This is a genomic window from Tardiphaga sp. GW821-FHT12E02 (genome assembly GCF_058807155.1).
Genome location: NZ_JBXAQK010000001.1, coordinates 3,659,437 through 3,714,974 on the forward strand (window position 1 = coordinate 3,659,437; position 55,538 = coordinate 3,714,974).

The 55,538-nt window shown below is 62.4% G+C and carries 56 protein-coding genes, 1 tRNA gene and 1 other RNA gene; 18 read left to right on the forward strand and 40 right to left on the reverse strand.

Features of this window, described 5'->3' with window-relative positions:
• The first annotated feature begins 172 nt into the window (after positions 1-172).
• The 3 genes from AC1RQ5_RS17325 (at position 173) to AC1RQ5_RS17335 (ending at position 1,829) form a co-directional block, all read left to right on the forward strand.
• Entirely contained in the window at positions 173-619 is a 447-nt protein-coding gene (locus AC1RQ5_RS17325) for an antitoxin Xre-like helix-turn-helix domain-containing protein (RefSeq protein WP_493200565.1), read from the forward strand.
• Positions 620-622: 3 nt separating this feature from the next.
• Positions 623-1,312: an RES family NAD+ phosphorylase gene (locus AC1RQ5_RS17330; RefSeq protein WP_493200567.1), complete on the forward strand. Its 690-nt coding sequence runs from the start codon at positions 623-625 to the stop codon at positions 1,310-1,312.
• 244 nt (positions 1,313-1,556) lie between these two features.
• Positions 1,557-1,829: a metal/formaldehyde-sensitive transcriptional repressor gene (locus AC1RQ5_RS17335; RefSeq protein ID WP_398482333.1), complete on the forward strand. Its 273-nt coding sequence runs from the start codon at positions 1,557-1,559 to the stop codon at positions 1,827-1,829.
• Between the two features lie 9 nt (positions 1,830-1,838).
• Here the strand turns inward: AC1RQ5_RS17335 and AC1RQ5_RS17340 are convergent, their stop codons facing one another.
• Entirely contained in the window at positions 1,839-2,624 is a 786-nt protein-coding gene (locus AC1RQ5_RS17340; RefSeq protein ID WP_493200568.1) for an SDR family NAD(P)-dependent oxidoreductase, read from the reverse strand.
• 191 nt (positions 2,625-2,815) lie between these two features.
• On the opposite strand from AC1RQ5_RS17340, the gene AC1RQ5_RS17345 reads away from it, so the two are divergent.
• The 3 genes from AC1RQ5_RS17345 (at position 2,816) to AC1RQ5_RS17355 (ending at position 7,500) form a co-directional block, all read left to right on the forward strand.
• On the forward strand, positions 2,816-3,835 hold the full coding sequence (locus tag AC1RQ5_RS17345; RefSeq protein ID WP_493200570.1) for a TRAP transporter substrate-binding protein: 1,020 nt from the start codon (positions 2,816-2,818) through the stop codon (positions 3,833-3,835).
• Between the two features lie 11 nt (positions 3,836-3,846).
• Positions 3,847-5,730 carry a TRAP transporter large permease gene (locus tag AC1RQ5_RS17350; protein ID WP_493200572.1) on the forward strand — a complete coding sequence of 628 codons (1,884 nt, stop codon included), beginning with the start codon at positions 3,847-3,849 and terminating at the stop codon, positions 5,728-5,730.
• Between the two features lie 120 nt (positions 5,731-5,850).
• Positions 5,851-7,500, forward strand: a complete 1,650-nt coding sequence (locus AC1RQ5_RS17355; protein ID WP_493200574.1) for an acyl-CoA synthetase — start codon at positions 5,851-5,853, stop codon at positions 7,498-7,500.
• A 447-nt stretch (positions 7,501-7,947) separates the two neighbouring features.
• On the opposite strand, the gene AC1RQ5_RS17360 is transcribed toward AC1RQ5_RS17355, so the two are convergent.
• From AC1RQ5_RS17360 to AC1RQ5_RS17390, 7 genes are all read right to left on the reverse strand, one after another.
• Positions 7,948-8,745, reverse strand: a complete 798-nt coding sequence (locus AC1RQ5_RS17360) for an MBL fold metallo-hydrolase (RefSeq protein ID WP_493200576.1) — start codon at positions 8,743-8,745, stop codon at positions 7,948-7,950.
• Positions 8,742-9,530, reverse strand: coding sequence for a TatD family hydrolase (locus AC1RQ5_RS17365; RefSeq protein WP_493200578.1), 789 nt, complete (start codon positions 9,528-9,530; stop codon positions 8,742-8,744). Before AC1RQ5_RS17365 ends, AC1RQ5_RS17360 begins: the two co-directional genes overlap by 4 nt.
• Positions 9,531-9,538: 8 nt before the next feature.
• A complete protein-coding gene (metG, locus tag AC1RQ5_RS17370) occupies positions 9,539-11,089 on the reverse strand; it encodes a methionine--tRNA ligase (RefSeq protein WP_493200580.1) in 1,551 nt (516 codons plus the stop codon).
• A 47-nt stretch (positions 11,090-11,136) separates the two neighbouring features.
• The gene (locus tag AC1RQ5_RS17375; RefSeq protein ID WP_493200582.1) at positions 11,137-12,177 is read right to left on the reverse strand and encodes a DNA polymerase III subunit delta'; all 1,041 of its coding nucleotides are present in this window, start codon (positions 12,175-12,177) and stop codon (positions 11,137-11,139) included.
• Positions 12,174-12,848, reverse strand: coding sequence for a dTMP kinase (tmk, locus tag AC1RQ5_RS17380; protein WP_398482315.1), 675 nt, complete (start codon positions 12,846-12,848; stop codon positions 12,174-12,176). Before tmk ends, AC1RQ5_RS17375 begins: the two co-directional genes overlap by 4 nt.
• A 2-nt stretch (positions 12,849-12,850) precedes the next feature.
• Positions 12,851-14,095, reverse strand: a complete 1,245-nt coding sequence (locus AC1RQ5_RS17385; protein ID WP_493200585.1) for a D-alanyl-D-alanine carboxypeptidase family protein — start codon at positions 14,093-14,095, stop codon at positions 12,851-12,853.
• Positions 14,096-14,198: 103 nt separating this feature from the next.
• Complete coding sequence (locus AC1RQ5_RS17390; RefSeq protein WP_493203456.1) at positions 14,199-15,128, reverse strand: septal ring lytic transglycosylase RlpA family protein; 930 nt, start codon at positions 15,126-15,128, stop codon at positions 14,199-14,201.
• 295 nt (positions 15,129-15,423) lie between these two features.
• Between AC1RQ5_RS17390 and AC1RQ5_RS17395 the strand changes: the two genes are divergently transcribed.
• On the forward strand, positions 15,424-15,585 hold the full coding sequence (locus AC1RQ5_RS17395) for a Flp family type IVb pilin (protein ID WP_493200587.1): 162 nt from the start codon (positions 15,424-15,426) through the stop codon (positions 15,583-15,585).
• Positions 15,586-15,597: 12 nt separating this feature from the next.
• Here the strand turns inward: AC1RQ5_RS17395 and AC1RQ5_RS17400 are convergent, their stop codons facing one another.
• The 3 genes from AC1RQ5_RS17400 to ssrA form a co-directional block, all read right to left on the reverse strand.
• Positions 15,598-15,735, reverse strand: coding sequence for a hypothetical protein (locus tag AC1RQ5_RS17400; RefSeq protein WP_493200588.1), 138 nt, complete (start codon positions 15,733-15,735; stop codon positions 15,598-15,600).
• A 115-nt stretch (positions 15,736-15,850) separates the two neighbouring features.
• A complete protein-coding gene (locus AC1RQ5_RS17405; protein WP_398484698.1) occupies positions 15,851-15,979 on the reverse strand; it encodes a hypothetical protein in 129 nt (42 codons plus the stop codon).
• Positions 15,980-16,131: 152 nt separating this feature from the next.
• Positions 16,132-16,452, reverse strand: a transfer-messenger RNA (tmRNA) gene (ssrA, locus tag AC1RQ5_RS17410).
• A gap of 133 nt (positions 16,453-16,585) precedes the next feature.
• Between ssrA and AC1RQ5_RS17415 the strand changes: the two genes are divergently transcribed.
• A complete protein-coding gene (locus AC1RQ5_RS17415) occupies positions 16,586-18,049 on the forward strand; it encodes an L-lactate permease (RefSeq protein WP_493200591.1) in 1,464 nt (487 codons plus the stop codon).
• On the opposite strand, the gene AC1RQ5_RS17420 is transcribed toward AC1RQ5_RS17415, so the two are convergent.
• From AC1RQ5_RS17420 to AC1RQ5_RS17455, 8 genes are all read right to left on the reverse strand, one after another.
• On the reverse strand, positions 18,050-18,793 hold the full coding sequence (locus tag AC1RQ5_RS17420) for an SDR family NAD(P)-dependent oxidoreductase (RefSeq protein ID WP_493200593.1): 744 nt from the start codon (positions 18,791-18,793) through the stop codon (positions 18,050-18,052).
• 68 nt (positions 18,794-18,861) lie between these two features.
• Positions 18,862-19,650 carry an SDR family NAD(P)-dependent oxidoreductase gene (locus tag AC1RQ5_RS17425; protein WP_398484692.1) on the reverse strand — a complete coding sequence of 263 codons (789 nt, stop codon included), beginning with the start codon at positions 19,648-19,650 and terminating at the stop codon, positions 18,862-18,864.
• Between the two features lie 44 nt (positions 19,651-19,694).
• Positions 19,695-20,408, reverse strand: a complete 714-nt coding sequence (locus AC1RQ5_RS17430) for an ABC transporter ATP-binding protein (RefSeq protein WP_398484690.1) — start codon at positions 20,406-20,408, stop codon at positions 19,695-19,697.
• Positions 20,408-21,175 (reverse strand): ABC transporter ATP-binding protein, encoded by a 768-nt coding sequence (locus tag AC1RQ5_RS17435; protein WP_493200596.1) that lies wholly within the window; start codon positions 21,173-21,175, stop codon positions 20,408-20,410. The genes AC1RQ5_RS17430 and AC1RQ5_RS17435 overlap by 1 nt, the downstream gene beginning before the upstream one ends.
• Complete coding sequence (locus tag AC1RQ5_RS17440) at positions 21,175-22,185, reverse strand: branched-chain amino acid ABC transporter permease (protein WP_493200598.1); 1,011 nt, start codon at positions 22,183-22,185, stop codon at positions 21,175-21,177. The genes AC1RQ5_RS17435 and AC1RQ5_RS17440 overlap by 1 nt, the downstream gene beginning before the upstream one ends.
• Positions 22,182-23,087: a branched-chain amino acid ABC transporter permease gene (locus AC1RQ5_RS17445; RefSeq protein ID WP_493200600.1), complete on the reverse strand. Its 906-nt coding sequence runs from the start codon at positions 23,085-23,087 to the stop codon at positions 22,182-22,184. Before AC1RQ5_RS17445 ends, AC1RQ5_RS17440 begins: the two co-directional genes overlap by 4 nt.
• 121 nt (positions 23,088-23,208) lie before the next feature.
• Positions 23,209-24,474 carry an ABC transporter substrate-binding protein gene (locus AC1RQ5_RS17450; RefSeq protein ID WP_398482895.1) on the reverse strand — a complete coding sequence of 422 codons (1,266 nt, stop codon included), beginning with the start codon at positions 24,472-24,474 and terminating at the stop codon, positions 23,209-23,211.
• A gap of 204 nt (positions 24,475-24,678) precedes the next feature.
• Entirely contained in the window at positions 24,679-26,319 is a 1,641-nt protein-coding gene (locus AC1RQ5_RS17455) for a flavin-containing monooxygenase (RefSeq protein WP_493200601.1), read from the reverse strand.
• A 153-nt stretch (positions 26,320-26,472) separates the two neighbouring features.
• Between AC1RQ5_RS17455 and AC1RQ5_RS17460 the strand changes: the two genes are divergently transcribed.
• Positions 26,473-27,372 carry a LysR family transcriptional regulator gene (locus tag AC1RQ5_RS17460; protein ID WP_493200602.1) on the forward strand — a complete coding sequence of 300 codons (900 nt, stop codon included), beginning with the start codon at positions 26,473-26,475 and terminating at the stop codon, positions 27,370-27,372.
• Positions 27,373-27,384: 12 nt separating this feature from the next.
• Here the strand turns inward: AC1RQ5_RS17460 and AC1RQ5_RS17465 are convergent.
• Positions 27,385-27,474, reverse strand: a tRNA-Ser gene (locus AC1RQ5_RS17465).
• Between the two features lie 205 nt (positions 27,475-27,679).
• Between AC1RQ5_RS17465 and AC1RQ5_RS17470 the strand changes: the two genes are divergently transcribed.
• The gene (locus AC1RQ5_RS17470; RefSeq protein ID WP_493200604.1) at positions 27,680-28,339 is read left to right on the forward strand and encodes a dihydrofolate reductase family protein; all 660 of its coding nucleotides are present in this window, start codon (positions 27,680-27,682) and stop codon (positions 28,337-28,339) included.
• A gap of 5 nt (positions 28,340-28,344) precedes the next feature.
• On the opposite strand, the gene AC1RQ5_RS17475 is transcribed toward AC1RQ5_RS17470, so the two are convergent.
• Positions 28,345-28,926, reverse strand: coding sequence for a hypothetical protein (locus AC1RQ5_RS17475; RefSeq protein ID WP_493200606.1), 582 nt, complete (start codon positions 28,924-28,926; stop codon positions 28,345-28,347).
• A gap of 690 nt (positions 28,927-29,616) precedes the next feature.
• Between AC1RQ5_RS17475 and AC1RQ5_RS17480 the strand changes: the two genes are divergently transcribed.
• On the forward strand, positions 29,617-30,405 hold the full coding sequence (locus AC1RQ5_RS17480) for an outer membrane protein (RefSeq protein ID WP_493200608.1): 789 nt from the start codon (positions 29,617-29,619) through the stop codon (positions 30,403-30,405).
• Positions 30,406-30,452: 47 nt separating this feature from the next.
• Here the strand turns inward: AC1RQ5_RS17480 and AC1RQ5_RS17485 are convergent, their stop codons facing one another.
• On the reverse strand, positions 30,453-30,677 hold the full coding sequence (locus tag AC1RQ5_RS17485) for a hypothetical protein (RefSeq protein ID WP_493200609.1): 225 nt from the start codon (positions 30,675-30,677) through the stop codon (positions 30,453-30,455).
• Between the two features lie 490 nt (positions 30,678-31,167).
• Between AC1RQ5_RS17485 and AC1RQ5_RS17490 the strand changes: the two genes are divergently transcribed.
• Positions 31,168-32,175, forward strand: coding sequence for a LysR family transcriptional regulator (locus AC1RQ5_RS17490; RefSeq protein WP_398482881.1), 1,008 nt, complete (start codon positions 31,168-31,170; stop codon positions 32,173-32,175).
• 9 nt (positions 32,176-32,184) lie between these two features.
• Here the strand turns inward: AC1RQ5_RS17490 and AC1RQ5_RS17495 are convergent, their stop codons facing one another.
• The 4 genes from AC1RQ5_RS17495 to AC1RQ5_RS17510 all read right to left on the reverse strand — a co-directional run bounded on the left by AC1RQ5_RS17495 (position 32,185) and on the right by AC1RQ5_RS17510 (position 33,987).
• Complete coding sequence (locus AC1RQ5_RS17495) at positions 32,185-32,580, reverse strand: DUF930 domain-containing protein (protein ID WP_493200611.1); 396 nt, start codon at positions 32,578-32,580, stop codon at positions 32,185-32,187.
• A gap of 113 nt (positions 32,581-32,693) precedes the next feature.
• Entirely contained in the window at positions 32,694-32,948 is a 255-nt protein-coding gene (locus AC1RQ5_RS17500; protein WP_398482877.1) for a hypothetical protein, read from the reverse strand.
• 83 nt (positions 32,949-33,031) lie between these two features.
• Entirely contained in the window at positions 33,032-33,253 is a 222-nt protein-coding gene (locus AC1RQ5_RS17505; RefSeq protein WP_493200612.1) for a hypothetical protein, read from the reverse strand.
• 65 nt (positions 33,254-33,318) lie between these two features.
• The gene (locus AC1RQ5_RS17510; protein ID WP_398482873.1) at positions 33,319-33,987 is read right to left on the reverse strand and encodes a Spy/CpxP family protein refolding chaperone; all 669 of its coding nucleotides are present in this window, start codon (positions 33,985-33,987) and stop codon (positions 33,319-33,321) included.
• Positions 33,988-34,202: 215 nt separating this feature from the next.
• Between AC1RQ5_RS17510 and AC1RQ5_RS17515 the strand changes: the two genes are divergently transcribed.
• The 3 genes from AC1RQ5_RS17515 to AC1RQ5_RS17525 all read left to right on the forward strand — a co-directional run bounded on the left by AC1RQ5_RS17515 (position 34,203) and on the right by AC1RQ5_RS17525 (position 36,784).
• Positions 34,203-35,192: a hydroxyacid dehydrogenase gene (locus AC1RQ5_RS17515; protein ID WP_493200614.1), complete on the forward strand. Its 990-nt coding sequence runs from the start codon at positions 34,203-34,205 to the stop codon at positions 35,190-35,192.
• Positions 35,193-35,333: 141 nt separating this feature from the next.
• Entirely contained in the window at positions 35,334-35,858 is a 525-nt protein-coding gene (locus AC1RQ5_RS17520) for a hypothetical protein (RefSeq protein WP_493200615.1), read from the forward strand.
• Between the two features lie 149 nt (positions 35,859-36,007).
• Entirely contained in the window at positions 36,008-36,784 is a 777-nt protein-coding gene (locus AC1RQ5_RS17525) for a DUF2147 domain-containing protein (RefSeq protein WP_493200617.1), read from the forward strand.
• A 128-nt stretch (positions 36,785-36,912) separates the two neighbouring features.
• On the opposite strand, the gene AC1RQ5_RS17530 is transcribed toward AC1RQ5_RS17525, so the two are convergent.
• Both AC1RQ5_RS17530 and AC1RQ5_RS17535 read right to left on the reverse strand, forming a co-directional pair.
• Positions 36,913-37,317, reverse strand: a complete 405-nt coding sequence (locus AC1RQ5_RS17530) for a (R)-mandelonitrile lyase (protein ID WP_493200619.1) — start codon at positions 37,315-37,317, stop codon at positions 36,913-36,915.
• 140 nt (positions 37,318-37,457) lie between these two features.
• Complete coding sequence (locus AC1RQ5_RS17535) at positions 37,458-38,156, reverse strand: ribonuclease activity regulator RraA (protein WP_493200621.1); 699 nt, start codon at positions 38,154-38,156, stop codon at positions 37,458-37,460.
• Positions 38,157-38,393: 237 nt separating this feature from the next.
• Here AC1RQ5_RS17535 and pxpB point away from each other — a divergent pair, with 237 nt between their 5' ends.
• From pxpB to AC1RQ5_RS17550, 3 genes are read left to right on the forward strand one after another with little or no spacing between them, the layout of a single operon-like run.
• Positions 38,394-39,125, forward strand: a complete 732-nt coding sequence (gene pxpB, locus AC1RQ5_RS17540; RefSeq protein ID WP_493200623.1) for a 5-oxoprolinase subunit PxpB — start codon at positions 38,394-38,396, stop codon at positions 39,123-39,125.
• A complete protein-coding gene (locus AC1RQ5_RS17545; protein ID WP_493200625.1) occupies positions 39,122-40,159 on the forward strand; it encodes a 5-oxoprolinase subunit C family protein in 1,038 nt (345 codons plus the stop codon). Before pxpB ends, AC1RQ5_RS17545 begins: the two co-directional genes overlap by 4 nt.
• Positions 40,160-40,175: 16 nt before the next feature.
• Positions 40,176-40,946 (forward strand): LamB/YcsF family protein, encoded by a 771-nt coding sequence (locus AC1RQ5_RS17550; RefSeq protein ID WP_398482905.1) that lies wholly within the window; start codon positions 40,176-40,178, stop codon positions 40,944-40,946.
• Between the two features lie 158 nt (positions 40,947-41,104).
• Here the strand turns inward: AC1RQ5_RS17550 and AC1RQ5_RS17555 are convergent, their stop codons facing one another.
• The 12 genes from AC1RQ5_RS17555 to AC1RQ5_RS17610 all read right to left on the reverse strand — a co-directional run bounded on the left by AC1RQ5_RS17555 (position 41,105) and on the right by AC1RQ5_RS17610 (position 55,199).
• Entirely contained in the window at positions 41,105-42,145 is a 1,041-nt protein-coding gene (locus tag AC1RQ5_RS17555; RefSeq protein WP_493200626.1) for an aliphatic amidase, read from the reverse strand.
• Positions 42,146-42,346: 201 nt separating this feature from the next.
• Positions 42,347-43,291: an ABC transporter substrate-binding protein gene (locus AC1RQ5_RS17560; protein WP_493200628.1), complete on the reverse strand. Its 945-nt coding sequence runs from the start codon at positions 43,289-43,291 to the stop codon at positions 42,347-42,349.
• Positions 43,288-44,382 carry an LLM class flavin-dependent oxidoreductase gene (locus tag AC1RQ5_RS17565; RefSeq protein WP_493200629.1) on the reverse strand — a complete coding sequence of 365 codons (1,095 nt, stop codon included), beginning with the start codon at positions 44,380-44,382 and terminating at the stop codon, positions 43,288-43,290. The genes AC1RQ5_RS17560 and AC1RQ5_RS17565 overlap by 4 nt, the downstream gene beginning before the upstream one ends.
• A gap of 28 nt (positions 44,383-44,410) precedes the next feature.
• On the reverse strand, positions 44,411-45,550 hold the full coding sequence (locus AC1RQ5_RS17570) for an acyl-CoA dehydrogenase family protein (RefSeq protein WP_493200630.1): 1,140 nt from the start codon (positions 45,548-45,550) through the stop codon (positions 44,411-44,413).
• Positions 45,551-45,719: 169 nt separating this feature from the next.
• Positions 45,720-46,526 (reverse strand): ABC transporter ATP-binding protein, encoded by an 807-nt coding sequence (locus AC1RQ5_RS17575; protein ID WP_493200631.1) that lies wholly within the window; start codon positions 46,524-46,526, stop codon positions 45,720-45,722.
• The gene (locus AC1RQ5_RS17580; protein WP_493203458.1) at positions 46,519-47,292 is read right to left on the reverse strand and encodes an ABC transporter permease; all 774 of its coding nucleotides are present in this window, start codon (positions 47,290-47,292) and stop codon (positions 46,519-46,521) included. The genes AC1RQ5_RS17575 and AC1RQ5_RS17580 overlap by 8 nt, the downstream gene beginning before the upstream one ends.
• Before the next feature lie 115 nt (positions 47,293-47,407).
• Entirely contained in the window at positions 47,408-48,361 is a 954-nt protein-coding gene (locus tag AC1RQ5_RS17585) for an ABC transporter substrate-binding protein (RefSeq protein ID WP_398482089.1), read from the reverse strand.
• 115 nt (positions 48,362-48,476) lie between these two features.
• Positions 48,477-49,268, reverse strand: a complete 792-nt coding sequence (locus AC1RQ5_RS17590) for an ABC transporter ATP-binding protein (protein WP_493200634.1) — start codon at positions 49,266-49,268, stop codon at positions 48,477-48,479.
• A complete protein-coding gene (locus AC1RQ5_RS17595; protein ID WP_493200636.1) occupies positions 49,262-50,302 on the reverse strand; it encodes an ABC transporter permease in 1,041 nt (346 codons plus the stop codon). Before AC1RQ5_RS17595 ends, AC1RQ5_RS17590 begins: the two co-directional genes overlap by 7 nt.
• Positions 50,280-51,380: an ABC transporter substrate-binding protein gene (locus tag AC1RQ5_RS17600; RefSeq protein WP_493200638.1), complete on the reverse strand. Its 1,101-nt coding sequence runs from the start codon at positions 51,378-51,380 to the stop codon at positions 50,280-50,282. The genes AC1RQ5_RS17595 and AC1RQ5_RS17600 overlap by 23 nt, the downstream gene beginning before the upstream one ends.
• Before the next feature lie 436 nt (positions 51,381-51,816).
• Entirely contained in the window at positions 51,817-53,418 is a 1,602-nt protein-coding gene (locus AC1RQ5_RS17605; RefSeq protein ID WP_493200640.1) for a sulfite reductase subunit alpha, read from the reverse strand.
• Positions 53,415-55,199, reverse strand: a complete 1,785-nt coding sequence (locus tag AC1RQ5_RS17610; protein WP_493200642.1) for a NirA family protein — start codon at positions 55,197-55,199, stop codon at positions 53,415-53,417. The genes AC1RQ5_RS17605 and AC1RQ5_RS17610 overlap by 4 nt, the downstream gene beginning before the upstream one ends.
• Between the last annotated feature and the right edge of the window lie 339 nt (positions 55,200-55,538).

Consider the following 55,538-nt stretch of genomic DNA (forward strand, 5'->3'; position numbering starts at 1 on the left):
GATGTGCCCCAGTCCACCCGAACGCTAAACGGCTGAAATGGTAAGATCAGGCGCTCGCAAGTGCGCGGCGGACGGAATTTGTCGCGTATCAGTTCGCATTACGAGCAGAAACCGTCACATGATGCTTGACATCGCACCAAATGACGGTATCTGTAGTGTGATACGGAGGGGCATGATCATGGCTCAAATCGCGTCTTTCGAAGCATCAGCCGCCGTCACACCCATCGACATACAGACATTCACGAAAGCGCATGATCGCGAGCGATTGTCTCCGATCGCCATCAAGGCATTCCGGAAGATCGTCGAGCATTGGAAACTGACCAATGCCGAATCCGCGATGCTTCTCGGTGTCTCCGAAAGCACGTGGGACCGGATCAAGCGCGGTGCGTGGGACCAGCCTCTTTCACAGGATCAGCTTACACGGGCCTCGGCTGCGATTGGCATCCACAAAGGTCTTCGACTTCTGTTCGCCGACGACATGGCGATGCGCTGGCCGAAACTGGCCAATAGCGGTCCGATCTTCCAGCGCCGATCTCCGGTCGATGCCATGATCGATGGCGGCATCCCGCTGATGCTTGAGACACGACGTTACGTGGACGCGGTTCGCGGCGGCCTTTGATCCATGCTTGATGGGTTGAAGGTCAGTCGCGAAGCCATCGAGCGAACCGTTCGCCTTGTAATGACCGCGCGACTTCGTGATTCCGTCTTGCTCGATCTGGTCGATGAATCAGAACTGGAGGCGTTGAGCGAGATCGAAGGCGCCACGAGTGCCAGACGGATTGCGCAGGCGCGTGGGGCAGGTGAGGTGCAATCGTTTGAACTGCTCTACGGCGTCCCGCACGCGCACTTCATCAACGCCTCCTTCGCCTATGCCAAGCCTCGCGAACCCAACCGGTTCAACGGAGCCGACCGCGGTGCCTGGTATGCCGGGTTTGACGTCGAGACAAGCCTTGCCGAGGTCAAGTTTCACCTGACCGAGTTTCTGGCAGCGGCTGGCGATTTCAACACGACGGTCGAATACGCCGAAATGTTTGCGAGCTTCGCGGGCGAATTCGTGGACCTGCGAGCCCATCCGACGCATGACGCCTTGCGCCCGGACAAGGCCATTGGATACCCGGTTGGAAACGCACTGGCGGACGCAGCCAGAACGCGCGGCCTGAACGGGATTATCTATCCATCCGTCCGGCACCCCGGCGGAACGTGCCTGGTCGCGCTTTTCCCGCATGCGGTCCAGTCGGTGGCCCAGGGTGACGTCTATCGGATGGTCTGGAGCGGCCAGCCAGACCCCACAATCAGCCTGGTCCAAACCTAGACGATGGATCTCATTCACGAACACAAACAGGCTCGCCACGATGGCGAGCGGACTTGTAGGGGATCAACAAGTCCAGCTAAACGCCGCCTCATCCCTACATGTCTTATTCGCATAAGGTATATTATGGAATATAAAAGTATCCGCGTTCTCAGGTTCTTAGCTCGCCGCCGATGCAAACACGCCAATCTCCACGACTTCATGTTACGGTCTGTCGGACCACGAGAATCCCACGGAGCCTAACCGCGTGCACACGATCAAGGACAAGAACAAACTCATCGCGCGCGTCCGCCGGATCAAGGGCCAGGCCGAGGCGCTTGAACGCGCGCTGGAGGCCGAGCTTGGCTGCTCCGACGTGCTGATGCTGGTCTCGTCCATGCGTGGCGCGGTCAACGGACTGACCGCCGAGGTCATGGAGGACCATATCCGCAACCACATCGTCGATCCGGATAAGGACAACAGCAAGAGCGCCCAGGGCGCGGCCGAGCTTATCGAAGTGCTGCGAACCTATCTGAAGTGAGACCGGCGTCTACGGATGCTTCGGCAGCAGCCCATGGGCTGCAAAGCCGCCATCCACATTGAGCACATGGCCCGTGACGAAGCTCGATTTGCTGCTGTCCAAGAGGAATAGCGCGGCACCGGCCACCTCGTCCGGCTCGGCATAACGGCGCTGTGGCACCACCTGCATCCAAGCCTCGCGCGTCGCTGCCGTGTGCATTTCCTGGACCATGGGTGTCTCAAATGGACCCGGCGCGATGGCGTTGACGCGGATGTTCAACGGCGCCAGTTCGCAGGCCATCACCTGGGTCAGCGTGATGACGCCGCCCTTGGACGCGCCATAAGCCGAGCGCTCGATATTGCCGCGAATGCCGGACACCGACGCCACATTGACGATGGCGCCGCCGCCATGGGCCTTCATCATCCGCGCGGCTTCCTTGGCCACGGCAAAGCTGCCGACCAGATTGATGTCCAGGATCTCGCGAAACAGCTTCACGGAGGTCTCGAAAAACGGCACCTGGCGGCCGATTCCGGCTGAGTTCACGAGGCCACGGACCGGACCGAAACCGGTCTCACAATCCTTCAGACCGGCGATGACGGCGTCTTCATTGGCGACGTCCATGACGACAGTGCGAGTGACGCCGGGTTTGATCGCATCGACCTGAGCTTTGGCGGCGTCGAGCGCAGGCTGGGTGAGGTCGGCGAGGAGGACCTTCCACCCCTCACCTACGGCCGCCCTGGCGATCGCCAGCCCGATTCCGGATGCGCCGCCGGTGATGATGACGACGCCCAAATCTCTATTTTGGTCCTTGCTCATCCATTTTCCTCCCATGTCCTGCAGCAGCTCGGCGGCCGCGCAGCGTCATTCTTGCGGCGATGGTTTTCACCAAAGACCGTCCAAAGTCGAGGCCCCGGGTGCGGCGAAAAGGCTTGACCGCGCATGATGTCGAAACGACAAGGGGCATCGACATCACAAAAAGTCAGAATGATGTGGCAGGGAGAAACAAAATGACGATTTCACGCCGGACACTGTTGAAGGCATCCGCCGCCGCGACGGCCATGGGCGGCATCGGCATGCCTTTGGTGGCGCGCGCCCAGCAGGCTGAATTTGTCTACAAATACGCAAACAATCTGCCCGATACGCATCCGCTGAACGTTCGTGCCCGCGAAATGTCGGCGGCGATCAAAACGGAGACGGGCGGCAAGGTCGACCTGCAGGTGTTTCCGAACAACCAGCTCGGCTCGGACACCGATATGCTCAGCCAGATCCGCTCGGGCGGCGTCGAGTTCTTCACGCTGTCGGGCCTGATCCTTGCCACGCTGGTGCCGGCCACATCGATCAACGGCATCGGCTTCGCCTTCCCGGATTACGAGACCGTCTGGAAAGCTATGGACGGCGAGCTCGGCGCTTATGTGCGCGGCGAGATCACCAAGGCCAATCTCGTGGTGATGGACAAAATCTGGGACAACGGCTTCCGCCAGACCACGTCATCGACGCGGCCGATCAACGGCCCGGACGATCTCAAGGGTTTCAAGATCCGCGTGCCGGTCTCGCCGCTGTGGACCTCGATGTACAAGGCCTTCGACAGTGCACCGGCCTCGATCAATTTCAGCGAAGTCTATTCGGCGCTGCAGACCAAGGTCGTCGAGGGCCAGGAAAATCCGCTGGCGCTGATCTCCACGGCGAAGCTGTTTGAAGTGCAGAAATACTGCTCTATGACCAACCACATGTGGGACGGCTTCTGGTTCCTCGCCAATCGTCGTGCCTGGGAGCGCCTGCCCGCCAATCTCCGCGAGATCGTCGCCAAGAACATCAACGCCGCGGCCGTCAAGGAGCGCGAGGACACCGCCAAGCTCAATGCGACGGTGCGCGAAGAGCTGCTGGCCAAGGGCCTGATCTTCAACCAGCCGACGGTGGAGCCATTCCGCAACAAGCTGCGCTCTGCCGGCTTCTATGCGGAATGGAAGGGCAAATATGGCGACCAGGCCTGGTCGCTGCTCGAAAAGTCCGTCGGCAAGCTGGCCTAAAGCACACCGACATGGCCCATGCCGAACTCGCGCCGCCGCAGGACGGGATGACACCCGATGTCAGCCGTCCCCAGGGCTGGCTGACATCGCTGGAGCGGATCCTCGGCACGCTGGTGGAGATCCCGGTGGCGATCCTGGTCGTCGCCGAGATCGCCATCCTGTTCGCAGGCGTGGTCGCCCGTTACGGCCTGCACCAGCCGCTGGTGTGGTCGGACGAGCTGGCCTCGATCCTGTTCCTCTGGCTGGCGATGCTCGGTTCTGTCGTCGCGTTCCGGCGTGGCGAGCATATGCGCATGACCGCGCTGGTGGCGACGGCGGGACCGCGGATGTGGGCCTTCCTCGATGTCGTCGCGACCTGCGCGGCGCTGGCGTTCCTGTTGCTCGTCGTCGCGCCGTCCTACGAATACGCCTATGAGGAAAGCTACATCACGACCCCTGCGCTGCAGATCGCCAACAGTTTTCGTGCCGCGGCTTTGCCGGTCGGCATCTCGCTGATGATCGTCTTCGCCTTCCTGCGCCTGCTCCGTTACGGCCAGACCCGCACCGTGCTGATGGCGCTCGGCACTGTCGTTGCCATCATGGGCGCATTCTGGCTCGCGGAGCCCTTCCTGCGCACCCTCGGCAATCTCAACCTGATCATCTTCTTCGTCGGCGTGGTCGGCCTCTGCGTCTTCGCCGGCGTGCCGATCGCGTTCGGCTTCGGCCTCGCCATTTTCGGCTATATGGCGCTGACCACGCGGACGCCGATCATGGTGCTGATCGGGCGGATGGACGAGGGCATGAGCCATCTGATCCTGCTGTCGGTGCCGCTGTTCGTGTTCCTGGGCCTGCTCATCGAGATGACCGGCATGGCCCGCGCCATGGTGGCGTTCCTGGCCAGCCTGCTCGGCCATGTCCGCGGCGGCCTGCATTATGTGCTGATCGGCGCCATGTATCTGGTGTCCGGCATTTCCGGTTCCAAGGCCGCCGACATGGCTGCCGTGGCGCCGGTGCTGTTCCCGGAGATGAAGAAGCGCGGCGCCAAGCCGGGCGACCTCGTCGCCCTGCTCTCGGCCACCGGCGCGCAGACCGAAACCATCCCGCCGAGTCTGGTGCTGATCACCATCGGTTCGGTCACCGGCGTCTCGATCTCGGCGCTGTTCACCGGCGGCTTGCTGCCGGGCGTGGTGCTGGCCATCACGCTGGGCGCGCTGGTGTGGTGGCGCTATCGCGATGAGGATCTCAGCCATGTGAAGCGTGCCTCGCGCCGCGACATCGGCCGGGCCTTCATCATCTCGTTGCCCGCCATCGCGCTGCCTTTCGTCATCCGCGCGGCGGTTGTTGAGGGCGTGGCGACGGCCACTGAAGTCTCCACCATCGGCATCGTCTATGCCGTGCTGGCGGGCCTGCTGATCTATCGCCAGTTCGACTGGAGCCGGCTGAGGCCGATGCTGGTGGACACCGCCTGCCTCTCCGGCGCCATCCTGCTGATCATCGGAACCGCCACCGGCATGGCCTGGGGCCTGACCCAGTCCGGCTTCTCGCGCTCGCTGGCGGCCGCCATGACCGGTTTGCCCGGCGGCGGCGCCACCTTCATCGCGGTCTCGATCGTGGCCTTCATCATCCTCGGCAGCGTGCTGGAGGGTATCCCGGCCATCGTGTTGTTCGGGCCCCTGCTGTTCCCGATCGCCCGGCTGGTGGGGGTCCACGAGGTCCATTACGCGATGATCGTCATCCTCGCGATGGGCATCGGGCTGTTCGCGCCGCCGTTTGGAGTCGGCTACTATGCCGCCTGTGCAATCGGGCGGGTTGATCCAGCGCAAGGCATCCGGCCCATTCTCGGCTATCTGCTGGCCCTCCTTGTCGGCTTGATTATTGTCGCGATCTTTCCCTGGATATCGATTGGCTTCCTCTGAAGTGCATTAAATTCAGATGGTTGCGAGCGATATCTAAGGTGAATTTGGAAGCCTTTTACTTCGATAAACTGATAAGTGAGATACCTTCCATAACTCACTGACTTTATGCGAGTTTGTCAAATGATCCCCAGTCAAGGCGCCTATAGCGTCGGCCTCGACCAGAACGCTGCCAACTTCGTCGCGCTGTCACCGATCAGCTTCCTCGTGCGCAGCGCCGCGGTCTATCCGGACCTCCTCAGCACCATCTATGAGGACCGCCGCTTCACCTGGGCGCAGACCCTGGAGCGCTGCCGCCGTTTCGCCTCCTGGCTCACCGGCCGCGGCATCGGCCGTGGCGACACCGTCGCGACCATGCTGCCGAACGTGCCGGCCATGAACGAGGCGCACTTCGCGATCCCCATGGCGGGCGCCGTGATCAACACGCTGAACATCCGCCTCGACGCTGCAGCCATCGCGTTCCAGCTCGACCACGGCGGCGCCAAGGTGCTGCTGGTGGATCCGGAATTCGCAGCCGTCGTCACCGAGGCGCTCGGCCTGATGAGTGGACCGAAGCCCATCATCATCGATGTGGATGACCTCACTTTCTCGGACCCGCGCCGGATCGGCGAACTCGAATATGAAACCGCCCTCGCCCAGAGCAGCCCCGACTTCACCTCGGCCTTTCCGCTCGACGAATGGGACGCGATCGCGCTCGGCTACACGTCGGGCACCACGGGCAATCCGAAAGGCGTCGTCACCCATCATCGCGGCGCCTATCTGAATGCATGGGGCAATATCCTGGCCACCGATCTCGGCCGCCACCCGGTCTATCTCTGGACCCTGCCGATGTTCCACTGCAATGGCTGGTGCCTGCCCTGGGCGGTGGCGGCGAGTGCCGGAATCAATGTCTGCCTGCGCAAGGTGGAGCCAACCAAGATCTTTGCGCTGATATCGGCACACGGCGTGACCCATATGTCGGGCGCGCCGATCGTCTACAACACGCTGATCAACGCGGCGGATGCGCCGACCTATGCCGGCGGCCAGATGATCCAGGGATCGATCGCCGGCGCCCCGCCGCCTATGACGGTGCTTGCCGGTGCGGAGCGGATCGGCATCAAGCTCACCCATGTCTACGGCCTGACCGAAACCTACGGGCCGGCCTCGGTCTGCGCCGAACAACCGGGCTGGGACGAACTGCCGGCCGACGAGCGGGCGCGCCTGAAACGCCGGCAGGGCGTGCCCTTCCCGTCGCAGGAAGGCCTGACCGTGCGAGATCCCGACACCATGGAGCCGGTGCCGGCCGATGGCGAAACCATCGGCGAGATCATGTTCCGCGGCAATATCGTCATGAAGGGCTATCTCAAGAACGAGAAGGCCACGCAGGAAGCCTTTGCCGGCGGCTGGTATCACACCGGCGATCTCGCCGTGATGGACGCCCAAGGCTATGTGACCATCAAGGACCGCTCCAAGGACATCATCATTTCCGGCGGCGAGAATGTCTCGTCGGTGGAGGTTGAAGACGTGCTCTACAAGCACCCCGCCGTGCTGTTCGCGTCTGTGGTGGCCAAGCCCGATGACAAATGGGGCGAAGTACCGTGCGCCTTTGTTGAGCTCAAGCCGAACGCGGCGGCGACAGAAGCGGAGATCATCGCTTATTGCCGCGAGCAGCTGCCGGGCTTCAAGACGCCGAAAGCCGTGGTGTTCGGCGCAATCCCGAAGACGTCCACGGGCAAGATCCAGAAATTCATCCTGCGCGATCGGGTCAAATCGACGGGGTCGTTCGAGAGCTGAGACGTTCGTTTCGCCACGAGCTTTTTCCTCATCCTGAGAGCCGCGCAGCGGCGTCTCGAAGAATGGCGGCAAACGACACAGCCTGGCAGCTCATGGTTCGAGACGCGCGAAAACGCGCTCCTCACCATGAGGGCGGAGATGCCGAATGCCTGAACCGCGACGGAAAACGGCCCTCCGAAGCGACTCGGAGGGCCGGCAATGAAAGTGCCAGAAGAATACGACTTGAAGGGATTAATTTGAGTCGCAAAGCGCATTGCGATGTCAATGACAGCAGAAAGATGACAGCGAGTCAGCGGGACTGGCAGGGAACTCACCGTTATTAAGTCTGCGTCTTGCGCGGCAACGGAGTTTGTGGGGCAGATGAGCCGAAGGCGTCATCCGCCGGCCGCGCACTTAGCTGAAACTCCGCGGCGGATTGCGCTACGCTGATCCGCCCTACGGCAGAGTCTACGCCACCACCAGCCGCATGCCATCGTACCCCGGCACCACGCCCTCCGGCAGCTTGGCTTTCACTGCCTCGTAATCCACCTCAGCGGTCATGTTGGTGATCACCGTCCGTTTGGGCTTGAAGCGATCTCGCCACTTCAAGGCGTCACCAATGCTGAAATGGCTGGGATGCTGGGTGTAGCGCAGCCCGTCCACGATCCAGAGATCGAGCCCCTCGAGCGCCGGCCAGCTCACTTCCGGGATATCGTTCAGATCCGGTGAATAGGCGGCATGATCGATGCGATAGCCGAGCGCCGGAATGTTGCCGTGCTGGACAAGGAACGGCGCCAAGGTGAGGTCGCCGCCCTTCCCCGTGATGGTGCGGCTCTCGCCGGCCTCGATGTTGAGATGATCGAGGATCGGCGGATAGTCGCTGCCAGGGGGGGTCCGGAAGCAGTAGCCGAAACGCGGCATCAACTCGTCGGCCGTGGGCGTGTTCATATAGACAGGAATGCGCTTGCGGCGCTTCAACACCACGGAGCGGAGATCATCCATGCCATGGGTCTGGTCGGCATGTTCGTGGGTCAGGAACACCGCATCGATGTCATCGACCTCGGCGTCGAGCAACTGCTCGCGGAGATCCGGCGAGGTGTCGATGATCACGCGGGTGACGCCATCGGGGCCGATGCGTTCGACCATCAAGGAGCAGCGGCGGCGGCGGTTCTTCGGATTGGCGGGATCGCAGGCGCCCCAGCCCAGCGCCGGGCGCGGCACACCCGCCGACGATCCGGAGCCGAGAATGGTGAGCGCCAACGTCATGCAGCGATGCTCTCGGACGCTTTGCTGAATAGGCGGAAGAAATTGTCCGTGGTCTGCTTTGCCAGTTCCTCGTAAGTCACGCCGCGGGTCTCGGCGAGCACTTTGGCGGTCTCGACCACGTAAGACGGCTCATTGCGCTTGCCGCGCCATTTGCCGGGGGCGAGATAGGGGGCATCGGTCTCGACCATGATGCGATCGGCCGGCAGTTCAGCCGCGAGGTCGCGCAGCTCCTGCGATTTCTTGAAGGTGATGATGCCGGTGAAGGAGATCGACAGGCCCAGATCAATGGCCTTCATCGCGAGATCGCGGCCACCGGTGTAGCAATGCAGTACGGCCTTGAAGGCGCCCTTCTTCATCTCGTCTTCGAGAATGATACCGCATTGGTCGTCGGCTTCACGGGTGTGGATCACCAGCGGCAGGCCGGTGGCGCGGGCCGCGGCGATATGGGCGCGAAAGCCCCTCTCCTGCGCGCCGGAGGATTGATGCTCATAGAAATTATCGAGGCCGGCTTCGCCGAGCGCGATGACCTTTGGATGCTTCGTGAGTTCGATCAGCTCGTCTGCCGAGATGCCGTCTTCTTCGTCGGCATTGTGCGGATGGGTGCCGACCGAGCAATAGACATTGGGAAAGCGCTCCGCGATCGCCAGCAGCGCCGGCAGGCGGCGCACGCGGGTTGAGATCGTCACCAGCCGGCCGACGCCCGCAGCTTCGGCACGGGCGACGATGCCGTCGAGATCGTCGGCGAAATCCGGGAAGTCGAGATGGCAGTGGCTATCGACCAGCATCGGCAAACTCAGCTTGCTGCGGCCGGTTCGACATAGCGTGGGAACACGCCGGTCGGGGTCGGCAGCTGCGTGCCCGGCTTGATGCGGGTCGGGATCGCCGCGAAGTCGCGCGCGTCGGCGGCAATGCCGAGCACGTCAAGCAGTTTGGCGCAGGACGCCGGCATCACCGGCTGGGCGAGGATCGCGACCTGACGCACGACTTCCGCCGTGGTGTAGAGCACGGTCGCCTGCTTCGCTGGATCGGTCTTGGCCAGCGCCCAAGGCGCCTCGCCCGCAAAATAACGGTTGGCTTCGGCGACCACAGCCCAGATAGCGTTCAACGCCTGGTGGATCTGCTGGGTGGCCATGGCGGTGCGCGCCTGCTCCAGCATGGCATCGGCCTGCGCCAGGATCGCCTTGTCGTTCTCGGAGAATTCGCCGGGTGTCGGCAGCACGCCGCCATATTGCTTGCCGATCATCGACAGCGAGCGCTGGGCGAGATTGCCGAGGTCGTTGGCGAGATCCGCATTGGTGCGGTTGACGATGGCCTCATGGCTGTAGCTGCCGTCCTGCCCGAACGAGACTTCGCGCAGCAGGAAATAGCGGAGCTGATCGACGCCATATTGTTCGGCGAGATTGAAGGGATCGACGACATTGCCGACCGACTTCGACATCTTCTCGCCCCTGTTGAACAGGAAGCCATGGGCATAGACGCGCTTCTGCACCGGGATGCCGGCCGACATCAGGAAGGCGGGCCAGTACACCGCGTGGAAACGGATGATGTCCTTGCCGATGATGTGAACATCGGCGGGCCAGTATGTCCAGTTGGCGTCGCTCTCGTCGGGGAAGCCGACGCCGGTGATGTAGTTGGTCAGCGCATCGACCCAGACATACATCACATGCTTGTCGTCGCCGGGCACCTTGATGCCCCAGTCGAAGGTGGTGCGTGACACCGAGAGGTCCTTCAGGCCGCCTTTGACAAAGCTGGTGACTTCGTTCTTGCGGGATTCCGGCCCGATGAAATCGGTGGCCTCGTAGAGCGCAAGAAGCTTGTCCTGATACTTCGACAGCCGGAAGAAGTAGCTGGATTCCTCCACCCACTCGACCGGCGTGCCCTGCGGGCCGCGGCGCACCTTGTCCTCGCCGACGGTCGTTTCGTCCTCCGCGTAATAGGCTTCGTCGCGGACGGAATACCAGCCGGCATAGCTGTCGAGATAGATGTCGCCATTGGCGGCCATGCGCTTCCACAGTTCCTGTGACGAGCGGTGGTGCTGCTCCTCTGAGGTGCGGATGAAGCGATCGTAGGAGATGTTCAACACGCCATCCATCTCCTTGAAACGGGCGGCGTTGCGGGTGGCGAGTTCGGCGACCGGCAGGTTTTCGCGCGCGGCCGTCTGCACCATCTTCTGGCCGTGCTCGTCAGTGCCGGTCAGGAAGAACACGTCCTTGCCGTCGAGGCGGGCAAAGCGCGCCAACGCATCGGTGGCGATGGCTTCATAGGCATGGCCGACATGGGGCACGCCATTGGGATAGGCGATCGCGGTGGTGATGTAGAAGGTGTTATTGGACGCGTTCGCCATCGGCGCGAAAGCCTTTCAAATGATCGATCTTGCCGCGTTAGTTGGTGTCAGCGCGTCGCCTCGGCGAGCAGGCCAAACACCGAGAAAACCAGCGGTTTTCGCTCGAGATTGTAGGATTCGGCCTCGCGCGCGGCTTTGTTGATCTTTTCCCATACCTCCGCAAGGCGTGCAAGGCGGGGCAAATCGGCGTTCAGGCTGGCAGGATCCGCATGCATCCGCTCGCCGATCCAGCGGTCGACGCTGTCAGTAAAGGCGCCGAGCGCAACGCGGTCGCTGGTCCCCAGCGCATCGCCCAGGGCGTGCAGCTCACGCGGGTCCACGTGGGGCAGCGTGTTGAGCAGCGAGGCGGTGCGCTGGTGCAGTTTCAGCGCGCCGCCGCCGAGCAGATTAATGGCGCGGGACACGCTGCCTTCGGAGGCCTCCGCGACATCGCGGAGCTCGGGATCGCCCTCCTCGCGCTCGGTGGCCAGCGCCAGGGCGGACAGCACGTCGCCGGTCGAGAGCGCACGCAAAGGCAGCTTACGGCAGCGCGACTGGATGGTGGGCAGCACCCGCGCCTGTGCATGGGTAATCAGCAGGAACAGCGAACGCTGCGGCGGCTCCTCCAGCACCTTCAGCAGCGCATTGGCCGCATTGGTGTTGAGCTCGTCCACGGTATCGACAATGCAGACGCGCCAGCCATCGACGGCGGCGGTGGAGCCGTAGAAGCCGACGGTCTCGCGTACGTCGTCCACGGTGATGACGGTGCGCATGACGCCCTTGTCATTGGGCGTGCGCCGGATCGCCAGCAGTCCGCCATGGGCTTCGGCAGCGATCTGGCGGGTCACGGGATGATTGTCATCGAGATCGAGTGTTTCGGCCGACTGCGCTTGCGATGACAGGGGATCGCGATGCGCCAGCACGAAGCGCGCCATGCGAAAGGCCAACGTCGTTTTGCCGATTCCCTGCGGGCCGGAGATCAGCCAGGCATGCGGAATACGGCCGCCACGATAGGCATTGAGCAGCGTCTGCTCGGCCTCGTGATGGCCGAACAGTGCTGTTGTCTCGCGCGGATGCGGGACGGATATTTCGGGATCGTTCTTGCTCATGCGTCCGCCGTCTCGTGCAGCAGGCGCTTGCGCATCACGCCCCAGATATTGTTGGCGACGGCTTTTGGCGGCAGCGTGGCGTCGAGCAGCACGCAGCGCTGCGGCTCCTCCAGGGCAATCTGACGGAACGCCTCGCGGAGCCCCTGATGGAAGGCGATGCCCTCGGCCTCGAAGCGATCGGGCATGCCGGTGCCGCGGCGGGCCGCAGCGCGGGCCATGCCGACTTCGACGGGAAGATCGAGGATCACCGTCAGATCAGGCTTGAGGCCGCCGATGGTGACGCGCTCCAGCGCTTTCAGCAGTTCTGGCGACACATTGCCCTGTCGGCCCTGATAGGCGCGGGTGGAATCCGAAAAGCGATCGCACAGCACCCAGATGCCCTGGTCGAGCGCGGGCTTGATCACCGCATGGACGTGGTCATCGCGCGCGGCGGCAAACAACAGCGTCTCGGCTTCGGCGCCGAGCAGCTTGCCCATGCCGGACAGAACCACATGACGGATGATCTCGGCACCGGGCGAGCCACCGGGCTCTCGGGTGACGATGGCGCGGATGCCGGCCTCGTTGAGGCGATCGGCGAGCAGCTTGATCTGCGTGGATTTACCCGCGCCCTCGCCGCCTTCGAATGTGATGAAGCACCCGCGCTCGGGCGCTGTATTGTCGGTCTCGGTCATGGTCACAGTTTCTCGGCGCCGGCGCGGAACAGGCCGATGGCGAGTTCGCTGGCGCCATCCACGGCGCGCTGCATCGTGGTGCCCGTGCCGATGGCATCCGCGGCATAGATGGGCGCTTCCACGGCAACCTGCTGGCCACGCCAGACTTTTACGACACCGACCGGCTGGCCGGCCTGTACCGGCGCATGCACCGGTCCCTTATAGACGATGCGGGCGATCAGCTTGTCATTGCCGTTCTTCTGCACCATCACTTTGACCGGCTCCTTGCTGACAAGCGCCACCGAGCCCTTGTCGCCGCCGAACACTTTGGCGTAGCCGACCGGCTGATCGCCAGCGAATACGCTGCGGACTTCGAAATTCCTAAAACCCCATTCGAGCAGTTTCTTGGCGGCAGAGGCGCGATCGTCGGAATCTTCGAGGCCGTTGACAACCACGATCAGGCGCGTGTCGTTCTGTACGGCAGAGCCGACCATGCCGTAGCCACCATCCTTGGTGAAACCGGTCTTGAAACCGTCGGCGCCTTCGAGCGTGGCAAGCAGCGGATTGCGGTTCTGCTGGCGGATCTTGTTCCAGGTGAATTCGCGCTCGCCGAATATCTTGTAGAAGTCCGGATAGGTGCGGATGATGTGGCGCGCCAGGATGCCAAGCTCGCGCACGGTCATCTTGTTGTTGGGATCCGGCAGGCCGCTGGAATTGGCGAATGTCGATTTCGGCATGCCAAGTGCGCGCGCACGCTTGGTCATGCGCTCAGCGAAAGCGATTTCGTTGCCTTCCATGGCTTCGGCCATGATCATGCAGCTGTCATTGCCGCTCTGGATGATGGCGCCACGCAGGAGATCGGCCACGGGAATGCGGCTGTTCAGCGCCGCGAACATGGTGGAAGCGCCGGCGGGTGCGCCGCCCTTGCGCCAGGCATTCTCGCTGGTGCGATATTCGTCGGTGAGCTTGATGTCGCCGCGGGTCAGCGCGTCGAACACGACTTCCACGGTCATCAGCTTCATCATGCTGGAGGGCGCGCGCAGCTCGTCGGCATTCTTCTCGAACAACACGGCGCCGCTTGATGCCTCGATCAGGATCGCGGTCGGTGCGTCCGTATCGTAGCCGCCCTCCTCGACCACTTTCTTGGCGCCCTGCACGCTCTGATTGGCGGCTTGGGCCATCGGCTGCAGCGCAAATGCCGCCGTCAGCAAGCCGGCGACAAGCTGCCGCCCAAGCGAGGTTTTCAGTGTGAAAAAGCCAGATGTCATGCTGTGTCCCGAATGATCAGGTCTTAACAGCATCACCTTGCCCGAACAACGCGAACCCGGCTGCGCCGGACGCTAACGGGCGGATATCTGGATCAAATCTCGATCAGTAGAGGCCGCGGCCGGACAGGATTGCAGCAGCGCCACGCGCATCGACCGTGCCGTTATCACGGGCCATCGGTTCGGCGGGGGCCGCGTAATCGGGATTGCCCTCATAGGAGACGGCACGCGGATTCTCGGCCGGATAGGCCGCGGCGGAGCGATAACGGCCGGAGGACGATATTTCCGAGGTCTGGCGATCTGCGGCGGTGTTGCCCAGCGAATATGGCCGGCCTTCCGGCATCGGGATATCGCGCGAGACCACGCGCCCACCCTGCATATCCGGCACGAAGGCGCGCGCGGAGGCGACACGCACGACCGACGGCGACGGTGCCGGCTCGCCGGTGCGCAAGGTGGCCATCAGCTGGCGATCGTCGGAGCCTTCGAGCGGTGCGCGACCGACATATTCGACGCGCACGCGCGCAATGCCGTTGCCCTTGAATTCCAGCAATTCGGCGGCCTTGTTCGAGACGTCGATCAGGCGGTTGCCGTGATACGGACCACGATCATTGACGCGCACGATCAGTGATTTGCCGTTCTTCACATTGGTGACGCGCGCATAGCTCGGGATCGGCAGGGTCGGATGCGCTGCGGTCAGCGACGCCATGTCGAACACTTCGCCATTGGCGGTCAGGCGGCCATGAAAAGCGTCGCCATACCAGGACGCCATGCCTTCGGCGCGGTAATTGGCATTTTCTTCAGGAACATAGGTGCGACCGGCCACCACATAGGGCTTGCCGACGCGATAGGTGCCGCCGCCCTTGGGAACGGCCTCCCCGGCGCCGACCACGCGCGGGCTGCTGGAGACGCCGTATTTGGGATCGAGACGGCTGAAGCTTGTGGTCTGGGACGAGCAATTGGCCAGCGCTAGGCAGGCGCCCATGGTCGCTACTGCGCTCGCAGCACGACCGATGCGGTGTGACCGAAGAATCCCCATGCGCCCCAATACCATTCCGGCGGTCATCTGCCCATCGGGCAACACGCGACCGCAAAATTACGATGTGCCCCACTTCCACATCGCGTGGTGAACATATCGTAGCTGGATCAGGGCGAAAATGGGGAGAACCGGCTTATGGTAAACACAAAGCTTCCGCCGGCGGACCGTGACGCAACCTCAAATGACGGTCGCGCGCTCGATGTCACTCAATGGATGAGAATATCCGCTTATTTTACCGTCAGCAGTTCGGTAGCTATTTACGCGCGATTCATGCCGGAGCCGTAACGTTAGCCGCATGACATTGATCAAACGCTTCATTGCCGACGAATCGGGCGCAACGGCCATCGAATACGGCCTGATTGCAGCCGGTATCGCGCTTGCCATCATCGCTGTCGTCAATGGCACCGGCAGCAATCTCAAAGGCAAGTTCACCTCGATCAACACGTCGCTCAAGTAAGCGACGTTACGATCAGCCGAACAGGCGCCCGCCCCGCTCCTCGCGGCGGATATACGGACCCCACAATACATCCTGCCGCCACAGATAGATCTGGACGCCAAGGCAGATGACGCCGACGGTAGCCGCCAGCATAAGCAGTGTCTCGATCACGATCGCCCCCGATTGTGTTTCGGAGAGATGTACCGGACGAGATTTAAAATGACGGCGGGGAAATGCCTCGCATTGCGACGCCGCTGCTAACGCAGGTTAATTTGCGGACGCCGCGTTAGCGCGGCGGCAAAAACGTCGCCGCATTGATCACGGCAACAGCCGCAAAAGTCATCATCCAGAGCGGCCACACCGGCGCATCGGCCGAATGATTGAACCGCCGGTGAACGCCAAAATTTCGCGCCATAGGTTGCTCCTTCTGCCCGATCGACAATGCGTAGCAGTGTGCATTTCAAAGTGATCGAATTGCGTCGCAGCTTTGGCAATAGATTGCCGTTGCCCAGCGCGTGCACAAAAATCAGAGCCCAAAATAAAACCGCGCCATCCCGAAGGATGACGCGGCCGGCCGTTCTGTTGCTAGGTGGACCAACCCCGAACGGTTACGCCGCGAGGCGCACTTCGTTCATGCTAACGTTATCGTTGGCATTTAGGTTTTTGACCCGATAACGGCGGTATCATGCCGAGCACAATTCGCGACTTCTTCGCAGCCATCGATCCTGTTTCGCCCCCGCCTGAGCAGCCCTGCATCGAGATCCAGAAGCTGCTGAGGTGGAGGCGCCGGGTACTGCCCCCGGGTCTGCCTGCGGTCCATCGTGAGGTTCAGCGCCATCGTCTTGCGACAGACCCAATATAGGCGGGCCGGTCGAGGAAATCTAGATGCCGCCAAGCGCGGGACCGGCGCCCCGGATCGCCTCTCGGCAAGGACCGAATCGCGGTATCGTGGCCGAAATGGTGACGCCTGCGCGAACTGCGCATTCTGCCTTCTGAGCAGGTTACCTCGGGAGGCGACGTCGTGCTTTATCTCGCTTGGTCATTGCCAGCGCTCGCCGTGATCGGCGTGATCGCCAGCGGCCAGGCGGGAACGCTTCCCGCTGCGCTGATCGGCCTCGCAACCGCCTTCGTGGTGGCGATGACGACCGCCCCGCATGTGTTTCCCATCGCCGATGCCGGTGCAGCCTTGCTGCGCGGCGCCTGGATCGGCTGGATCGTGGTGCCTTACATTCTCGGCGGCTTGCTGTTCTGGCAGATGGCGATCCGCACCGGCAATGCGGCGATGCCCGTCGAGGAGACGCTGCCCGACGCGCATGCGCGACGGCGCTTGCTGTTCACGGCGTGCTACCTGATCGGCCCTTTCGCGGAATCCGCGACGGGCTTTGGCATCGGCATCATGGGGACGATGGTGCTGATCCGGCGGCTCGGGCTGAAGCCGATCGAACTGCTCGCCTTCTCGCTGATCAGCCAGACCATGATCGTGTGGGGCGCCATGGGGAGCGGTGCCGTCGTGGGCGCAGCTTTCGCGCGCACGGATCCCACCGCTTTGGCGCTGCGCACCAGTCTCATCTATCTCGTCTTCAACATTCTCTGGTTGCCGATCTATTGGCGCATGGCAGAGCGCGCCGGCATCGGCGCGGAGTGGCGCGAGCGCGCCAGCGAAGCAATCTGGCTTTTGGGCAGCCTCGGCCTTGCCATCATCGCCACGGCGTTTCTCGGGCCGGAGCCGGCGATGCTGGCAGCCTTCGGCCCGGCGATCGTGCTGCGCTATCTGATCGACGAGAAGCCGGATCGCGCGGCGCTCAGGGCAGCGGCCCGGCGCATGCTGCCCTTCACGCTGCTGATCGGCTGGCTGGCGCTGACGCGCCTGGCGCCGCCGCTGAACCAGTTCCTGCAGACATCGTGGAGCATCAGCCCATTTGCCGGGGCACCGGTCTGGGCTCCGCTCTTTCATGCCGGAACCTGGCTGGTGGTCGCCGCGGTGCTGACGGCGCTGCTGCGCGGGCACCAGCGCGCCTTCCCGGCCGAGATCGCGACGGCATGGACGACCGGCCGGCTCGCCGTGCTCACGGTCGTGGTGTTCTCGATGATGGCCGAATTGCTGTCGCGCTCGGGCATCGCCGGCGGCCTTGCCCGCGGCATGTATGAGACATTCGGCGTCTGGTCGGTGACCGTCACGCCGATGATCTCGGCGGTGTTCGGCGCGTTGGCCAATAGCGGCAATGCGGCCAACGGTCTGTTCATGCCGGCACAGCTCAGCCTCGCCAAAGAGGCAGCGCTCGATGTTGCGGCCGTCGTCGCGCTTCAGCATGCGGCTGCGCTGTCGCTCAACATGGTGTCGCCGGTGCGGATGTCGATCGTGTGCAATCTCGCGGGCACGCCCGGTCATGAGCGCGAAGCCTATCGCGCGATGCTGCCCTTTGTCGTGGTCATCATCGCGGTCCTGCTGATGATCTCCGTTCTCATCGCCACCAGGCTGATCTGATCAGTGGAAGTGAGTGGCGCCGTTGATGTCGAAGATCGCGCCTGAGGCATAACCGGCGCCGGCACCGCAGAGGAACACAGCGGTCGCGGCAATCTCCTCAGCCTTGGCCATGCGCTTCAGCGGATAGAGCGAGGTGTCGTAGCCTTTGCCTTCGGTCATCGCGGTTTCGACGGGGCCAGGTGCGATGCCGTTGACGAGGACATTGCGCGGCGCGGATTTATTGGCCAGCCAGCGCACGAATGAATGAATGCCGCCTTTGGCGAAGGCGTAATGCGGACCGGTGCGCAGGCCGCCCATCCAACCCGCCACAGAGCCGCATAACACCACGCGGCCCTCGCCGGCTTCCATCATGCCCGGCACAAAAGCGCGGGTGAGATTAATCGGGCCCTTCACATTGGCGCGGATGACGCGATCCAGCGACTCCTCCCAATCCGGTGCCATCCAGTCGTCATGTGGTGCAATCGCCGCCGTATCGACGAGGCCATAAACGGGGCCGATCTGCTTGGCGGCGGCATCGACATCTGCACGCACGCCGGTATCCAGGCTGTAGATATCGGAGCGATCGGCCAGCTCGGCACCAACACGCTCGCGGATGCGGTCCTTGCCGACGATATCGATCAGAACCAGTGTGGCGCCCTGTTTGGCGGCGAGCTTTGCGGTCTCGCTGCCAATGCCGCCGGCTGCGCCTGCGATCACGATGCGGCGTCCGGTCAGGTCGAAGGGAGATCTTTCGGTAGATGTCATGATGAGTTTTCCATAGCTCGGCGGAGCTCTTTGCGGAGCTGCAGTCAGTCGGTTCCCGGTGAAGAAATTCAGCGTGCGGCGGGCACGCCGCCATAGGTCGTGAGATGCGAACTGGCGAGCCAGCCGGCATCGACGGGCAGATTGATGCCGGTGATCGCCGACGCATCGTCCGACAGTAGGAAGGCGACGCCGCGCCCGATCTCCTCGGGATCGACCATGCGTCCCAGCGCTGCGCCATCGGTCAACAGGCGCTTGTCGCGGGTGCCGCGTTCGATATTGGCCAGCAATGGTGGGGTGCCGACATAGCCCGGCGATACCGCATTGACGCGCACGCCCGAGCGGCCCCAATCGGCAGCGAGACACGCCGCCATATGAACAGCCGCGGCCTTCGACGGCGCATAGGCATGAAGCGGCGCAGTGCGCGAAGCCGTGACCGAACCCGTGATCACGATGCCGCCGCGCCCGCGTTTGGTCATACGCTTGCCCGCGGTGATGCAGGACACATAGACACCGCGCAGATTGGCGGCGATGACCTTGTCAAATTCGGCGAGCGGCAGGTCTTCCGATCGGCCACCCGACTGGATCACGCCGGCATTGGCGAACAGCGCCTCGATCGGCCCGAGACGGGATTCGATATCAGCGAAGGCGGCTTCAGTGGCATGTTCATCGGTGACGTCGAAGGGAACAGACTCCGCGCCGATCTTTGTTGCGGAGTCCTGATTGGCCTTCGCATTGATGTCCGAGATGACCACACGCCAGCCGCGTTCGATCAGCACCGTCGCCGTCGCAAGACCGATACCGCTTGCGCCGCCCGTCACCACGGCAATGCGGCCGCGCCCTTCGTCCCGTTTCGTCATGGCACTCCCTTTCTTGCTTTTGTTGGCGCGATGGCTGGCGGGCACTAGACCGCAAGATAGCGCTGCTTGATCTCTTCGTTGTGCCGGAGCTCATCGATGGTGGCGCGATACACGATCTGCCCCTTGTCGATCACCGTCGCATGGGTGGCGATGCCGAGGCAGAAATGCATGTTCTGCTCGGCCAGCAGGATGGTCACGCCCATGCCCCGCAACGTCTTGATGAGTTCGCCGATGGCCTGCACGATGATCGGCGCGAGGCCCTCGCTCGGCTCATCGAGCAGCAGCACATCGGGGTTGCCCATGAGCGTGCGCGCGATCGTCAGCATCTGCTGTTCGCCGCCGGACAGACGCCCAGCCATCCGCTCCTTCATGGTGGCGAGGATCGGAAACACCTCATAGATGCGCTGGCGATTCCAGTGATTGTCGCCGCGCGGGCCTTTCTTGGCGGCGACAACGAGATTGTCATCGACGGTGTGTTCGGGAAACACCTGACGATTTTCCGGCACATAGCCGATGCCGGATCGTGCGATCTTGTAGGACGGGCGTCCCGCCAGCCCCTGCCCGGCCAGCGCGACCTTGCCGCGGCGTGGGGGCGCCAGGCCGGCGATCATCTTGAAGGTGGTGGATTTGCCGGCGCCGTTGCGGCCGAGCAGCGCCATGGTCTGGCCCTGCTCGACGGCGAGATCGACGCCGAACAGGATCTGGCTGGCGCCATAATAAACGTCGGCGGCTTCGACATGGAGGAACGGCTCGGCCATCATGCCTCTCCCACCGCTTCGGACAGATGATGGTCGGTGCCGAGATAGGCGTCGATGACATCCTGATTGCGCCGGATCTCGTCGGCGGTGCCTGTTGCCAGCACGGCGCCGTATTTCAGCACATGGATCTTCTGGGCGATCTTGAAGACGATATCCATGTCGTGCTCGATGAACAGGACAGTCATCTTCTTGACCTGCCAGAGATGCTGCACCTTACCGATCATGCGCCAGCGCTCGTCCGGCCCCATGCCGGCGGTCGGCTCGTCCAGCAGCAGCACTTTGGGCTCCATTGCGAGTGCCAGGCCGATATCGAGCAGCTTCTGATCGCCATGGGACAGGTTTCGCGACAGCGTGTGCGCCTTGTCGGCCAGGCCCAGCAGCTCGATGATCTCTTCGCTGCGCGCCTTGGTTTCCGGGATCGGGAAACGCCGCAGAAAGCTCCATGACTTCTGCTGATGCGAGATCACCGCGGCGGTGATGGCCTCACTCACCGTCAGGCTCGGAAAGATCTCTGCCACCTGAAACGCCCGCATCATGCCGAGACGGACCACGTCGAGGCTCGATTTGCCGACGATGTCCTGTCCGTCGAAGATCACCTTGCCGGAATTGGGGCGGAAGGCGCCCGAGATCAGGTTGAAGAAAGTCGTCTTCCCGGCGCCGTTTGGGCCGATGATCGCGGTCAGCGACCCCTCGGGGAAATCGATGGAGACATTGCGCGTGGCATGGACACCGCCGAAGCGCTTGTCGAGATTTTGCACCGAGAGCATCAGGCGATCCTCTCTTTGGCGAACGTCTTCTGATCGGTTTCCGGCGCAGGCGTCTTCGCCGCCTTGCGGCTCTCGATGAAATCCATGACGAAATCAGCAACGCCGCGACGCAGGCCGAGTACGATGGCGAGGATCACGATGCCAAGCACCAGTCCGTGATGCTCGGTATAGATCGATACAAAGTGCTCGAGCAGGCGCAGCAGGATGGCGCCGATGATCGGCCCGATGAAGAGCTGCGAACTGCCGAGCATGATCATGAAGATCGCCTCGCCGGACGTGGTCCAGAAGCCGAATTCCGGATAGGCCCCTGACACGAAAAGCGACAGCAGGATGCCGGCCACGCTGGCCATCGCGCCAGCCAGGATGAAGATGCCGAGCTTCATGCGGATGATGTCGACGCCGAGATAATTGGCGCGATTTGGATTGTCGCGGATCAGGCGCAGCGTGTAGCCAAATGGCGATTGCCAGACCTGCCGCATGACGAGGATGCAGATCACGAAGACAACGGCGCAGAAGATATAGAGCGACACGCTGTTGCTGAGATCGATGCCCAGGAATGGCGGCCGCGGAATGCCGCCGCGCAGGCCCTGGTCGCCGCCGGTCAGGCTCACCCAGGTCAGGATGATCGAGTGGATGAACATCTGGAACGCGAGCGTGATGAAGGAGAAATAGATCTCCTTCAAACGCACGCAGATGGCGCCGATCACCAGCGCCAGCACGGCTGTGCCGAGCACCGTGATTAGTATGGCGACCGGGATCGACACCTTGCCCGACTGCATCAGCAGGCCGAACATATAGGCGCCTGACACGAAGAAGGCGGCATGGCCGAACGAGACCAGTCCGGTGAGGCCGACCAGCAGGTTCAGCGACATCGCCAGCAGGCCATAGGCCATCACATAAATCAGGAAGTCGCGCAACGACGGCTTGGTGAAGATGAACGGGATCGCCACCAGAATGGCCAGTACGACGATCGCGATGGCCGCATCGCGCAGAAAACCGGCTTTCATCATCGCGCCACCGCCCGGCCCAGCAGGCCGCTTGGCTTGACGATCAACACGATGGCCATCATGCCGAACATGATGCCATCAACGAACAGTGGGAATCCGATTGCGCCGAATGCGCGCGTGAATCCGATCAGCAACGCCGCAATCAAGGCACCGACGATCGACCCCATGCCGCCGATCACCGTGACGATGAAGCTTTCGATCAGGATCGACAGGCCCATGCCGGGGGTCAGCGTGCGCGTCGGCGCCGCCAGCGCGCCGGCGATCCCGGCGAGTACACTGCCGACACCGAACACCGCCGCATAAAGCAACGTCGTATTGATGCCGAGCGCGCCGACCATCTGCGGATTGATCGCCAGCGCGCGGATGATCTTGCCGATGCGGGTTTTCTCGATGGCAAGCCACAGGCCTGTGCCGATGACGAGACTGGTGACGATCATGAAGACGTAATAGGCCGGCACGAAACCACCCAGGAATTCCAGCGGCGGCAGCGCAAAGACCTCCGGCATGCCCATCATCTTGTATTCGGGGCCGGCAATGATCTTCACGAGATCATCGAAGATCAGGATGACCGCATAACAGACCAGCAACTGCATCAAGATGTCCTTGCCATACACCCTGCTGATGATGAAGCGTTCGAAGATGATACCGATCAGGCCGACGCCGGCAGCGCCTGCGAGGAAGGCAAGCAGGAAGCTCGATGTCGCCGTGTAGGTCGCATAGGCGATGTAGGCGCCGGCCATATAAAACGCGCCGTGGGCGAAATTAATGACGCCCAGCACGCCAAAGATCAGCGACAGGCCGGATGCCACCATAAAAAGCAACATGCCGATAATGAGGGCCGTCGAGACCTGCGTGACAGCACAGGCCGACGATGAGAGGCAGGAAAAAAGCGCTTCAAGATTCACGACGGCAGTCCTTCGATGATCGGAGCGAGCCTGCTCCGGCCGCCGCGAATGGCGGACCGGATATGTTGGCGGAGCGTGAGAGCCGCGCAGATCCCGGTTGCGGTATCACGCCGCAAAAAGGTCAGGCGTAGCCCTTCTCCTTCTTCCACTGCTTCTCGATCTCGAGGATCTTCGACCATTCGGTATCGACATAGTCGGTGACCCATGGCGACTTGCTGAGCGTCTTACCCCAGGCCACGGGGTAATTGATGATCGTGTGATCGCTCTCGCGCATGGTGATGCCGCTGCCGCCGAAGGGCAGCTTCACCGTCATGCCGGCGATTTCCTTCGCCAGTGCCGAACTGTCCGTGTTGCCATTGGTCCGGCGGACGGCCTCGATGATGAATTGCGAGGCGACGTAGTTCTGCCAGGCCCAATTGGTCGGCTCATGCTGCGCGACCTTCACATAGGCATCGTTGAACGCGGTGTTTTCCGGTGCTTCCGGGAAGGCCTTGTTATAGCGATAGGCCGTGTTCAGGCCCGCCGGCAGATTCTTGATCGCAGCGAGAACCGGGGGATCCCCGATGCCGCCGGCGGAGAAAAAGGCGGTGTTCGCGAACAAGCGATAGAGGTTCGACTGCTCGATGAAGGCCACGACGTCGCCACCCCACAGAGCGGAGTAAACGGCCTGCGGCTTGATCTGCATCAGCTTGGTGATGCTCTCGGTGTAATCGGGGGCGAACAATTTCGGCCATAGCTGATCGACGACTTCGATCGACGGCTCGAACAGTTTAAAATATTGCAGGAACTCCGACGTATTGTCGCGGCCATAGGCATAGTCGGGCGAACAGGTCGCCCACTTCTTGAGGCCCTTCTCCTTGGCGATCTTCGCGGCATAGCTGCCGCCGGCCACAGCGTCGTGGATGCCCTGCCGTGCGGATCGGAATACGTTCTTGCTGAACTGCTTGGGATCGGCCGTCAGAGAGGATGTCTCGCTGCAGGTATGGATGCAGAGGATGCCGAGATCGCGCACCACCTCATGCACGGCAAAGCTGCCCGACGAGGCCTCGCCATCGATGACGATGTCGCAGCCGTCATTGTTGACGAGATCGCGCGTCACCTTCGCAGCTTCGTCGGGACGCCCCTTGGAATCGCGATCGATCACTTCGAACTTGCGGCCATTGATGCCGCCCGCTTCGTTGATCTGATTGAATGCCAGTTGCACCGCGGATCGGCTGGATGTGCCGAGAATGGCGACGCGGCCGGACAAAATGGTCGGCAGCGCAATTCTGATCACCTTGGCCTGCGCACCGGCGATATGCGGCGTGCTGAATGCGGCGAGGCCTGCCATCGCACCAGCGCCCTTGAGGACGCGTCGGCGTGAAATGCCCTTGGTCGTTGTCGTCATTGAACCCTCCCTGATTTTATGTCCGGCTTTGCCGGTACAAATTTTATTAGTTCAAATCGGCATCGCGTTTCAGATGGCGTTGTCTCCTTGCCTTGTTGTGGATCGATCATCCTGCTGCATGAGATCGTGCAGCAGGAACGCAGCGCTGTCCAACGGACTTTACAGAAGTATCGCGTAAATTTGCCGCAACGACCTCGCGGTCGGTCAGCTCAGCGCAAAACCGCGATAGCCGTTCTGCGCAACGTCATTACAGATCGCAGTATAGCGCGCGAAGCCACCGGCATAGGGCATGAAGACGCGCGGCTTGCCCGGCACATTGGCGCCGAGATACCAGGACGAGCTGGCCATCGGCAGCAATGTGGCATCCGCGGCTTCATTGACATGCGTGACCCATTTCTCGGTAGGCTCGGGCTCCGCCTCGATACGCTTGAGGCCTTTGGCGCGCATGTCGCGGATACAATCGGTGATCCAGTCCACATGCTGCTCGATGGCGATCGGCATGTTGCAGAGCACTGAAGGGCTGCCCGGACCGGTGATGGTGAACAGGTTGGGAAATTTCGGCGATTGCAGGCCGAGATAGGTCTGCGGTCCCGCGGACCATGCATCCTTCAGTTTGTACCCTTGGCTGCCGCTGATGTTGAGATTGACCAGCGGTCCGGTCAACGCGTCAAAGCCGGTAGCAAAGACGATGATGTCGAGTTCGTATTCCTGCTTGGTGGTGCGAATGCCCTTCGGCGTGACCTCTACGATCGGCTCCGCCTTGATATCGACGAGCAGCACATTGTCCCGGTTGAACGTTTCGAAATAACCGCTGTCGATCGGCGGGCGCTTGGTGGCAAAGCCGTGATCATATGGCGTGAGCATTTCTGCGATCGCGGGATCCTTTACAACTTCCTTGATCTTGCTGCGGAGGAAGTCCGAAGCCGTGAGATTGGCATCGGCATTCTGCAGCACATCCGAGAACGACGCCCGGAAACGCAAGCCGCCGCGCTCCCATGCCTTCTCGTAAATGCCCTGACGCTCTGTGTCAGAAACCGCCAGTGCCGACTGGGTCGAGATGGTGAAGGGATGGCCATTGGTGCCAGCACGCGCGAGCTTCCAGATATCGTCGTAGTTTTCGCGGGTGTGCTTCACGTCTTCCGCGGTCACCGGGCCATTGCGCGCCGGAATGCTGTAATTCGCGGTGCGCTGGAACACCGTGAGGTGCCCTGCCTGCTCCGCGATGACGGGCGCCGCCTGAATGCCGGTCGATCCCGTACCAATCTGGCCGACGCGCTTGCCCTTGAAGTCGACGCCGTCATGGGGCCAAAGGCCGGTGTGATACCACTGCCCCTCGAAGCTCTCGAGCCCCTTCATCTTTGGCACATTGGCCGTGGAGAGGCAGCCAACCGCCGTGATCAGAAACGGCGCCGAGAAGGTCTGGTCGTCCTTCGTCTGCACGGTCCAGGTGTTGGTGGCGTCGTCGAAAGCGGCTGACGTGACTTCGGTGTTCAACCGGATATCACGCTTCAGATCGAGCTTATCAGCGACGAAGTTCAGATATTTCCGGATCTCGGGATGTTCGGGATAGCGCTCGCTCCAGCTCCATTCCTGCTCGATCTCCTTATTAAAGGAGTAGCAGTAATAATAGCTTTCGGAATCGCAGCGCGCACCCGGATATCGGTTCCAGTACCAGGTGCCGCCAACGCCATCGGCCTTTTCGAGCACGACGGCGTTCAGGCCGAGATCATCGCGCAATTTGTGAAGTTGATAGAGGCCGGAAAAACCGGCGCCGATGATGATCGCGTCAACAGCGTGGCGCGATGCTCCATTCGCCGCAGATGCAGCGCTCTCCTCGATGGCCAATGGTCATCTCCCGCTTTGTTTTCTGCGCGGCAGCATGGCGCCGCGCGCTGTTGAATCGAAGGCTAGAGATTTGCCGGATGGCTTTCCATACTCTATCGTTCAAACCTGATGTGAATTTTGGTCACAAGAGAAAACGTGAACCGCTATACCGAGATGCTGGTGTTCGTGCGGGCTGCCGAGGATGGCAGTTTCTCTGCCGCGGCCCGCAATCTGGCGATCACGCCATCGGCGGTGAGCAAACTTGTGGCGCGCCTGGAAGAGCGGGTGGGCGCGCTGTTGTTCCGCCGCGCGCACCGCAACATCGTGATGACGCCGGAGGGCGAGGTCTTTTACCAGGCCGCCCTCGCCGCCATCGAGGCCGTGGAAGCAGCCGACGCCACCGTCTTCAGCGGCATGCTCGGGCGCGAAACGCTGCGCATTCGCTCGATGCCCATCTTTGGGCAGACGGTGCTGGCGCAAAAGCTCCCCGACTTCTGCCGCGCCCATCCGGATCTTCAGGTCGAATTGCAGCTGCGCATCGATCCCGGTCCGCTGCTCGACGAAGGCACCGACGTCACCATCCATGTTGGCCATCTCAGCGACTCCTCGCTGGTGGCGACACGCTTCACCACCACACGCTGGATCATCTGCGCATCGCCGGACTATTTGGCCGAACACGGCACGCCGTCGCACCCGAATGAGCTGGCGCAACACGCCTGCCTGAATTTTCATGCGTCCATCGCAGCGAGCACCTGGACGGTGCGTGGCGCCGACGGCCAGTCGGCACCAATGACGGTCAAGAGCCGCATCCGATCGAACCAAGCGTCAGTCCTGGTCGAATTCGCCCGCCGGGGTCTTGGCATCGTGCGCCTGATCGAGGTGCAGATCGCCGATGATCTCGCTCAAGGGCGACTGGTCGAACTGTTTCCAGAGCATCAATGCCCCGAGGAGCATCCGATCTACGCGGTCTATCAAAGCCGCCGGCTGCTGAGCAACCGCGTCCGCGTGTTCCTGGATTTCCTCAGAGCCACCTTCCCCGACCCGCCGCCTTGGCAATATTGGCGCAGAAAGTGAGCTTTTGACTGGTGGCGGAAAGGGTGGGATTCGAACCCACGGTACCCTTGCAGGCACGGCGGTTTTCAAGACCGCTGCCTTAAACCACTCGGCCACCTTTCCAGACGGCAGCGCTTAGCAAAGCCCGGCCTCCGGGGGAAGCGAAATACGGAGGAAACCGCCCTCGGATCCATATGCCGGGCTGCGACAGCCGTCCCTGCTCGCAGCGACCTTCACCGATGTCCTCGTTTTTTGTCCGCATCAGTCGGAATCGTGCGGGGCCGGACGTCTTCAACAGGAATGCCAGCCAACGTCTTGGAGAATGGATATGCGAAAACTCATCGTCGGCGCTTTTATCAGCCTCGATGGCGTCATGCAGGCGCCCGGCGGGCCGGAGGAAGATCCGATCGGCGGCTTCACATTCGGCGGCTGGGCAACCTCCTATTTCGATGACGAGGCGGGCGCCATGGTTGGCGAGATGTTCAGCACGCCGTTCGATCTCCTGCTCGGGCGCAAGACCTATGACATCTTCGCCGCGCACTGGCCTTATGCGCCACCGGACGATCCGATCGGGCCACTGTTCGATCGCATCGCCAAATATGTCGCGACACGCAATCAGGACTTCAAGGCGACCTGGCAGAACAGCCACCTGCTCGGTGCCGACGCGGTGGCGGCGATTCGCGCATTGAAGAACGAGGATGGACCAAACCTGCTCACCCAGGGATCGACCGATTTCCTCAAGACACTCTTCGAACACGGGCCGGTCGATGAGATCTACGCCTTCATCTTCCCGCTCATACTCGGGCGCGGCAAGCGACTGTTCGGCGACGCGTCGATGCCGTCATCGCTGAAGCTGCTGTCGTCACGGACCAGCACGACCGGCGTCACCCTCAATCGCTATGCGCCTGTGGGCGAAGTGGTCACCGGCTCGTTCGAATTCGCGCAGCCGACCGAGGCCGAACTCGCGCGACGCAAGAATCTGACCTGACCGCCTCAACGCGCGGGCGCGCTCGGCAGCGGCGCGCCACCGACAGAAATGGCGCCTGCCGGCCGATCTGCCGGCGCGCGCTTGCGGGGCGCCGTTGGCGCCGGGCGCGGAGCCGCTGCCATCGGCGCAGCAGCGACCGGTGTCGCGGGCGCTGCAACCGCAGCGCCAGGCGCTGGCACCCGGCCCTGCTGCACCTGTTCCATACGGGTCGTCAGGCTGGACACCTGCATGGTCAAGCCCTGGATCTGGTCGGACAGCCGCTTGAGCTCGGCTTGCTGGGCTTTCAGCAGATCGGTTGCCGTCTGGATCGAACTGCCGGTCTGCTGCTGGAAAGCTGAGAAATCGGCCGCGCTGACCGCAGGTTCGGACGCGCTCGCCAGCACATCCGCATTTGAGTTGCTGGATGCCGGGCTGGCCACACCGTGCAGCGCGTCGGTGACGGTATCGAGGTTGAGCCAGAGCAGCCCGCCAGCTGCGCCGAGCAAGAGCAGGACGGCCAGAATGCCGATTCCCCCAAACGACCGCCGCTTCCGCAGCGTCTCCGGCGGTGGCCCGACATTGATCTCATTCCCGTAACTATCAGCCACTGAGCTTCCCCACGCCTCTTGTCGTCGATCCTGTACCGGCCTCGGGGCACCCCCGCGGGCACCTTGTCGGCACGGAAGCCACTGGCTTTAACTACCAAACCATTGGGCCTGATAGCGGCATCTCTCTGTTTCACCGGCTTGCGCGCAGCTGACGCCACATGCAGGCCAAGGAATCTGCAAGATGGTGCCACGGTTTAGCGCGCATGGATGTTGCAGCCGCGCATCACCGCGCCACTGAATGAAAATGACCGCGTGAATATCTTTGACTGTGCGGCCTCTCGTGACGTTTGGTCGCCGCGGGGGATAAGGACCACGACCATGATCGATACCGTCACCGCACTGTTCGGCGTACTCAGCGCAAGCATCCTCGTTGCTCACGCCTACGACGGCTTCCGCGCCCGCTTCTGATTCCGGTCTGCGCGACCGACGCCGCATGCGCGGCGTCCGCTGATATCAGGCCGCGCAAAACCAACTCAGCTCCGGTGTGATAATGTCACCGCCCGAGCCTGCGACTGAGATCCAGGTCGCTACTGGCCACAGCCGCTATAGGCCGGCCAACTCATAAACCACACTCAGGTATTGTTCCGCTGCTGTTGCCGCCTGGTGACAGCTTCAGCCGCCAAGACTCGCTAGGATTTTCTTAATCGCCGAATTCTCGGCGGACGAAGGTTCTCGATGAGACGGCTTGGATTGGCATTGCTCATGGCGATGTCCGGCGTGGCGCCAGCCACGGCGGCCGACCTGCCGTCACGCCTTGTCACCAAGGCGCCGTCCATCTCCGATCCCACATATAATTGGGGCGGCTGGTATGCCGGCGGACAGATTGGCGCCGCCTGGGGCACGAGCAATGTCGGCAACGCCTTCGTCAATGGCACGACCCCGATCGCCAATCAGCAGATATTTACCGCGACCTCGCCGCAGTTGAGCCCGACCGGTTTCAGCGGTGGCGGACAGATCGGCTATAATCACCAGGTCGATCGCTGGCTGTTCGGTATCGAAGCCGATGCGAGCTATACCGGCCTGCGCCAGAACCGTAACGCAACGGCCGCCTTCCCGGCCGGCGGCGCATTTGCGACAACGGCGTCCGTAACCAGTGACTGGATGGCTACGCTCCGCCCGCGGGCCGGCTATGCCGTCGATCGGACCCTGTTCTATGTGACGGGCGGTCTCGCTCTGACCGACCTCAATTTCGCGTCGTCCTATTCCGACACGACCGGCCAAAGCGCCAGTGCGGGTTTTGGTAAAACCAAGTTTGGCTGGGTCGCCGGTGCCGGCATCGAGCATGCCTTCACCCAGAACTGGACTGCCAAGGTCGAATATCTCTATGCGGATTTCGGCAAGCAATCGGTGACGACGCCGGTCCTCTCGGGAGCAGGCGCGGTCAATGGACTGGTCGCTCAGGACGTCGATCTGAAGACCAACACGCTGCGCGGTGGTCTCAACTATCATTTCAGCGGCCCGCCATTTGCCAAATACTGACGATCGCTGCCTCTCGTCTTGAGATCTGAATCTCGTCTTGAGAATCGTCAGCCTGCGAGAGCCAGGGGGCGCCCCGCCACAGGGAAGGTTTCGACCGTTACGGTCCAGCGCAGCGGCCAGCAGGTCAGATCGGGACGCACGGAATGCACGTAGCCACCGACATAAGCGCTGTCGGACGCTTCGCTGAAACGCTCGTCGATCATCTCGCCGTGGAGATGCGCCATCCGGCAGCGGCGCATCTGCGCGTAAGATGTCGTCTCGAATGTGGCCAACATGGGCTCCCGCGATTGCATGATACTCGATAGCGAGCGTCAGTGAGTCGCGGTTAACAAATCTTCAAGCGCATAGCAGATCGGGGCGTCGAAGCCTCCCGTCCTCAGCATCTAACCTCTTCGGCCATAAATAATGCGCCGAGCGCCCTCTTCGGCGGCGTGAGCCGCAGCAACCGCCGCGCTTCGCAATGCGGGCATACGAAGGTCCGGACCTCACCTCCGCTGCCATCAGGCTCGATCTTCACCAGGAACGACTGAGTCCGACAGTTCGAGCATTTGAGGTGCTCGGTTCTGATATTGTCGTTGAGATACGCTCTGCGTCTGGACGGCATATCTGGTCTCCGAAACCGGCTAGGGCTTTCGCTCCCGGTGCCATATTTGGCTTGTCCGAAAGCTCCGGAATGACAACCTGTAATTGCTCAAGAAGACATTTACCCGACCAAGGAATCAGGGCCGTATGGAGGTACCTCACCTGAGGTTGAAAATCTAGATGCCACACGACCTGGCGGTAAGGTTTTTCGCGCAGTGTGGCATCGAATCAATAAATTCCTTGATTGTGAACCAAAGCAGTACAACTGTAGATTTTTATACCGCCATTGAATCGGTGTTCGGGAGGCATGGCATGCACAAGCGATATCAGCCGCTTAACATCCCGATCGAGATCGTCCGCACCGTGGTGGCAATCTCCGAAACAGGTAGCCTGACCAAGGCGGCCGAGCGCCTGGGACTGAGCCAGCCGGCCGTCAGCTCCCAGATCAAGCGCATTCAGGGGCTGGTCGGCGGCGCGCTTTTCACAAAGACGTCCCAGGGGACGACGGCCACGCAACTCGGCAAACTGGTGCTGCATCAGGCCCGCCGCCTCCTTGACGCCAATGACCAGATGCTGCGGATCGGCGGCGCTGCGCATCTGCCGCAACCGGTCCGGCTCGGGCTGAGCACGCTGTTCGTCCGTCAGTTCCTGAGCCAGCAAGGCACCGGCAAACTCGCCGACGTGATCATCCACACCGACAATTCCGTCGGTATCACCAAGGGGCTGATCGACGGCTATATCGACATCGCCTACATCTTCGAAAATCCGCAGATGACCGGCGAGATCTCGCATCTTATCGTCAATGAAATGGATGAGGAATTTGTCTGGGTCCGCGCCAGGGATTTCGTGCTGAGCCCGGGGGCGCCAGTTCCGCTGCTGACCTGGCCAGGGGACGACCTGATGATCCGCACGCTGACGCGGCACGGCCTCGCCTACAAGATCGTATTCAACAGTCCCGACTATCACGCGAAGCTGGCGGCGGTCGAAGCCGGTATCGGCATTGCCGCGATCCCAAAGCGCATGATTCCGGAGCCGCTCGTTTGGGCGCAGGAATATTACCTGCCGCCGCTTCCGCCGCTCAAGGCGTTGCTGTGTGCAAGATCAAATCTGGAAAGCTCGGACAGTACGGAACTGCTGACAGCGATCTCGGAACGGTTCTTCAAGACCCAGCAGGTCGTGAACCTGTAGGTGCCGACGTCACCGCGGCACGAGGTAATGCGTGTCCCATTCGCCACGCGGCACTTCCGCGCCGAGCTGGTAGCTGAACGACTTGATGTCCAGACCGTCCGGCGACGTCTCGCAGACATAGGCTAGCCTGTACCACTTGCCGGAGGAGCGTATCGCCCCGCCTGGCGCCTTGATCTGGGTTCCACGGATCACAGGGTCGGCAAAGGCGTAAGCGACGAATTCGTCGGGTCGATAGCCCTTGTGTTCCCGGCCGACGATGCCCATCGCACGCGCATCACAGCGCTGCTCGATGCGGGTCACCGGATCGAGTTTCAACATCTGATCCGTGCGTGAGGACCGCGCATTGGCGGGGAACACGCCGATGATTCCGGCCGCCAGAACGGCGCCAAGAGCGATACTTTTCATGGGCTTGGATGAACGTCTTAAGATTATTTGCGAACAAAGCTATTACGCCAAGCTAGCACGTTCGCTGTCGCAGAACACCCCGCCATCGCAATGGCAGGGTTGCACACTCGCCCTCAACCGATCCGCTTGTGATCGAGCAACTGGTAGAATTCGGACGGTTTGAACTCGCGTCCGCCCAATCCAGAGATGTGAACGCGCCAGCCGGCGTCGGTCAATTGCCGCGCCTGTGCGACGGCGATGTCCGGAATGATCCGGTGCGTGGTCAGGCTCCGGTCGTCACGTGTCGCATGGATCGTAAACACTTCACCGCGCCGGGATTGCGCGGGCATTCCGACCTCAAAGCCGTCTTCAACCAACACCGTCGTCAACGCCAGTCTCCTGCAAAGCGACTCGCCTGAGACTATCGTGCGCCGTGTTGGTTAACTGAACCTTGCGGCCAATACGACGGCACTCAAGATTTGAAGACGCCGGTAATTCTGTCCCACAGCGATGGATCCTGATTGGCATCATGCTTCGACTTGTCGGGCTGCGTGGCACTTACCGGATCCGATGCCGGAAAGGTGTCATTCAAGCCGGCCTTCAGGTCTTCACTCGTCCTGCGATCTGCCCTCGCCGCTTCCCGTACGCCTTCGGCGTATTTGTCATGCGGCGCCGGATCGAATTTCTCAGCCATGACGATCTCCTCCTGTGATTGGAGGAAAAACGTGCGCCCGACAAAGAGGTTCCCGAAGACCTCGCTCAGTCGAGACCGCGTTCGCGGCTGAGCTTCACCATTTCCTGGATAAACATCGCCTTCTGCTTCTCGTCGAGCACGAGATAAAGCGGCTCTGCGGCGTCCGCGACGGCACGCTGATCGCCGGCGCGATCATTCAGGAACTGCGCCTCATTGCGCATCTGCTCGATGATGTCGTCCGGTGGATCGCGTTTGGCGCGGGCGTTGCGCAGCTTGAGCCGCTCGGCGCCATTGTTGCCGAGCGTATGCATGGCATCGCTGAAACCGGCCCAGTTCTTTTCCTGCTCAGGGGTCAGATTGAGCGAAGTCTTGATGCGGGTAATGTTGGCGTCGCTATTGGCGACGATCTGTTCGGCGGTCAATTCCGGCGATTGCTCGGCGCCTTTCTTGCCCTTCTTTGCCTTGGCCTGCTTGGTATTAGACTGGGCGCCAGACACGGGCCCACGCACGCTGTTGTTGTTCGAGGGCACGCCGAGCACCCCGCCGACCGCGCCGACGACACCGCCGATCGCACCGCCCAGCACGCCGCCGATCGGCCCTGCCGCACGATTGCCGTCGCGCGCACCCTGCTGCATCCCCTGCACCAGCCCCTGGGCATGAACGGCGCTCACATGCCCAAGCAACATGACGACAGTGACACACAGCAAGCGATGCAGCTGGGACGATCGGATCATCGGCATCTCCATGGCCGCTTTTGCGGCGCAGCAAAATCCGCAGACCGGAATCTGCAGCATCGAACATAGTCGCTTCGCTTCGATCAAGTCCACCAGCGGCGTCATGCATGTGCTGCAGCAGCCGATATGGACCTCGTCGCACCAAGCCTGTTAGATAAATCCGGCGCAACGGCGAATGTTTGCGCATCACAGATAGAATCTCTCAAGGGGTGGATATGGCGACCAACAAGAAGAAACTTCTGATCACCGAGTCGCTCTCTCCGCAAGGTCGCGAGTTGTTTGCTGCGCGCGATGACATTGAGATCATCAACTTCAGCAATCTGATTTCCGCCCCGGACTTCCTCAAACTTATCGAAGCCAATGCGCCCGTACACGGCGCAGCGCTTGGCGCTACGCGTTTCGGCGCGCCCGAGCTCGAAGCCAGCAAAGACCTGAAGGTCGTGGCCCGTATCGGCGTCGGCTATGACGCAGTGGATGTGCCGGCGCTCAGCAAACACAAGGTGCCGCTGATGATCGCAGGCACCGCCAATTCGCCTTCGGTTGCCGAACAAGCATTGTTCATGATGCTCACGCTGGCCAAGCGCGCGGCCGAATTGCATGCCATGGTCAAGGACGGCAAATGGGCGACGCGCTTCACCGCACTGCCATTCGATCTGTTCGGCAAGACCGTTCTCGTGATCGGCTTCGGCCGCATCGGCACGCGCACCGCATCGCGCTGCCAGGCCATGGAAATGAACGTGCTGATCTATGACCCCTATGTCTCCGCCGATGCGATCAAGGCGGCTGGCTATGAGCCGGTGAAGGATCTCGACGCCGGTGTCGCGCAGGCGGACTTTGTCACTTTGCACTGCCCAAAGACGCCGGAAACCACTGGCCTGTTCGATGCCGCGCGCATCGCGAAGATGAAGCCAACGGCTTATCTCATCAACACCGCCCGCGGCGGCATCGTCGTGGAAGCCGCGCTCTACGCCGCCCTGACGTCAGGCAAGCTCGCCGGCGCCGGTCTCGATGTGTTCGAAGCCGAACCACCTCCGCTTGGTCACGCGCTGTTCGAGTTGCCGAATGTCATCATCGCCCCGCATGTCGCCGGTGTCACCCGCGAAGCACTCGACCGCATGGGTCTGCAGACGGCTCGCAACATGCTGAGTGCCATCGATGGCGAACCGATCCGCGCCAATGTGGTCAATGCCGACATTCTGGACTGACGGTGACGTGCACGGCTGCCGGGCAAATGGTCGCCGGCACGCCCCAAAACGGCCACAGGCGTTGTGAAAGTGTCATATAGCCGGCTCACCGCCGGCATCTAACACCTTGATTTGCCTTTTGGATTTACCGGGAGCCACCGCATGACCCAGAGCGATCCGACCGATCACGCCCTTGCCGCCATTGCCAGCATTCTCGACAGCAAGGAATCCTCGCTGTCGCGGATCGCCACGGCAGAGCCGGCGGCGGCCGGTGAAGACACCGTCGTGGTCGTCGCCGAGCGGGTCACGGTGACCGTCGAGCAGGAAACCGTCATTGCTGAGATCGACGCGCCAACCACGGCGCCTGGGCACGACTCCGAAGCGGTGGCGGAGCTTGTCGCGATCGAGCCTGCCGAGGTCGATGGCTATACCCGCCTTGGTCCTGGCCCGCTCGATGCCATTCGTTTCCGCTGGACTGCACGGCGCGACGAGGACGGCCAGTATTTCGTCGATGAGACCATCGGTAGCCATTCGCGGCCGATTCCGTCAGGTCCGATGCCCCGCGGCGAGGTGGTCGCATTCATCAATGCGCGCGAAAGTGCGGCACGCGAACGCTTTCAGAGCCTGAAGCGCCAGATGACCATCAGCCGCGAGGTGCCCCAGGTCGAAGCTGTGGGCGAAAGTTGACGCCAGCCTAACTTTTCGGAACGGCGGCATGAACCCGCCGTTTTGTCCTGACGACGAAGAAGCACAACGGTTTCGGTGAGATCTGCGCTCTGGAGGCGAGACGCAGCTCATGGATCGGAACCGGATGCGCAAACGTTCAGGGGACCATCATGACGCGCTTCGCCGCCATTGCCGCCATCCTGCTGGCCACAACGACAGCACAGGCTGCCGACACCTACTCCTTTGATATCGGCGGCCAGACCGTCACCATCGACGCACCGAAGGATTGCAGTTCTGCTGACTGCGTGTCGGTCTCGATCCCCGGTGTGTTCGAATACAACACCAAGCGCGTTCGCCGCGATCGTGACCGCGACAACCGCGAGAGCAACACGGCGCCATCCCCCCGAGAGGAGCGCGTGCGACCCGCCCCGCCATCGACCACAGCCCAGCCTGCGCAACCAGCACCTGCGCCTGTCGCAGCCGCTCCTGCGGCGCCAGCGACGACTGCCACGCCGCCGGCGCCATCAGCCGCAGCACCGAGCAGCACGCCTGCCGCAGCAGAGCCTGCAAAGCCCGCGCAATCGACCGTGGTTGCAAATGCGCCTGCCGCCGATTCTGCCGTGAAACCGGCACCGACGGCCGCGGCCGCCGCCTCGCCGCTCGGGATCTGGATGACCGAGAAGAACGAAGGCAAGATCCGCATCGAAGCCTGCGGCAACGACATCTGCGGCTATGCCATGGACAAGAAGACCGAGGCCAATGGCGAAAAGATCCTGATCAATATGAAGCCGGGCGACAACAAATGGGCCGGAAAGATCTACGATCCGAAAAGCCGCAGCACCTATGACTCGACCATCGCGTTGAACGGCAATGATTCGCTGCGCGTGCAGGGTTGCGCCTTCGGCGGCATGTTCTGCGGTGGTCAGACCTGGACGCGGGTAAATTAACTCCGCTGTCTTCGTCCGCCTTGACCGGGCGATCCAGTAGACACTGACAGCAATATCAACACGCCATCCTAGTTTACTGGGCCACCCGCTTTCGCGGGTGGCGACAGTTCAGTTACAAATGTGCCGATTCAACCGACAGCCTTGCCATACTGCTCGTCGGTCACCTTCTCCATCCAGTCCGCTGTCTTGCCATCCTGCGATTCCTGCATGGCGATGTGGACCATGCCGGTTTCCGGCGCAGCACCATGCCAATGTTTCTCACCCGGAGGAATCCAGACGGTATCGCCCGGCTTGATCTCGACGATCGCCTGACCTTCCGTCTGAAACCGGCCGACACCGTCCGTCACATACAACGTCTGGCCGAACGGATGCGTGTGCCAGGCCGTGCGCGCGCCTGGCTCAAAACTCACGCGGAACGTCACAAGCCGCGCCGGCGCTTCGGCAACGACGACCGGATCCTGCCAGACCGTGCCCGTAAAATACTCTTCCGGCGCCCGTTTGGTCGGACGCGAACCTGCAGGGAAAAGCTTCATGGCACGGTCTCTCTCTCTCTGCTCCTCATGGTGAGGAGGCGCAACGCGCCGTCTCGAACCATGAGATGTTCATCGTATCTGCATCCTTCGAGACGCGGCCTGCGGCCGCTCCTCAGGATGAGGGTGACATCGTCTTAGTCTTACTTCTTCGACGCGGCGTAGCGCGCCTTGGTCTCGGCATTCATCGGATAGAGGCCCGGCAGCGAAGCGCCGTTGTTCACCTCATTGACGATCCAGGCTTCCATGCGCTCCTGCTCTTCGCCTTCGGCGAGAACGTGATCGAGGAACGCTTTCGGAATCACAACTGCACCATCCTGATCGGCGACGATGATATCGTCCGGGAAAATGGCAACGCTGCCGCAGCCGATCGGTTCACCCCAGCCGACAAAGGTCAGGCCAGTCACCGAAGCCGGTGCCGCAAAGCCGTCGCACCACACGGGCAGATTGGTGCCGAGCACGCCTTCGACGTCACGCACCACGCCGTCGCTGACCAGCGCCGCAACGCCGCGCTTCTGCATGCGCGCGCACAGGATGTCGCCGAAGATTCCGGCGTCGGTGATGCCCATGGCATCGACCACAGCGATGCAGCCTTCCGGCATCGCCTCGATGGCGGTGCGGGTCGAGATTGGCGACGACCAGGATTCCGGCGTGGCAAGGTCTTCACGGGCCGGCACGAAGCGCAGCGTGAAAGCAGGCCCGACGAGCCGCGGCAGGCCCGGACGCAACGGCTTGGCGCCGCGGACCCAGACATTACGCAGCCCTTTCTTCAGCAACACCGTGGTGATGGTGGCGGTGGAGATCTTGGACAGGGTGGCAATGACTTCGGGAGACAGGGACATGCGCGGAGCTTTCCGTCAGGGGGTTATCAGGCGGCGCATCTTGCGGTGGAATGCCACGGCGTCAAGGGGCGCCGTCGCACGCGTGGCCTGCCGCAAGAAAATGCATTGCGATCACTGCAGCTTATCGCCACCATGTGTATTAATTTATTGAAGATGCACGGCTATTTCAAAATCGCGAATTCCACTCGCCGGCAAAACGCGCTATGCAAAGCGTGTTCTTGACCGACGTGAGACGCCATGGCCGCAGTTCTCTCCCCGCCCCGCATCCTGCCATCCGGCGATGCCGCCATCACTGTCGAATTCAGCCGCACCATCGACGAGGACGCCAATCGTCGCGTGCTGGCGCTGGACAAGCTCGTGGCGGCAGAGGCGCTGCCGGCCGTCACCGAAACCGTCCCGACCTATCGGTCGCTGCTGGTGCATTACGATCCGCTGCAGATCGATTTTGAAGCACTCGGCGAGACGCTGACACAACTGGCGCTCAAGCCATTGCCTGAAGCCAAGGCCGCGCGTCGATGGCGTATTCCTGTGGCTTATGGTGGCGAGAACGGGATCGATCTGGAAGACGTCGCCAAGGCGCTGAGCATCACGCCTGACGAAGTCGTGTCGCGCCATGTGGCCGGCGACTACAAGGTCGCGATGATCGGCTTCACGCCCGGCTGGTCTTATCTCTCCGGCTTGCCCAGCGACATGCAGATGGGACGGAGACAGAATCCGCGGCTGCTGACGCCGGCCGGTACGATCTCCATCGGCGGCATCCAGACCGGCGTGCAATGCCTCGCCGGCCCGAGCGGCTGGCACCTGCTCGGCCGCACCGCCGTGCGCACCTATCAGCTCGGCCGCGATCCGACCTTCCTGCTCGAACCCGGCGATGCCATCACTTTCGCTGCCGTCGATGAGCAGACGTTCAAGGAGCAGGATCGCGCAGCGGACGCGGGAGAATTCGTGGCCGAGTTGATCCCGTCATGAGCAAGCTGATCATCGCTTCCGTCAGCCCCGGCACGTCGGTGCAGGATATCGGCCGCTTTGGCGCGCAGCGCTACGGCCTTGTGCCGTCTGGCGCCGTCGATCGTCTCGCGATGGCTGCTGCCAATGCGTTGCTCGGCAATTCGCTCTTTGCGGCGACCATCGAACTCGGTCCGCTGAATTCGATCTTCACCGCCAAAGGTGGCGCGGTTCGCGTCGCGTTGAGCGGCGCCCTGCGCCCAGCCGACGTCGCAGGCACGCAAGTCATCGTGAATACCACGGTTACGCTCGCCGATGGTGAGAGCATCAATATCGGCGTCGCCCGCTCTGGCACATTCGGCTATCTCGCCATCGAGGGCGGCGTGCGTGGAGAGCCGATGTTCGGCAGCCTTGCCGTCAACGCCCGCGCCGGTCTCGGCAGCCCCTATCCGCGCCCGCTGCAGGCCGGCGATGAATTGCTGGTGGCGACAGCAAGTGCTGCGACCGAGAAACGCATCGATCTTCCTGCGCCTGTCGAGGGCCCGATCCGTGTCGTGCTCGGCCCGCAGGATGACGAGTTCGCCGACGGCAAGGACCTTTTCCTCAACAGCGACTGGAAGATCTCCGCCACCAGCGACCGCATGGGCTACCGGCTCGAAGGGCCCGTGATCAAGCATCTGCACGGCCACAATATCGTCTCCGACGGCACCGTGAATGGCTCGATCCAGGTGCCTGGCAACGGCCAGCCCATCGTGCTGATGCCGGATCGCGGCACATCCGGCGGCTATCCAAAAATTGCGACGGTGATATCCGCCGACCTCGGTCGCTTCGGCCAGACCCAGCCCGGCATGCCGTTCCGCTTCAAAGCCATCACCATGGCCGAGGCGCAGGCGGCGTATCGCGCCTATGCAGACTTGCTGCAGAGCCTGCCCGGCCGCGTCCATGATTCCAACGTCCTGATGCTGGACATCAAGGCGCTGCTGAACGCCAATGTCGCCGGCACCGCCATCGACGCCATCAATGACGCGACGTGGCAGGTTGCCACGGTGAACACCTAACCGACCGGGAGAGCCCATCATGACCATCGATCTCAATTGCGACCTCGGCGAAAGCTTTGGCATGTGGGAGATGGGCAACGATGCCGCGATGATCGATCTCGCGACATCGGTGAACATCGCCTGCGGCTATCACGCCGGCGATGCCGATGTGATGCGCAAGACCGTGCAACTTGCCAAGGCGCGCGGTGTGAAGATTGGCGCGCATCCCGGCTATCGCGATCTGCACGGCTTCGGTCGCCGTCCCATCGTCGGCCTCACTGCGCTGGAGATCGAGAACCTGATCGCCTATCAGATCGGCGCCTTGCAGGGCATTGCCGCCATGGAAGGTTACAAGGTCACCCATGTGAAGGCGCATGGCGCGATTTCCAACGTCGCCTGCGAGGATGACATGACCGCTCGCGCCATTGCGGCCGGGATCAAGGCGGTGGATCGCAACCTGACCTTCGTGGTCTTGGCGAATTCAAAGCTGGTGACTGCCGGTGAAGCCGCCGGCTTGCCGCTGGCGCATGAGGTGTTTGCCGACCGCGCCTATGAGGACAATGGCAATCTCGTCTCGCGCAAGAAGGAAGGCGCGGTGCTGCATGATCCCAAATTGGTCGCGGATCGCGTGGTGAAGATGGCGCAGACGGGTGAAGTGATCTCGATCACCGGCAAGGTCATCAAGATGAAAATGGACACGGTGTGTATCCATGGCGACACCCATGGCGCGGTGGAGATCGGCCGCCAGGTACGGGCCGGATTGCAGGCCGCGGGGATCGATGTGACGCCGTTCAAGACGGTGCTGTAGTCCACGTATTGCTCTCCGTTCTCATGGCGAGGAGGCGCTTCTTCGGCGCCGTCTCGAACCATGAATGGCCTGGCTTGAGCTTGCGGCCATCCTTCGAGACGCGGTCGAAACCGACCGCTCCTCAGGATGAGGGCTGAGTGTGGAAGAACCGCCTTCCCTCACCGATCGTTCAGCATCCCCTCATGCGGCAGGCCTTCGATCGGGCATTCCTCGACGCCCACAGTCCGCCGCGTGATCGCTTCGACATTCTCGCGGGCCTGATCTGGATTATTGACCCAAGTCGCATAGAAATCGAACGGACAGGCCGCGACGCCCTTGTTGCTTTCGCCGGAATTGATGGTGCCGGTATAGCCGCGATGCAGCAGCTTGAAGAGATGGTTCTCAGATTGCCCGGTGCGGCGCGCATCTCGGATCAGCGATTTCGACAGGACCGCATACTGGATGCCGTAATCTTCTTCGCCGCATTCGCCGAGGGTACGGCCGTCGAAGCCGATGATCGCCGAATGACCGAAATACGAGTAGACGCCGTCGAATCCTGATGCGTTGGCGACCGCCACATATGTGTTGTTGGCCCATGCCATCGCCTTCGCCATCAGCACCTGCTGATCCTTGGCCGGATACATGTAGCCCTGGCAGCGCACGATCAGTTCGGCGCCTTTCATCGCGCAGTCGCGCCAGATCTCGGGATAGTTGCCGTCATCGCAGATAATCAGCGACACTTTCAGGCCCTTTGGGCCTTCGGACACGTATGTGCAATTGCCGGGATACCAGCCCTCGATCGGCACCCATGGCATGATCTTGCGATACTTCTGAACGATCTCGCCCTTGTCGTTCATCAGGATCAGCGTGTTGTAGGGCGCCTTGTGCGGATGCTGTTCATGGCGCTCGCCCGTCAGCGAGAATACGCCCCAGACCTTCGCCTTGCGGCACGCCGCGGCGAAAATGTCGGTCTCCTCGCCGGGCACCTGCGACGCCGTCGCGTACATCTCCTCGGAGTCGTACATGATGCCCTGCGTCGAATATTCCGGGAAGATCACCAGGTCCATGCCCGGCAGGCCCTGCTTCATGCCGACGATCATGTCGGCGATCTTCTGCGCGTTGGCGAGAACCTCGGCCTTGGTGTGCAGCCGCGGCATCTTGTAGTTCACCACGGCCACGCCGACCGCGTCCTTGCTCGATGAGATGTCGCCGTGATGCATGATGCAGGATCTCCGTTTGGCGGTGATCCTGTGCCGGGTGATGAGGAGCGGGAATACGTGGATTTACGGATGTGTGGGGCGTTGCAACATCGACTGTCTTCGCCCCGGCTTGACCGGGCGATCCAGTAAACTCGCAAGCAGAAGCGTGTACTGGGTCACCCGGTCAAGCCGGGTGACGACAACTGTGGCGATCGTCGAAGCTTACAGCCCAGCGCCCTTCCCGATCGCATCGTTGAACGTCCGATCCACCAGCGCATTGGCGTCGAGCTTCTGCTTGATCAGGCCTGAGCGCAAATACAGATCAATCGTCTTCTGTTCATCGGCGACAACGCCATCATCGACCGGTGCGATTTTGATCTGGGCGCGGTTCAGCCAGTTCAGCGGCACCGAGGGCGCCACATTCATCAGCTTGCCCCAGGTCTGCGCATAGGCATCCGCATTCTTCAGCGCCCAGGCGCGGGCCGCGGTGAGACGGCGGAGATAGTCCTCGAGCTCGGCGTGCTTGTCGCGGATCGCATTCGGCGTCGCCACGACAAAGCTGAGGCCTGATGTCAGACCTTCGGCATTGAGTACGACGCGCGACTGGAACAGCACTTCTTCCTGGCTGACATAGGGCTCCCAGGTCGACCATGCATCCACGGAACCTCGGGTATAGGCTACCTTGGCATCGGACGGCGCCAGGAAGACGAGCTGGATATCGCTGGTGGTCCAGCCCTTGCTCTCCAGTGCGGCGAGAATGAGCTGGTGCCCGATCGAGCCGCGGCCGGTGGCGATCTTCTTGCCCTTCAGATCGTCAAAGCTCTTGATCGTGGAATCCTTCGGCACCAGCACGGCGAGCCCGTCGCCGGTCTGCCGGATCGCGGCAATGGCCTTGACCGGCACATTGGCGGCTGCCGCAAACGTAAAGGGCGCATCGCCCACCAGCCCGCTGTCGAGCGCGCCGGCACCAAGTGCCTCGAGCAACGGCGCCGCGGCAGCAAACTCCTTCCATTCAATCTTGTAAGGGACATCCTTCAGCACGCCGGATGCTTCCATCACCGCACGCGCATTGCCCTTCTGGTCCCCGACGATCAGCGTCGTCTCGGCATGGGCCGCCCCGGCGAAGGCCGCGAAGAGCAGACCGGCAGCAATGACAAGCCGTCTCATGCTGCAACAACTCCCTTGTCCGCAACGCGCGCAGCGATCAGCGCCCGCGTCGCCGGGATCAGTTCACGCCCATAGTCGATGGCGTCGATGAGCGGATCGAAGCCACGGATCAGGAAATGACTGACACCGAGATCGTGGTAGTCGGCGAAGACTTCAGCGACCTGCTCGGGCGTACCGACCAGCGCGGTGGTATTGCTGTTGGCGCCGGTCAGCGCCGCCATCTCGGTCCACAGCCGCTTGTCGATGCGCGTGCCCTGCTCTGCCAGTGCCAGCAGACGTTTCGCGCCGGCGGTTGCATGACCATCGGCCGGCTTGCGATAGCCGGTCTTGTCCTGCAGGGCGGTCGCACGGGCGAGGATGTCGTCGGCCTTGGCCCACGCCTTCTCCTCAGTCTCGGCAATGATCGGGCGCACCGAGAGGCTGAAGCGCGGCGCCGGGCGGCCATATTTCGCAGCGGCGGCCCGTACGCGACCGGTGACGTCGCGCACCTGGGCGTAGGACTCGCCCCACAGTGCAAACGTGTCAGCATGCTTGCCGGACACGTCGATGGCCGCATCGGACGCACCGCCGACGAAGACATGGATCGGCACCGTCGGCTTCACCTGCGAAAAGCCGCCTTCGACCTGGTAATACTTGCCGTGATAATCGAACGGCTTCTCGCTGGTCCATTCCTGCTTGATGATGTCCAGCCATTCGCCGGTGCGGGCATAGCGCTCGTCCTTGTCATCCAGCGTATTGCCGTCCTGCCGCAGCTCCTTGGCATTGCCGCCGGTGATGACATGCAGCGAGACACGGCCGTGATGGAAATTCTCGATGGTTGCCAGCTGGCGCGCCAGCACCGTCGGGGCGGTGAATCCCGGACGCTGTGCGATCATCACCTTCAGCTTCTCGGTGACACCAAGCGCGTGCTGCGCGACCTGCAGACCGTCCGGCGTGGTCGAATGGAAAGCGAGCAGAGCACGGTCGAAACCGGCGAGCTCATGGGCCTTGGCCACCGTCTCGATATAAGCGGGATCGAGGATCGGGCCGGAGCGCACGCGGGTTTCGGATGCGTCGTTGTTGGTGATGAAGCCGATGAATTCGACGGACATGTGTCTCTCCAATGTCGGATAGTGATTGTCAGAGCGCGAGCGCGCGGCGGCCTGCGATGGTGCGGATGCTGTCGTCCTGCGGCGTGTGCACGCGACCGCACAGGACGTCGCGATAATGCCGCTCCAGGGGATTGGCGCGGCTGAGGCCGTGATTGCTGGTCAAGGACAGCGCATCCTCGACCGCCGCCACGGCATTGTTGGTCACGGTCATCTTGATGATATTCGCCTCGACGGGATCGAGGTCGCCGTCACGATCGATATCGGCAGCCAGGCCGCGGATAAGACGCGCATTGATGGCGAGCCTGGCCTCGATACCGCCGACGATCTCCTGGGCCCGCGGCAAGGTCGCCAGCGGCGCACCCAGGCTCGACGGCACCCGTGATTTCAGAAAGTCCAGCAGCCAGTCACGCGCCGCGCGCGCCACGCCGTCATAGAGCGCGCCGAGCAGCGCGGCCTGGATCGTCGCCTGCAGGACATCGGGCTTGCGCCAGTCCGCGGGCACACGCAGCTCGATGACATGGTCGTGCGGGATCAGCACGTCGGCGAAGATGACGTCATGGCTGCCGCTTGCGCGGAGGCCGAGATGATCCCAGGTCTCGACGATCGAGATACCCGGCAGCCCTGCGGGCACCAGGAACAGACCGACTTGCGGATCCGCGTCATCGGTCTTGGCGAGGACGCTGTACCATTTCAGGATCGGCGATCCCGTCGAATAGATCTTGCGGCCGGTCAGACGCCAGCCGTCTGCAGTTTGACGGGCCACAGTGGCCGGCAGCCCGCCGCGCGACGGCGAGCCCAGATCGGGCTCGACGCGCAATGTGTTGATCAGCGCGACCTCTCCGATATCCGGCACGATGCGGCGTATCAGATGCTCCGGCCACGGACTGCCGCGTGCAATCACCAGATGGTGCATGTAGTGCATGATCAGCACCAGTGCCGTCGCGGGGTCGGCCTGCCCGACAAGTCCGACCACGCGTGCCGCGTCGCTGATCGAAGCACCGCCCCCGCCGAATTTGCGCGCCACAGGGAAGGTCAGCAGCCCGGAATCGGCAAGGTCGCGAAAATTTTCGAACGGGAAACTCGCTGTCCGGTCATGCACAGGTGCTCGTTCGGCGAAGCCGGAGGTGAGCAATTTAACCCTGTCGATAATGCTGGGAACCGCGTCCATATCGTACTGCCTTCGGCTTCTCTGACCTTAGAGAATGCCGTTCGGCAGGGGTTACAAGCGGTGACGGGAAATAACGACAGCGGGCCTGATGCGCGTCGGACCTGCAGGTCAAAAATTCTACTTCGTATCACGGCGGGAGAATTTCATTCCGGGCTCTTTGGGGACCGACTCAGGAGTCCGCAGCCGTATCGCGGCTACCGGCGATATGACTGGTCAGCTTCTGTGTCACCTCGCGCCGCAGGGTGTTGAACTCCGGCGAGGCCACGTCCCGCGGTCGCGGCAGGTCGATGTCGATCTCACAATCGATCCGGCCAGGCCCGGCCGACATCACGATCACCCGATCGGCCAGCATCACCGCCTCCTCCACCGAATGCGTGACGAAGATCACGGTCAGTCCGGTGGTGCGCCAGATCTCGACCAGCTCCTCCTGCAATTTGCTCCGGGTCAGCGCGTCGAGCGCGCCAAACGGCTCGTCCATCAGCAACACGTCGGTGTCATTGCTGAGCACACGCGCAATCGCGACGCGCTGTTTCATGCCGCCGGACAGCTGATGCGGATAACGATCGGCAAATGCGGTCAGCCCGACCATGGCCATGAATTTGTCGGTGATCTCCCGCACGACTTTCGAGGCCACGCGGCGATGCGTTGGACCGAAACCGATATTGTCGCGCACCGTGAGCCAGGGAAACAGCGCATAGTCCTGAAACACCATGCCGCGCTCGGGACCCGGCTTTTCGACCGGAAAGCCATACATCGTCACCGAGCCCTGCGTGGCCTTCTCGAAACCGGCGACGATACGCAGCAATGTGGATTTGCCGCAACCGGAGGCGCCGAGCAGGCAGACGAACTCACCCTTGCGGATACTCAGACTGACGCCGCGCAGGGCTTCAACCGGACCGTTCGAGGCGTGATAGAATTTCTGTACACCGTCGATCTCGAGGATTGGCGGCGCCGCACTGGTGGGGTGATCAAGCATGGTGCTGCGGGCTCCAGCGCAGGAAGTAGTTGCTGAGCATCAGCAGGATCCGATCCGACAGAAAACCAGTGATGCCGATGATGATCATGCCGGTGATCACGAGATCGGTGCGCGACAGGGTGCGGCCATCCATGATCACGGCACCAAGCCCTTCGGGCACGCCGGTCATCTCGCCGACCACGATGAGGATCCACGCAAAACCGGCGCCGAGGCGCAGGCCGTTGAAGATGCTCGGCAGCGCCGCCGGCAGCACGACCGAGCGAAATTGCTGTGCGCCGCTGCAACCCAGCATCTCGGCTGCCTCGAACAATCGGACATCGACGGATCGTACGCCGAAGACGGTGTTGAGCAGGATCGGAAAGAACGCGCCAAGGAAGACGAGGAAGATCGCCGCCCGCGGACCGAGGCCGAAAAAGATCATCGACAACGGCAGCCACGCCGTCACCGGGATCGGTCGCAGCAGTGACAGCGTGGGATCGAGCAGCGAGCGGAGCAGAGGCATGCGGCCGATCATCAGACCGAGTGGAATGCCGACCACGGCCGCACACAGGAAGCCGCCATAGACTCGCTGCACGCTCTTCCAGAAATGGATCGGCAGGCTCGCGCTGTAGGCGTCGTCATAAATGCCGCCAAAGGCGAAATCCCACATCATGATGGCAACGCCGGATGGCGGCGGCACCAGCCGCGTGCCGGTCCAGCGCACCATCACGTGCCAGACCAGCAACAGGAGCGCCGGCACGATCAGGCCGAGCGCGACGATGCGCATCCGCCGCAGCGCCTCGCCGCCCGGCCTGGTCACGGCGACCGGCAAATCTCCCGTTTGTACGAGATCGATACGCTCGGGCGCGGTGGTCGTCGTCGATTGCAAGCTCACGATGCGCTCACGTGGCCGCCAGCGCCTTGACGAAGCTCGCATCGATGAAGGTCTTGTAGTCCGGCTGCTGGCGGATCTGCTTCTTGGCCAGCATCTGGCTGCCGTAATATTCAGCCTGCTTCATGAACTGGTCGTCGATGTTCCAGGTCAGTTCGACATTCGGCGCAGCCTTCTCGATCGACGGCTTCTGCTGGCCGAGCTTCTGCATCGCGATGGCGATGAACGCCTCGCGGTCCTTCATGGCGTATTCGCTGGCGGCGCGATGGGTCTTCAGCAGCGCCTTGATGAGTTCCGGGTCCTTCTCGATCAGCTCCCGGCGCGTGGTCAGCACCATGTTCAGCGAGCCGGTCGGTGTCGTATAGGGATATTCGACGATCTGGCCGACGCCATTTGCGAGGCTGATGCCCGGCCCGGGCTCGGCGCCCACATAGGCGTCGATATCGCCACGTGCAAGCGCGGGCGCCATGTCGCTGAAGGAGAGCCTGACAGCCTCGACATCCTTGACGGTCATTCCTTCGGCGGCCAGCCGGTCGAGGATCACCACCTCCTGGGTCGAGCCGGGCAGGATGGCGACCTTCTTGCCTTTCAGGTCCTTGATCGCATTGATGCCGGAATCCTTCTTGGCGACCACGGCCATGCCGCGATTGCAGGCAGCCGCGATCACCACGATGGGCTCGCCATTAGCGCCGCCAAGCGTCGCAGCCGCGAAGCCGAAAATGCCGAAATCGACCGTGCCTGTCGCGACCGCGTTCTTGCCATCGGTCGGCGTCTCGAACGGGATGACCTCGAACTTGACGCCGGCCGGCGCGAATTTCTCATAGAAATACGGGGTCACGCCGTGAATGAGCTTCAGCGTGCCGATCTTGACCGTACGATCGGCGGCGAATGCACTGATGCTGGTCGTCGATAGAGCAACGGCGCTCGCCGTCAGGCGGATGAAATCTCGTCGGCTGGTGCGCATGGTACTTCCTCGGGCTGCACGGACAGGTCACCCAAGGTGTATGCAACAAACATGCCTTGCCTCTGCAGCCGGCACTGGAAATGGCAGCGGAGCTACACGCTGCCATCCATTGAGGTCACCAGGTCGCGTCGAGGCCGAGCAAACCAAGGATCTCGCGCCGGAGCTCCGCCAGATGCGGATCGCCGCGGTGGCGCGGATATGGGCGATCGACGGTGATGTCCGCCTTCACTTGCGCCGGACGATCGCTGAACACGATCACACGATTGGCGAGAAACAGTGCTTCTTCCACGTCATGCGTCACCAGGAGCCCGGTGAAACCGTTGCGCTGCCACAGCGAAACGAGTTCGGACTGCATGGTGATCCGTGTCAGCGAATCGAGTTTGCCGAGCGGCTCGTCGAGGATGAGAATGCGCGGGTCATTGACCAGCGCGCGTGCCAGCGCAACCCGCTGCGCCATGCCGCCGGACAACTGGTGCGGATAGGCCTTGGCGAAGCCGCCGAGACCGACGAGATCGATGGCTGCATCGACGCGGTGGCGCTGCGTCTTCAACAGGCCCTGCGCCTCCAGACCGAGCGCGACATTGTCCCAGACCGTGCGCCAGGGAAACAGCGTCGGATCCTGAAACACGACCACACGCGACGGAAAGGGCCCGGTGATGGCGACGCCATCCTCGGCCAGCGTGCCGGCGCGCGGCGGCTCGAGGCCGGCGACAAGCCGCAGCAACGTGGACTTGCCGCAGCCGGACGGGCCAAGTAACGCCACGAACTCGCCGGGCGCGACCCTGATGCTCACATCGTCGAGCACCGGCAGTGCGGCGCCGTCGATATCGAAAGCGTGGCTGACATTCTCGATGTCGAGCGACGCACCCGTCGGTTCGGGCTGGAATGCTTTTGCAGCGGCTACCATTTCACCACCCCCTTCTGCCAGACGAGCAGGCGATCGCGAACGCGAAACAACAGTGTGATCGCGCCGGAGCAAAGCAGCGACATCACGATCAGGGCCGCATACATGTTGTTGTAGGAGGCCCATCCCTGCGCCCATTGCAGATACCAGCCGAGCCCTGCCTTGACGCCGATCATTTCGGCGACGACCAGCACGGCGAATGATGCGCCGAGCCCCATGAACAAGCCGACGAAAACATGCGGCAACGCTGCGGGGATCGCCACTTTGGTGACGAGGAAGGACGGTTTGGCACCGAGCGTACGTGCGACGTCGTAATAGGCAGGGCTGACGCTGGCAACGCCAGACCATGTGAGCACGGTCACCGGGAATCCCGTCGCAAGCGCGATCAGGAAGGTCGATGCGCTCCAGCTCGATGGAAAGGTGAAGAAGGCGATCGGCAGCCAGGCTGTCGCCGGCAGCGGACCGATGAAGCGCAGGATCGGATGCACCCAGTAGCCGGCAAGCCGCGACCAGCCGATCGAGACGCCGGTGAGGAAACCGACGACAGCGCCGATGAAGTAACCGCCGAGCTGCAGCTTCACCGAAGCGAGCACGCTGTCGAGCAGCTTTGGCGCGTCGTCGGTATAGACCTCGACGATCGACTGCGGCGGCGGGAAGAACGGCAGCGGCAGCCAGCCGAATTTGGCGGTGGCGAGCTCCCACAAGGTCAGGAACACACCAAGCGCAAGCAGCCAGGGGGCGCGCTTCTGCACACCCTCGCCGAACTTCCCGAGTGCCGCATGTGCCGTCGTCGCGACCACGATCAAGGTAGCGACGGCGAAGGCCACATAGGCGACCGCTTCGGTGCGCGACCAGTCGCCGATATCGGGCCAATGCAGGCTTGCATAACCGAAAGCCAGCCAGGCGAGCCCTGCCCCGACGCCCGACCATGTCGGCCGGAGCCTGTCTGTGAATGTCAGGCCGCCATCGCCCGCAATCGCAAGGCTTTCGCGGTCCGCGCTGACCGGCGCGATATCAGACGCGGAATACGTCGGCATAGATGCGCTCCGCGAATTTGGCGGTGTCGGTGTTCGGTTTGAAGACAGAGACCGTCTTCAGCTCGTCCGCATAGGTCTTCAGCTCGCGCTTGAGCTGATCGCCGACCGGATGGTGGTGATGGGTGTGATACTTCACCATCGCCAGCAGATCGTCGGGCGTCGCTGCCTTCGGCGCATAAGGCTGGAACGCCTTTGCCGCCTTGTCCGGATTCTGCGAGGCGAACATCGCGGCATCGAGCAGCGACTGCGTCAGCGCCCGCGCGACCAGCGGCTCCTGCCGGATCAGGCTGCCGCGGACGCCGACGATGCAGCAGCTGATGTCGCGATAGGGACCATCGAGATTGGAGCCGACCTCCTTGAACTCACCATCCTTGAGCCAGAGATAGGCCAGCGGATCGGAGGCGAGACCGACCTGCGCCTCGCCCTTCTGCACGGCCAGCTGCACGAGATTGCCGGGGAATTGACGGAATTCGACATCCTTGTCCGGGTCCAGCCCGATCTTGGCCAGCTGCACGGCGAAGAAGTTCTTGTCCGGACCGGCCATGTCGCCGACCGCGATCACCTTGCCCTTGAAGTCGGCAACACCCTTGATGTCGGATTTGGCCGGCACAAAGGCGCGCAGGCAGCCGCCATGGGTGCCGGCGACGATCTTGACGTCAAAGCCCTGCTCCAACGGCTTGAGCCAGCGCAGCGCCATGCCGACACCCGCATCGGACTTGCCGGTGGCGATCGCTTCCAGCAGCTGATCGGTGGAGCCGCTGTAATTGACGAGGTCGACATCGAGATTCTGCTTGGCAAAGAAACCGTGTTCGATGGCAACCGCCAGAGGTGCAAGGCAGACCGCGCCGGCATTCCATGACAGCTTCAGCTTCCGCGGCGCGCCGGTGAGCGCCGGCGTATCGGACGATGCCTTGCAGATCGGGAATTCGGAGAAATCGATCGGCGAGATTGGCTTGAACGGAAACGCCTGCGCGGCGCCCCAGGCGCCCAGAGGTGCCGCGAATGCGGCTGCAGCGCCTGCGCCGAGCAGCGCACGGCGGTTCATCACGGCGGCGCGTTTGTGGTCATCGTCGGACATGTCGTCTCCTGCTTGGCGAAAGGCACAGCACGGCCCCTGAGCGCAACGCATGACGTTGCAGCTCGCGCTGATGCGATGGTGAAAGAGCTGAAAGGATGACGGCACGGGCGTCTCGCGACTCCCGCACCGGCTTTGTTGATGGTGTCAGGATGACGCGGCGCAAGGCGCGGGGTCAATGAAATGGAATTTTGAATGTCGCGGGACTTGGAGAGATTATCTCCAGAGATCGCCATTTAAGGAGTGCGCTACAGCGATCGCGATACAGCCATTCTCTGCAGTCGGGAGCTGACAGACATTTAATTTCAGAGGTCGTCCCCGCGCAGGCGGGGACCCATAGCCTCCGAAGCAGAGGATCTATCGGGGGCTGAGCCACACCTGCCTGAGCTTACTTTAGTCCGTCCGCGTGTATGGGTCCCCGCCTGCGCGGGGACGACGATCAATACACGTCGAGCTGGAAGCGCCCCTTCTTCTTCAGCTCGCTGACAAATGTCACGGCTTCGTCGATCGATCGTGCACCATGCTGCGCGGTGACATCGACGAGCGCGCGCTCGACGTCCTTGGCCATGCGCTTGGCATCGCCGCAGACATAGACATGGGCGCCTTCGGCGAGCCACGTCCACAGATCGCGCCCGACCTCGCGCATGCGATCCTGCACGTAGAATTTCTCGCCGGTGTCGCGCGACCACGCAAGCGACAGGCGCGTGAGAAATCCGTCATTCTTCATGCCGTTGAGTTCATCGGCATAGAAGAAATCCGAGGCACTGCGCTGATGGCCGAAGAACAGCCAGTTCTTGCCCGGTGCATTGACCGCCTTCCGGTCATGCAGGAAGGCACGGAACGGCGCGATGCCGGTGCCCGGCCCGACCATGATGATCGGGGTCTCCGGATCCTCGGGCAGCGCAAAGCCGTGGGCCTTCTGCACATAGACCTTCAGTTCGTCACCCGGCTTGATGCGGTCAGCGAGAAAGCTGGAGGCCAGGCCATGCCGCTTGCGCTTGCCGATCACGTAACGGACCGCATCGACGGTGAGCGACAGTTTTCCCGGTGTTGCGTTATGCGAGGATGAGATCGAGTAAAGCCGCGGCTGCAGCGGCTCCAGGGCCTCGATGAAGGCTTCCGGATGCGGACGCACACTCGGAAACTTCTGCAACGCCGCCATCACGTCCAGCGTCGCGGCATCACCATCGGGATCCTCGCCCTGCGCCAGCGCGCGCGCCTTGGCGCGATGGGCGCCGCCGGTAAGATAGGAGATCAGTTCGAACAGGCTGTCCGGAGCCGGCGCCAGCGAGACGTCGTGCTGCAGCACCTCGCGCAGCGTCTTGCCGCGAACCTCAGTCGTGTGTGAAGCGCCGAGAAGGGCAATGATCTGGTCGACATGGCCGAGATCGTTGCTGGCGAAAATGCCAAAACTGTCGCCGACCACGTAATCGAGCCCGCAGCCGGACAGATCGAAATCGATATGCCAGGTTTCCTTCTCCGAGCCCGCGCCATTGAGCAGGCGTCGGCCGAGGAAGATGGCCGGTGCCGGATTGTCGCGCGAGCGGCCGAGCGTGGATGGATCGGGCGCTGCAGCCTCAACCGGCTCGGCCGGCTTCGCCACCGGCGCGGCACCGCCCGCCGCGGGCGCCTTGTCGAGCTCTTCATAGAGCGACTTCAGCATCCGCGCGGTTTCCTTGCCGCCGGGGACGCAGAGATTAAGGCGCGGCTCGGCCTTGCTGGCGATGGCGTCGGAATAGTCGTTGCAGTTATAGCCGCACTGGCCGCAGTCCTGCTGTGCCATCGCCGCCATCATCTTGCGGCGGACGGCCTTGCCTTCGGCGAGTTTCATGCGGTCGCCGATGGGCATGGTCTGGTCATGCCACGGCGCGCCGTCGTCCTCTTCCATGATCGCGGCGCCCTGATCCGCTGACAGCGGCGTTGCCGGAGCGTCGGACAACAGGCCGGCAAAGAAGCCATTCAGCCACGAGCGCTGTGCTTCCGAGAACGGCGCCGAGGACGGGATGATGTCGAGTTTGGGAGGTGTCACCATCTGGTTCATGCTGAGACCTCGTCAGCGAGCTTGCGCAGCGCGGCTGCGTCATGGCGGCGCGAGAATGTGAGGAAGGTTTCATCCGACGAGGCCCGGTTCGCGAGATAGGCTTTCAGCAGCTTTTCCACGACGGCCGGTGCGTCTTCGGATTTGACGTTCTGATAGAGCTCCTGCCCCACATCGGCCTGCGGCCCGAAACCGCCGCCGGTGAAGATGTGAAAACCATCGACGGCGTCGTCGCTGTCCTCGAACTGGACGCGCGCGCCGATCATGCCGATATCGCTGATATAATGCTGCGCGCAGGAGTGGTGGCAGCCGGTGAGATGGATGTTGATCGGCGTATCCACCTCGACACGGGTATCGCACCATTCGGCGATATTGGTGGCGGTCCGCTTGGTATCGGCATTGCCGAATTTGCAGCCGGCACGGCCGGTGCAGGCAATCAGGCCGGCACGGATCTCCGTGGTCTTCACGGCAAGGCCGATGGCCTCGATGGCCGCAATCGCCAGCGCAACGTTCTCATCCTTGACGCCCGGGATAAGCAGGTTCTGCCACACCGTCAGTCGGATATCGCCATCACCGAGATCGGCCGCAATCCTGGCGAGGCCGCGCATCTGGTCCGACGTCATCTTGCCGAGCGGCAGCACGACCCCGATCCAGTTGAGCCCGTCCTGCTTCTGCCTGTGCACGCCGAGATGCGCGGTGCGATCGAAGGTCGGCCGCGGCAGCAGCGCTTCCGGCGCAATGCGCGTGAATGGCGCGCCGAGTTTCTCCTCGACGAGGACGAGAAACTTCTCCATGCCCATGCCGTCGATGACATATTTCAGCCGCGCCTTGAGCCGGTTGGTGCGGTCACCGAGATCGATGAACACGCGCACGATGGCATCCGACACCCTTGTCGCGTCTTCCGGCTTCACAATGATGCCGGTGTCGGCGGCAAAATCCCTGTGGCCGGTGATGCCGCCGATACCGAGCTTGAACCAGACGCCTGGCGCGACGCCAAAGCCGTCCTTCACCTCGACGGCCTGAAAGGCGATGTCATTGGTGTCTTCCAGCACCGCGATCTTGCCGGCGCCGTCGAAGGCGACGTTGAATTTTCGCGGCAGGCCGTAGAGCGATCGATCGTTGAGGATGTGATAGTGCCACTCGCGCGCATAGGGCCGGGTGTCGAGCAGTTCCTGCGGATCGATGCCGGCGGTCGGCGTGCCAGTGACATTGCGGATATTGTCGGCGCCGGAGCCGCGCGAGCACAGGCCGAGATCCTGGATTCCCTCGATCAGTCGCACCGCGTTTTTCGGCGGGATCTCGCGGACCTGCAGATTGGCGCGCGTGGTGACGTGGCTGAAAGGCCCGCACAATTCGTCGCTGAGATCGGCGAGGCCCGACAACTGCCAGTGCTTCATGATCCCGTTCGGAATGCGCAGGCGCGACATATAGGAGTCCTGCGTCGGCCCGACATAGAAGATGCCGTAATAGCGCCAGCGGAAATTGTCGGCGGGCGTCGGCCGCGCATCATTGGCCGCCTGCTCGCGCAGCCGCGGATAGGCATCGAAAGGATGTTCCTCGCGCTTCCACTTTTCCTGATCGACCAGCTTCTTGCCGGCGGCCGTGGTGCGATCCTGCGCCTTGATATGCGACGCATCGGGCCCGGTCGGCTCGCTGCTTCCTTTGGCAGCTCCCCCGCCGCCAAGACCCTTGCCCACGCGGCTGATCTGCAGGCCGGTCGTAAAACCTTCGAGATAGCGCTTCTGCTCGTCGGAGAAGTCGATGGAGAGCGGTTCGATTTTCATGCGGCGACGAAGCTCCTGCGGGGCAACGAAATGCGACGGACGAGACCGCTCCACATCAGCCCGACCGTTTCTGGCCGCTTTGAAATGGAGGACGGTCCGATCAGCCTCGTTGCTGCGGATATCCATCTGGAATGGCCGGCAGACATCAGCGGGTGCCGGCGAATTAGAGACATTCAAGTCTCATGCCAGCCACAAAGGTTCGGATTTCGTCGTTATTTCAATAGCTTAAGCGAATCAGGAGGTGCTGCACGACGAGCCGATGCGGACTTGTTGCACTGCACGCACAATAATTAGGCGGCGCCTATTCGCCGACCCTCATGGTGAGGAGGCGCGCAGCGC

What these genes read in the sequence shown, in the direction of transcription:
- AC1RQ5_RS17325 (WP_493200565.1), top strand. Translation starts at nt 173, where the DNA reads ATGATCATGGCTCAAATCGCGTCTTTCGAAGCATCAGCCGCCGTCACA.
- AC1RQ5_RS17330 (WP_493200567.1), top strand. Translation starts at nt 623, where the DNA reads ATGCTTGATGGGTTGAAGGTCAGTCGCGAAGCCATCGAGCGAACCGTT.
- AC1RQ5_RS17340 (WP_493200568.1), bottom strand. Translation starts at nt 2,624, where the DNA reads ATGAGCAAGGACCAAAATAGAGATTTGGGCGTCGTCATCATCACCGGC.
- AC1RQ5_RS17345 (WP_493200570.1), top strand. Translation starts at nt 2,816, where the DNA reads ATGACGATTTCACGCCGGACACTGTTGAAGGCATCCGCCGCCGCGACG.
- AC1RQ5_RS17350 (WP_493200572.1), top strand. Translation starts at nt 3,847, where the DNA reads ATGGCCCATGCCGAACTCGCGCCGCCGCAGGACGGGATGACACCCGAT.
- AC1RQ5_RS17355 (WP_493200574.1), top strand. Translation starts at nt 5,851, where the DNA reads ATGATCCCCAGTCAAGGCGCCTATAGCGTCGGCCTCGACCAGAACGCT.
- AC1RQ5_RS17360 (WP_493200576.1), bottom strand. Translation starts at nt 8,745, where the DNA reads ATGACGTTGGCGCTCACCATTCTCGGCTCCGGATCGTCGGCGGGTGTG.
- AC1RQ5_RS17365 (WP_493200578.1), bottom strand. Translation starts at nt 9,530, where the DNA reads ATGCTGGTCGATAGCCACTGCCATCTCGACTTCCCGGATTTCGCCGAC.
- metG (WP_493200580.1), bottom strand. Translation starts at nt 11,089, where the DNA reads ATGGCGAACGCGTCCAATAACACCTTCTACATCACCACCGCGATCGCC.
- AC1RQ5_RS17375 (WP_493200582.1), bottom strand. Translation starts at nt 12,177, where the DNA reads ATGAGCAAGAACGATCCCGAAATATCCGTCCCGCATCCGCGCGAGACA.
- tmk (WP_398482315.1), bottom strand. Translation starts at nt 12,848, where the DNA reads ATGACCGAGACCGACAATACAGCGCCCGAGCGCGGGTGCTTCATCACA.
- AC1RQ5_RS17385 (WP_493200585.1), bottom strand. Translation starts at nt 14,095, where the DNA reads ATGACATCTGGCTTTTTCACACTGAAAACCTCGCTTGGGCGGCAGCTT.
- AC1RQ5_RS17390 (WP_493203456.1), bottom strand. Translation starts at nt 15,128, where the DNA reads ATGGGGATTCTTCGGTCACACCGCATCGGTCGTGCTGCGAGCGCAGTA.
- AC1RQ5_RS17395 (WP_493200587.1), top strand. Translation starts at nt 15,424, where the DNA reads ATGACATTGATCAAACGCTTCATTGCCGACGAATCGGGCGCAACGGCC.
- AC1RQ5_RS17405 (WP_398484698.1), bottom strand. Translation starts at nt 15,979, where the DNA reads ATGGCGCGAAATTTTGGCGTTCACCGGCGGTTCAATCATTCGGCCGAT.
- AC1RQ5_RS17420 (WP_493200593.1), bottom strand. Translation starts at nt 18,793, where the DNA reads ATGACATCTACCGAAAGATCTCCCTTCGACCTGACCGGACGCCGCATC.
- AC1RQ5_RS17425 (WP_398484692.1), bottom strand. Translation starts at nt 19,650, where the DNA reads ATGACGAAACGGGACGAAGGGCGCGGCCGCATTGCCGTGGTGACGGGC.
- AC1RQ5_RS17430 (WP_398484690.1), bottom strand. Translation starts at nt 20,408, where the DNA reads ATGGCCGAGCCGTTCCTCCATGTCGAAGCCGCCGACGTTTATTATGGC.
- AC1RQ5_RS17435 (WP_493200596.1), bottom strand. Translation starts at nt 21,175, where the DNA reads ATGCTCTCGGTGCAAAATCTCGACAAGCGCTTCGGCGGTGTCCATGCC.
- AC1RQ5_RS17440 (WP_493200598.1), bottom strand. Translation starts at nt 22,185, where the DNA reads ATGATGAAAGCCGGTTTTCTGCGCGATGCGGCCATCGCGATCGTCGTA.
- AC1RQ5_RS17450 (WP_398482895.1), bottom strand. Translation starts at nt 24,474, where the DNA reads ATGACGACAACGACCAAGGGCATTTCACGCCGACGCGTCCTCAAGGGC.
- AC1RQ5_RS17460 (WP_493200602.1), top strand. Translation starts at nt 26,473, where the DNA reads ATGCTGGTGTTCGTGCGGGCTGCCGAGGATGGCAGTTTCTCTGCCGCG.
- AC1RQ5_RS17470 (WP_493200604.1), top strand. Translation starts at nt 27,680, where the DNA reads ATGCGAAAACTCATCGTCGGCGCTTTTATCAGCCTCGATGGCGTCATG.
- AC1RQ5_RS17490 (WP_398482881.1), top strand. Translation starts at nt 31,168, where the DNA reads ATGCCACACGACCTGGCGGTAAGGTTTTTCGCGCAGTGTGGCATCGAA.
- AC1RQ5_RS17495 (WP_493200611.1), bottom strand. Translation starts at nt 32,580, where the DNA reads ATGAAAAGTATCGCTCTTGGCGCCGTTCTGGCGGCCGGAATCATCGGC.
- AC1RQ5_RS17505 (WP_493200612.1), bottom strand. Translation starts at nt 33,253, where the DNA reads ATGGCTGAGAAATTCGATCCGGCGCCGCATGACAAATACGCCGAAGGC.
- AC1RQ5_RS17510 (WP_398482873.1), bottom strand. Translation starts at nt 33,987, where the DNA reads ATGATCCGATCGTCCCAGCTGCATCGCTTGCTGTGTGTCACTGTCGTC.
- AC1RQ5_RS17515 (WP_493200614.1), top strand. Translation starts at nt 34,203, where the DNA reads ATGGCGACCAACAAGAAGAAACTTCTGATCACCGAGTCGCTCTCTCCG.
- AC1RQ5_RS17520 (WP_493200615.1), top strand. Translation starts at nt 35,334, where the DNA reads ATGACCCAGAGCGATCCGACCGATCACGCCCTTGCCGCCATTGCCAGC.
- AC1RQ5_RS17525 (WP_493200617.1), top strand. Translation starts at nt 36,008, where the DNA reads ATGACGCGCTTCGCCGCCATTGCCGCCATCCTGCTGGCCACAACGACA.
- AC1RQ5_RS17530 (WP_493200619.1), bottom strand. Translation starts at nt 37,317, where the DNA reads ATGAAGCTTTTCCCTGCAGGTTCGCGTCCGACCAAACGGGCGCCGGAA.
- AC1RQ5_RS17535 (WP_493200621.1), bottom strand. Translation starts at nt 38,156, where the DNA reads ATGTCCCTGTCTCCCGAAGTCATTGCCACCCTGTCCAAGATCTCCACC.
- pxpB (WP_493200623.1), top strand. Translation starts at nt 38,394, where the DNA reads ATGGCCGCAGTTCTCTCCCCGCCCCGCATCCTGCCATCCGGCGATGCC.
- AC1RQ5_RS17545 (WP_493200625.1), top strand. Translation starts at nt 39,122, where the DNA reads ATGAGCAAGCTGATCATCGCTTCCGTCAGCCCCGGCACGTCGGTGCAG.
- AC1RQ5_RS17555 (WP_493200626.1), bottom strand. Translation starts at nt 42,145, where the DNA reads ATGCATCACGGCGACATCTCATCGAGCAAGGACGCGGTCGGCGTGGCC.
- AC1RQ5_RS17560 (WP_493200628.1), bottom strand. Translation starts at nt 43,291, where the DNA reads ATGAGACGGCTTGTCATTGCTGCCGGTCTGCTCTTCGCGGCCTTCGCC.
- AC1RQ5_RS17565 (WP_493200629.1), bottom strand. Translation starts at nt 44,382, where the DNA reads ATGTCCGTCGAATTCATCGGCTTCATCACCAACAACGACGCATCCGAA.
- AC1RQ5_RS17570 (WP_493200630.1), bottom strand. Translation starts at nt 45,550, where the DNA reads ATGGACGCGGTTCCCAGCATTATCGACAGGGTTAAATTGCTCACCTCC.
- AC1RQ5_RS17575 (WP_493200631.1), bottom strand. Translation starts at nt 46,526, where the DNA reads ATGCTTGATCACCCCACCAGTGCGGCGCCGCCAATCCTCGAGATCGAC.
- AC1RQ5_RS17580 (WP_493203458.1), bottom strand. Translation starts at nt 47,292, where the DNA reads ATGCGCATCGTCGCGCTCGGCCTGATCGTGCCGGCGCTCCTGTTGCTG.
- AC1RQ5_RS17585 (WP_398482089.1), bottom strand. Translation starts at nt 48,361, where the DNA reads ATGCGCACCAGCCGACGAGATTTCATCCGCCTGACGGCGAGCGCCGTT.
- AC1RQ5_RS17590 (WP_493200634.1), bottom strand. Translation starts at nt 49,268, where the DNA reads ATGGTAGCCGCTGCAAAAGCATTCCAGCCCGAACCGACGGGTGCGTCG.
- AC1RQ5_RS17595 (WP_493200636.1), bottom strand. Translation starts at nt 50,302, where the DNA reads ATGCCGACGTATTCCGCGTCTGATATCGCGCCGGTCAGCGCGGACCGC.
- AC1RQ5_RS17600 (WP_493200638.1), bottom strand. Translation starts at nt 51,380, where the DNA reads ATGTCCGACGATGACCACAAACGCGCCGCCGTGATGAACCGCCGTGCG.
- AC1RQ5_RS17605 (WP_493200640.1), bottom strand. Translation starts at nt 53,418, where the DNA reads ATGAACCAGATGGTGACACCTCCCAAACTCGACATCATCCCGTCCTCG.
- AC1RQ5_RS17610 (WP_493200642.1), bottom strand. Translation starts at nt 55,199, where the DNA reads ATGAAAATCGAACCGCTCTCCATCGACTTCTCCGACGAGCAGAAGCGC.